The sequence below is a fragment of the Halorubrum sp. CBA1125 genome (assembly GCF_009742825.1).
GTDB lineage: Archaea > Halobacteriota > Halobacteria > Halobacteriales > Haloferacaceae > Halorubrum.
Genome location: NZ_WPCE01000001.1, coordinates 1 through 57,671 on the forward strand (window position 1 = coordinate 1; position 57,671 = coordinate 57,671).

Genomic DNA, 57,671 nt, shown 5'->3' on the forward strand with positions numbered 1-57,671 from the left:
AGTGCGGGTTCACCCACGAGAACAACCGCCCGACTTCGGACGGACAGGACGTATTCGAGTGCCTGAAGTGCGATTACGGAAAATTCGAGGCGAAAGCCTCGCGCGTTCAGCGCGGGGAGGATGTCAATCGCTGGCGTTTTGTGTGCGTTGCTCGCTGAGTTTTTCCCAAATTTCTGTACAGCCGGCGCCGTCTTCGATGTCGTGAAGATGGTCTTGCTCTCGACCCGACTCGTTACTCATTGTATGAGTAACCAATTGACACCCTCCTATATTAACTTATTGCCGTCACAACGAGTCGGGCACACACAGTCCCACAGAGACGGAGGTTTAATTTCACGTACGGTGATGATCCGGTAATGACCGAGGATCCGAGTAATCTACTCGCCGAACTCGACTTGACGGAGTACGAGGAACGAGCACTGGAGGAGCTACTCCTTATCGGACGAACCTCCGCGCCAGATCTCTCGGAAGCGACGGGAATCCCCAAAGCACGAATCTACGGTGTCCTCGAGTCCCTGGCCGACAACGGCTTTGTCAAGGTGATCCCAGGCCGCCCAAAGATGTATCAATCCAAGCCGCCCGCCGAGATTCTCGATCGCGCAATCGAGGCCCGACGCCAAGAATTTGAGACGTATCAGCACACCCTCCAAGCCCTCCGCGAGGATTTCATCGAGACGTTCCAGCCGCTCTACGACTCCGCCAGCGAAGAGGTTACCCCCACTGAAGAGCTGTTCTACGTCGTTGACGTCGGCGATCCAAGCGAAGAAGAAACCCGTCGGCTGTACCGCGAGGCTGACGAGCACATCGACATCGTCACCAAGAGCTTCGAATACCTCGACGCCGTCGAACCAACACTCGAATCCGTCCTCACCGACGACCGCACCCTCCGGATTCTGTTCTTACACCCGACGCACCTCACGGCAGAGAATCGGTCGATCCAGCGGGAGATCGTCGAACACGTCCACGAATCGTATCCCGGTATCGAGACGCGATTCAGCGAGAACCCCCTCCCGTGGCGGGGCACGATCATCGACCCGAGCATGGACTACGACCGGGGTGCCGCGATCGTGCTCGTCGAAGAAAAAGACATTCCCCTGCATAAGCGACAAGCCGCCGTCACCGAAAACGGCTCGTTCGTGGCCGGCCTTGAACGGTACTTCGAGTTAACCTGGACGTACGAGAGTACCCAGGAATACGCTCCCCCGGACGAGATCTAGCGACCGAACTGGGTGCGTAGCTGCACTGCGCTCGCCTCCAGTTCGGCTTTCGTTTCACTCCCCGTCGGTAGCCGTGTCGCCGAGGAGTCGACGAATTGAGCTCTCAACGGAGTGGGTGGGCTCCCAACCCAGCTCGGTGCGGGCCTTCGTGGTGTCGACGGTGAAGTCCTCCACGAGCGTTTCGTCCTCGCCGCGGGGGTTCTCGACGAGTTCGACGGCGACGTGCTCGCCGCGTTCCTCGGCGGCGATCGCCTGGACGCGTTCGGCGACAGCCTGGACACTCGGGTCCTCGTCGGAGGCGATCTCGAACTTCTCGACGCCCGTCTCGCCGGCGTCGAGCCGGTCGAGGAGGTGTTCGGTGCTGTGGACGTACGCGCGGGCGACGTCGTCGACGTGAACGTAGTTGCGTGATTGCGTGCCCGGCTCGTAGACCGTGAGCGGCTCGCCGCTCAGCGCGCGATTCACGAAGAAGTTGATGACCGTCCCCTTCGAGACGCGCTGGCCGTCGATTGCGTGTTCGCCGTAGAGGTTCGATTTGAGGAAGAGGTGGGCGGGGAACGCGTCCGCGGCGAACGCCTCGATCGACCGTTCACCGATGAGTTTCGTTCGGCCGTACCAGTTGAACGGGTCGCGGGGGTCGTCGACGGCGATCGGGAACGACTCGGGGTCACCGAGCACCGCCATGCTGAACGGGAACACGAGGCCGGCGCCGGTCTTCCGACAGAACCACGCCACGTTGTTCGTCCCCGTGACGTTGACGTCGTACGCGAGGTCCTGGTTCTGTTGGCAGTCGTCGACGCCACTGATGGCGGCGAGATGCAGGACGACGTCGGCGCCGTCGAGGGCGGCCTCGAGTTCGCTGCGATTCCGGACGTCGACGTGGTCGACGGTGACGTCACCGATCTGGCGAACGTCGCCCAGGTAGAAGTTGTCGAGCGCGACGTACCGCCAGTCGGGATGCCGATCGGTGAGGCGTTTGACGACGCGACTCCCGATGTAGCCGGCCGCACCGGTAATAGCGATCTGTGGCGACGCGTCAGTGGGTGTGGGTGACTCGGATTCGGACATGGCGTTAGGTCGTGGGGTGGCTGGTGAGCTGGTCGCTGCGCGTGAAGCTCTCGGCGAGGGTACGGACGCCCTCGCGGAGCGTGCGTTCCGGGGCGTATCCGGTCTCGTCGAGGCGGTCGAAGTTCACGTGGTAGGACGGGCCGGGGTGTTCGTCCCGCAGGTACGTGATCTCGAGGCCGTGGTTGAGCTCGTCTTTGACGATCTCGGCGATGGTTTCGATCCGGTAGTTCTGGTCGGTCGCGCCCACGTTGTAGACGTCCCGTGGCCAGGCGCCGGGGTCGAGGGCGGCGTGTTTGTACGCGCGGGCGGCGTCCGTGACGTGGATGAACGGCCGCCAGTTGCTGCCGTCGCCGTAGACGGTGAGCGGGCGGTCGGTGAGCGCGCGGAACACGAAGTAGTTCACCACGAGGTTGAACCGGACGCCCGGCGCGTAGCCGTAGTTCGTGCTCATCCGGAGCGCGGTCGCGTCGAATCCGTGCTCGGCCTGGGCCTCGCGGACGCGGGTCTCGGCCTCGAGTTTGGCTTCCGCGTACGGATTCAGCGGGTCGGGCTCGACGGTCTCGTCGATGTCGGTGCTCGAGGCCCGTCCGTAGAGGTTACACGAGGACGCGAACACGACGTTGTCGACGCCGAGCTTGCCGGCCGCCCGGACGACGTTCTCGGTGCCGTCGTAGTTGACGTCGAAGGTCTCCTCGCGGCGCTCGTGCGTGCTGTCCGCGCCGGTGATCGCGGCGAGGTGGACCACGGTGTCGACGTTCCGCATCGCGTTCTCGACGTCGCCGTACTCGCGGACGTCCCCGCGGTGGAAGTCGAGCCGGTCGGTCGTGCCGAGGCCGATTCCCATGAGGTTGCGCGGGGTGCCGGCGGCGAGGCTGTCGAGGACGGTGACGCGTTCGACGCGGTCGTCGTCCAGCAGCCGCGGGAGGAGCGCGCTCCCGATGTAGCCGCAGCCGCCCGTCACGAGGATGCGCATATTGGGGTCAAGGGGTGACTCGGGAGGTAAAGCATTCGATACCACTTTCGGATGGTCGATCCGGTTGCGCGCCGAGGCGTGGGCGTCGCTCGAACAGGTTTATGCGTGATTGGGGCGTACGTCACGGCAATGGCGACGAAGGCCAACCGGGACGACGGTCGGCGCCGGGACATTCGCTTGATCCAGAACCCCGACGACCAGTGGACCGCCCGCGACCTGGATCACGAGCTGTCGGCACAGGGTGCCACCCGCGAAGCCGCCCTCGACGCCCTCGACGACGTCGTCGCCGCGGCCCACGGGGACGGCGGCCACCCGCCGACCGACGAGGAGCTTCGCGACCTCGGCGTCGAACCCGACGCGGCCCGCCAGCAGCGCGACGACCTCCCCGACGTGCTCGAATGACGAGGCGGGATTTCTCCGGCGAAGAGATCTATCGCGTGCTCGTCAACGTGGGGGGGGTTCAACACGTCCGCACGACCGGCGACCACCTGATACTCCGGTGGGAGCCGCCGGCCGACCACGATTCGGCGCCGCGCGTCGTTTCGGTCCCGCTCCACGACTCGGTGAGTATCGGGACACTCCGCGCCATCGCGGACAGCGCCGGCGCGGCGGACTTCGACGCGTTTTGCGAGTGGATCGCCGAGAATTCGTAACCGGCGCGGTCAGTCCTCGAGGCGGTCTTCGAGGACGCCGGGCAGGAAGCGGTCCTCGTGGGCCGCGATGACGTCGGCGCGGTCGGTGAGCGTCGCGAAGACGTCCTGGATGCCTGCCTCGAAGTCTTGCGCCTGGTCGCCGATGAGGTCCATGTAGCGGTCGTTCTCGATCTCCATCTTGTGGGTCTCGTCCTCGTCGCGCGGGTTCTCGAAGTGTTCGACGGCGACGTCGAGGCCGTGGTCGGTGCCGACGTCGGCGATGGTGTTCGCGATCTCGACGATGCTGATCGCGCGCGTGACCTGGTTGTAGACCGCGTGGTCGGCGGGCCGGTCGTCGGGGTCGGCGAGCGCGAGCCGGGCGAGCCCCTCGACGGCGTCTTCGAGGCTGACGAAGGGTTTGCGCTGTTCGCCCTTGCCGTAGACGGTGACGGGGTAGCCCGCGACGGCCTGCGCGGCGAAGCGGTGCGCGACGGTGCCGAAGTAGTAGTCGAAGTCGAACCGCGTGTTCAGCCGGTCGTCGGCGCGCGTCTCTTCGGTCTGGGTGCCGTAGACGATGGCCGTCCGGACGTCGCTGACCGGGATGTCGAACTGCTGGTGGGCGAGTCGCATGTTGGCCGCGTCGTGGCTCTTGGTGAGGTGGTACCACGAGCCCGCCATCGCGGGGAAGGGCACCTCGTCGCGTTCGCCCCGGTTCTCCATGGTGGCGCCGCCCTCGGGGATGGGGAACTCGGGGGCGCCGTAGACGCCCGTCGTGGTGGTCTCGACGAAGTGGGTGTCGGCCAGGTCGTGCTCCTCGAGCCCCCACAGGAGGTTGCGGGTCGCCTGGAGGTTGTTGTGCTGGGTGTAGTTGGCGCGCTCGCCGTTGATCTGGGAATAGGGCGCGGAGGGCTGGGCCGCGGTGTGGACGACCGTGTCGGGCTCGTGGACCGCGAGGAGCTCGTCGACGAAGTCCTTGTCCGTGAGGTCGCCCTCGACGAACGAGAGGTTGGTGAGGCCGTGGACGTCCTCGGCGGCGGCGAGGCGGGTCTGGATGGGGGCGACCGGGGTGGCCGAGACGGAGCCGATCTCGTCGACCCACTCGCGGCGCGCGAAGTTGTCGACGAGGAGGACGCGGTCGTCGGTTCTGGAGGCGATTCGTAAAGCTGTGGGCCAGCCGACGTAGCCGTCGGCGCCCGTGAGGAGGATCGTCATGGTTACTCAAGATGTGGGTAAGTGCATCACATCAAAAAGCCATCGAAGAATCCTATCTAGGAGGTGTGCGAGGAGATAACCGTGGGAACCGAGACGGCGAAATTAGTGGTCGAACGCAGAAGCGAGGGTGGTAGAGAATTGGCGAGCGTGGATCTGGAGTCTGATCCAGTCAAGGAATTTCACTGTGGTGAAAAGAACTTTGATGGTGTACCGTATCCGCTAATGACATGAAGGCTGTCGTACTCGCGGCCGGCGAAGGAACGCGACTCCGTCCCCTCACCGAGGACAAGCCCAAGGGGATGGTGGAGGTCGCGGACGAACCTCTGCTCACGCACTGTTTCGACCAGCTGATCGGGTTGGGCGCCGACGAGCTCGTCGTCGTCGTCGGCTACCTGAAGGAGGTGATCATCGACCACTACGGCGACGCGTACGAGGGCGTGCCGATCACCTACGCGCATCAGCGCGAACAGTAATGGACTAGCCCACGCGCTGTTGACCGTCGAGGAGCACATCGACGACGACTTCATGCTGATCCTCGGGGACAACGTCTTCGAGGCGAACATCCAGGACGTGGTGCGGCGCCAGCGCGAGGACCGCGCGGACGCCGCGTTCCTCGTCGAGGAAGTGCCGTGGGACGAGGCGTCGCGGTACGGCGTGTGTGACACGAATCAGTACGGCGAGATCACCGACGTGGTCGAGAAGCCCGACGACCCGCCGAGCAACCTGGTGATGACCGGATTCTACACGTTCACGCCAGCGATCTTCCACGCGTGTCACCTCGTCCAGCCGTCTGGGCGTGGGGAGTACGAGATCAGTGACGCGATCGACCTCTTGATTCAATCGGGGCGGACGATCGACGCGATTCCACTCGACGGGTGGCGCGTCGACGTCGGGTATCCGGAGGATCGCGAGGAGGCCGAGGCGCGGTTGGAGGGGGAGTTCGAAGCGGGTGAGACGGCTGAAGCGGGGGACTGAGTACGTACGAGCCGGCCACGTGGCCCATCGGAGGAGCGTGACAGATATACATAATCTCGTATAATATTCAGTTCCGACACAGATTAGAGAAGTAGATGATAACCAACAGTTTCATACTGCCCATAGAGTGAGTTTAGCGTATATGAAAAGAGAGCAGCCAAATATTCTCCTCGTTGTTCTAGATAGTGTCAGAGCGAAGAATACCAGCCTCCACAACTATCCTATCGAAACAACTCCAAATTTGAATTCCTTCTCAGAAAACGCGACGAAATACACACAAGCGCGGGCACCGGGGATTCATAGCATCGCAAGCCATGCGAGCATCTTTTCTGGCTATCATGTGGAAGAACACAAACTGTTTGAGCATGAATCTAATTTAGATGAAAATAGCAGTATTTGGCCGCAATTAGTACAGGATTATGGATATTCTACTGGACTCTTTTCGCCGAATGTCGTCATTACTGAGGCGTCAAACTTGGCGGAGCACTTCCAGTATACCGTCGGTCCGAAACGCTTCACTCACCCAGAGTCGGGACTCACGCACCTGGATTTCGAGGATAAGATTTCAACATCAAGATTCATTAAGAGGGCTCTCAAACATCAGAAACCAATCCAGTCTCTAATCAACGGGTTCAAATATAAATTCGAAGAGCTAACTTCGCAAGATCCAGAGGCTGAACAAGCCGAAATATATATATCCGAATTTCTTGACTGGCAAGAAGATCAGGAAGGGCCGTGGGCGGCGTGTATCAATCTGATGGACGCCCATTATCCGTACGTCGCACAACCAGAGTTTAGACTCTATGATGACGAACAACTTCGATCGCTTACAGAATATTTTGAACCTCCGATGTCTCGGCAGATTTTATGTGAGGGGAGATGGTGGGCGCTCTCTGCGTTGGAGTGTCTATACGACGAATGTATTAGACAGGCCGACGCAGCGATTAGAACATTATTAGATAGCCTGAAGAGAAACGATCAATACGACGACACCCTTATTATTGTCACAAGCGATCACGGCGAAGCCTTCGGGGAGTTCAGCCAAGTTTCACCACGGGTTCGACTGTGTGATCACAGTTGGGGGATTCACGAAGTACAAACACACGTACCATTAGTGGTGAAACATCCGGGACAAACAGATAGCGAGCGGATCGATTCGCCCGCCTCCTTAACCGAGTTCCCCGCAGTAGTACGTAAATCGATAGCCGGCAATGACTCTTTATCTTTCGTTCCCGAATCTGGACGAGTACTCTCCTCAACATATCGCGTTCCAGAACCGGGTATCACACTTCCAAAAACGGTGAACAAGGATGATTACCTCGGTCCTTGGAGAGCTGTGTATGAGACCGACGGCACGGTAGTTATTAAGTATTCAACACATAGAGAAGACGGTGCGACGGTGACGATTGACTCCGCCCAAGAGTACCACACCGTCGCGCGAGAATACCCTTCGAGAGTAGATGAGATTTTTTCTAGATTGAATGATTCGGGGGTCAAATCTGGTCTCAACGATCCAGACGAGGAGATAGAGGATCGTTTAGAAGCTTTAGGATACATGCGATGATGGCGGGTCATAAATGAGCGAAGAACGCTCCACACTCGGCGTTGTATCCGGTGGAGCAGTACTATTTTTTGTCGGAAAGGTGGCCTCGAACGTATCGAACTTTCTGTTACAGATCCTTCTGACCCGTACTCTGGGTGCCGCATCGTACGGTGTGTACTCGTATGCTCAGACGATCCTGTCGGTCGTCGGAGTGTTCGCTCGACTTGGGGTGACGGAGTCGATCATGCGGTTCGTCCCGGAGTTCGAAGACAAAAAGACTACACAGGGAGGATATATCACGATTGCGTTCAGCACGTCGATCATCGGGGCGATCGTCGTTTCCGTACTGCTGTTCAGCTTTGCTGGCCAGATAAACGAACTAACACTCGAGAATCCACTCTTTACCGATGTCCTCCGAATCCTTGCGCTATTTCTCCCCCTCCAGGTGAGTATACAGGCAATATCCAACACGTTCCGGGCTTTCGAAGACGCAAGAAACCAGATCTTCATCAGAGATGTCCTCGTTCCGGTATTGAACGTCGTGTCGGTCGCGATAGCGCTCATGCTCGGAGCGACGATCGTCGGGGCAAGCGCTGCGGTCGCGTTCGCTGGTCTCCTCGCGGTGGCGATCTCTCTCAGTTTGCTCATCAAACGGATCGACATCCACGTGAACTTCGACATCGGTCGAGAAGAATTATACGAGTACTACAATTTCTCCATCCCATTGACGCTCACTGCCGCGGGATCGCTTCTATACACCAACGTTGATCGATTGATGATCGGCTACTTTCTCGGTGAAGTGGAAGTCGGAATCTACGGGGTGGCGATAGGACTTGCGACTGTAACTGGGCTAGCCCTGTCGGGGTTGAATCAATTGTTTCCTCCGATCGCGTCGAAACTACACTCTCGAGACGAGCGCGAAGAACTCCAGAAGGTGTTTAAGACCGTCACGAGGTGGAGTTTTACGCTGTGTTTGTTGCCCGCAGTACTGCTGTACACGTTTCGACTCGAGGTGTTAGCGCTTTTCGGGTCCGAGTTCACTCGTGGTTCCGTCGTACTGTCATTATTTGTCGCGGGTCAGATAATCCGCAGCGCGGTCGGACCGAGCGGATACATGCTCATGATGAGTAAACACCAGTACGTTGTGCTGTTCAATCGCTGGTTCCTCGGGGTTTCAAACGTGATCGCGAATTACATCTTGATCACCAGATACGGGTTCGTGGGGGCAGCTGTGGCGTCCGCTCTCACGCTCTCCTTGGTCAATTTATTTCGAATTCTTGAACTTTGGATTTTGGAGCGATACAACCCGTACACACGGCGATATTTGAAACCAGTCCTTGCTGGCGTAATCGTGGTCGTATTGATGCGTCCGATACGGACGGCGTTACTCGGATACGGCATTCCAGAAATACTGCTGATTATGTTTGGAGGCATCAGCGGAACGCTCGGTTTCGTCGCTATTATCTATTTTCTTGGGATCGATCAGGTCGATTACGAGATGTATCGTGAATTAAGAGGAATCGAGGAGGAGTGATCCGTCATGTTCAGATAAGCTGATTCCATGCAAAAGCGAACGGTCTGAGCCACTTGTCAGCAGTTTCTGATTCAGCGTTGCTAAACAAGTTTAAAACTGACAAATCTGTGTTCTACCTCACGAAAGACACGTTCGACGGCATTCCGATTCTCATGTGTGACGTGTTGGAATCGAAGCCCCTGACGATGACAGGCTGCGTGTAACCATACGCATTGTCGACGAGAAAGACCGCGTCGTCAGTCTGATATTTATCACGGAGTTCTGAGAGAAACATCGAGCTGATCGTGTTCGTTCTCGTCGGGTAGAGCGAACGTGGAGCAAGCCCATCAACAATTTGCTACACAAGAGCGTCCGACAATGTGGTACTCTACGTCGTAGCCTTGATCGACGAGTTCGGCAACTCCGTCGATCGGTATTCAACACAACACTCTTATTAGCTCTGTATTTGATCCCACTTGCTCCAAGCCATCTACTCTATAGACAGCGTCAGTAATAAGTCAAACCACCCGGTAACTATAATGTGGTGTCGTACTCCTCACCAGAACGGATCCTCATACTAATTGAGTCCCTGATTTTAATAGCCGTCGCTATTACTATCTTGTTAACGCCAGCCGCGAACGGTTATGAGATTACTATCTATGATGGCTTCCCACTATACTTTTTTATACTCTTATTCGTTTCGTTCCTGATTGGATTTGCGCTTATTATCAATCAAGATTTGCTGACTCGCGGTGGATTATGGAAGTTGGGTCTCGGGATTACGTTACTGTCATCAATGATTTTCCTCTCACTACCAGTGATTCGTGGCTATCACCTTTTTTTTATCCTCGGATGCGATGTTCCACGCCGGTCAAATCAAACATATTCTCAACACAAACCACGTATATGAGGGTCTCATTTATCCTACACTACACATATTTGTGTCGATTACAAGTATAGTTACCGACCGTACAGGAGTCCAGATGCTATACCTAATAGCAGTTCCTTTTGTTGTGATGTCCGCTGGGTTTGCGTATCTAATTGCACAGGGTCTGGACTACAACTTCAAGACACAGCAATTCGTTTTTCTGTTATTCTTAATGAGTGCTCTTCCGGGATCGCTGAACACCTCTCCGTTTTCCTTATCAGTCTCATACATCATACTCGTCCTGTACCTCGCGTTTCGGATTGGGCAGACGGAACGATATACATACAAATCAATTTTGGCCATTGTACTGATATCTTTAGTTTTCTTTCATATTCTAACGCTTATCTATTCGATTGTACTGGTCGGACTCATTTATATAGTTTCTCGCAGTACATCGATAGATATTCAAGATTATATTAGACGGGGGCCCCGAAGAATCAGATATCTCTTGGCGGGCAGCGGTATCGCCGCGTACACTTGGCTTTCTCAGGAGATAGGGTATAAGCTAGCAAGTACAATAATCGTCATCTCACCATACGCGTCCCGCCCGGATCAAGGTCGACTGTCAGAGGGTGAGACAAGCGGTGTAACCGGATTCGCATCGCAGCTCCCGGATTTTCTTGAGGGGACTCTTATTGGACAGTATCTGTCAGTTATCATTCAGAGCAGTCCAGCGTTGTCCGATCTCGTTCGCGTTTTTATTTTTTCATACGGTAGATTTGCCCTAGGCGCACTTGGGGTAGCCATTGTTGTTATCTATTACTACTTGTATGATAGATATAGGCGACCACATTTCCCGGTCTTTTTTTATTGTATATGTTTTATCAGCAGTGGCTCGAGTAGCAGGGATGGCATTGAACACTTGGTCAACCACCCTTAGACGCTTCTCAGTAGTTAGTGGGGTGTTTTCGACAATTATAATCGCATTAGGCACCATTAATATTAAAAACAGCAGAATTACAGGTAAAAAAATAATATCTATATTTCTTATTCTGCTTATTCTTTCCTCATTTTCAATCTCATTTGTCTCTGTGTATAATTCGCCAATGAACGGTGACACAAATTTTCAAAGGACAGAGATGCAAGTAGTTGGAGGAGAATGGCTCATTGATCACTCAGAAGACGAGGCTAATTTCCGAGAGTGGGGATTTGATATTCGTCGTTATTCGCAATTCAGAGCTGACCAGTCAACAATACGTGGGTCTGCGCCCGTAGACCACTTTGGATATGACAAACGGGAGCATTACGCAACCGATAAAAACAAGTCAGGTTACTTAACAATTACAAGCAAGGGAAAGATGATTTACCCGAGACTACATCCCGATTATCCCGATAGGTGGCGATATCGTCCGAATGACTTTTCTCGCCTACAATCCGATCATACGATTAACAGCGCCTACACGAACGGGGAATTTATTATATACCGCTATGACTGAAGAGAATCACCCTGAATAATCAAACCAAATGTTGCTGTTGTGATACCGACGTGCAATAGGAATTCTAAATCACAAAGAGTCGTTGATTCAGTACTTAGACAAACTTACGAAAACCGGAGGTTATATGTCATCAATCGCACCAAAAGATAAGGTCACGTTTAGTTTGATGTGAATTGTGGTAGACGGCGACGGCTTCAAGCCAATTTTGAGCTGTCTCTTGCTCAACATTGCTGAAACTATTCGCAAACGATGATGTTCATCGTCCTATTTCCCAAAATACACCTTCGATGGCATTCCGGTTTCTATGTTGAATGACGTGAAATCGATGGCCGTCTTCAGCGAGAACCGATTCGAGATAGTCTGCGTCATCAACGAGGATTTCCACATCATCGAGCTGATAGCGCCGGTGTAGTTCGGTGAAAAACTATCGTGTCGTCTGTTTATTTGTGGTCGGATAGAGGCTTACGTAGATGATTTCGTTCGTCTGTGGATCAACCGCCCCGTATAGCCAGAACTTCTGACCGTGGAGGCGGATCATCTTTTCGTCAACACCGAGTTGATCGTCGGAGAATGTCGAGATCGGCTTTATGAATTCAGTTGTGGGTAGCGACATGACCCCGACCGATCCCAAACGTTTTGAGATACTTACTTACCTCACGCAGTGATATACCGACCAAGAGACAACGGATCCCTATTCCAATCGCCCATCGCGGCGTTCGATCTCGCTCCACAAACGACAAGTCACTCCGAGCGATACGTTCGCTGAGGCGCTCGGCTTCGGCCAAAGACACTCTGAAATCGAGCGGCTCATCCTCTAACTTAACGCGACACTTACGACAACAGAGATTTTAATATATATGAACAGAGTGTATTTACGGAATAGATAGATGATACCGAAAGTTTCCGTAGTAATTCCCACCTATGGCCGCTTAGACTCATTACGTCGCGCAATAGAGAGCGTTGATACACAAACATACGATAATATTGAGATAATAGTGGTAGACGACGATCCTGATCGAACTCTTCCCGACTTTGAGACTGACTCTCCGATTAGGATTATTGAACATACTGAGAATAGAGGTGCTCCTGTAGCACGTAACACAGGTATTACAAACTCAACTGGAACATATGTTGCTTTGCTTGACGACGACGATGAGTGGCTACCACAAAAGCTGGATCGACAAGTGGACAAACTCCGCTCGCTACCAGACTCGTACGCAATGGTGTATTCAGGAGCAGAGTTTATACGAACACATTCGACTACAACCCGAAAACCCTCTTTTGAAGGCGATATTCTTGACGGTCTACTCTACTCAAACTTTATTCCCAGTGCAACCCCTCTTATACGACGACGATGTTTAGATAGAGTCGGACTTTTTGACCCACAACTGAGGAGTAAACAAGATCACGATTTGTGGGTTCGAATCGCAGAAAAGTATCGAATTGGTGTTCTTCCTACTGTTCTTGCCACTATCCATCAAGACCACGAAGATCGAATCAGTACAGACTCTCTAAGATTATACCAAGGTATGAAAAAATTTCTCAAGAAGCATAATAAAAAAATGAATTCAAGGACCCTAGCGGTAAATATACATAAGCTCGGTGTGTATTCTCTGCCGACTCAGATTTCTGATGACCCACAGAAATATTTCATTAAATCCCTTCGCCATTATCCACTAAACATACCTGCTGTTCTGTATCTAATTGCTCTCCAATTCCCTCCTATAATTAAAAAACATATTTTACAAATCAGGAATTCTTGTCTGTGAGAAAATACCTTCATTGATAATACCTACTTAACTCGCTCTTCCGTAAACTGGCGGAACCAGGAGCATTAGTGCCTCTGGCCAGGCAGAAACAGATATACACAAAGACCGCCCTGCCTTCGAAGGGTGTCAATCTTAGCGTGAAGAGTGCGGTAGAGCATGATTGAATTGGTGATTCGAAGATGCCCAGCCGCGTGGTTGCGAAAGCACACGGGTCGCGTTAAGTTAGTATCAACATGGCTTCCGTCATGCGATTTTGCTGAAGTGTTCTAGAATGTTGTAGCGGATCGTGTTCTGCGGATCAACGGGAACTGAGAAGGTAGATTCTGTTTCTCCCGGAGATACTACCCATCTTGAGTGTGTAAATTAGCTTTCCTGAACCTGGCGAGTATTCTCGCCGTCTTGCGTTTCTGCGTAACTTAACGCGACCTATTATAGACTCATAGGATTTACAGGCGAACCTCCCTTGAGATATACTAGCCCATGAATAAGAGGAAGAACCCGAAGCCTAGAATCGGCATTGTAGTTATCTCAGAACAATTAACTGAGAAGGATGCGGCGTTCACTGCTATACAAAACTTCATCAATATTTTTGGTGAAACGACAGAATCAATAACCATCTTCGGTCCCGAACGTACGGCGATTAAAGATGATCAAGTATATCTCCAGAGTATGAAACGATACGGCCGACCCACACTCATTCATGAATTTGTCTATCATTTCTATCTTCAGTTACGGCTTACATTCGCACTTATCAGAAGTAGAAATGATATGGATGCTGTATTCTTTCACTTAGGAGGGACCGTTCTTTTGTTACCAATTCTGTTCTCCCGAGTTTTGGGTCTTAATCCAATCGTAATAGTCACCGGGTCGGTTAAAACAAGCTACATAGAACAGCACGAACAGACAATTGGAACGAAAGTTATGACAGAAACTATTGGTGCTCTTGAAAAAGTGTCTTGTGGACTGGCAAGTAAAGTGGTTTTTCTTTCTGAAAGTATGAAATCTGAGTTCAGGGAAATAAATGACGATCGTATCACCGTAGCTAATCTTAATTACATTGACACCAGTGACTTCGATAGTAAAATTTCTGAATCAAAACGAGAATATGACTTGATTTATCTCGGTCGTTTCGAGCGAGTCAAAGGGGTCAAAAAATTCGCTCAGGCTGTCTCTATTCTTGTAGAAAATCATTCTGATATTCAGGTCGCATTTGTCGGTGATGGTACGCTCGGCTCAGAAGTGGAAAATATTATCACCGAAAATAACCTAAATGACAACGTTGAGCGCTTGGGGTGGGTTAATAGAAAGAAAGTCAAAGAACTTCTTGGTAACTCTCGGTATCTTGTGTTACCTTCTGAATCAGAAGGTGTTCCAAAAACACTGCTTGAAGCGATGTCGTGCGGTACAGTACCGATCGCGACTCAGGTTGGTGGTATTCCTGACATTATCAAGCACGAGGAGACTGGGTTTTTGCTTTCAAGTAATGAACCAAACCAGATGGCAAGAGAGATTGACCAATACATTAAGAAGGAAATGTGGGATAATCTCAGTTTTCATGCCCGCGAATATATAATTTCTAGATATTCATTTGAGAATTCTAAAGAAAGGTTTAGATCAATACTTCAAGAGGCGCTGTCTGATTAGTCATGTTAAGAGATTTATCAGTCTTGATGGTCATTGCCAGATCGAGGCTATGTAAGCGTGTTCGCTCTTGTGTATGTAGTGTTCAGATAAGCTGATTCCCTGCGAAAGCGAACGATCTCAGCTACTCGTCAGCAGTTTCTGCTTTGGCGTTACTGAAACAATTTGAGAAATAGGTAGTTCGACGTTTATCCCACGAAATACGCGTTCAACGCTGTTCCGATTTCCATGTCGTTCGTATCTAAAATCGAGGTCATGTTTGCGACAGGCTCTCTGAAGTGAAGCTGATCCATCTACGAGAACAGTCGCGTCATCCATGTCGTGTTTGTCACGAAGATCAGCGAAAAACCGATCTGCGAGAGCCTTATTTGTCGTTGGTTCAAGCTGTGTATGGAGCAGATCGTTCGACTCGGGATCGACAGCAGCGTACAGCCAATATTCAGTAGCTCACAAAGCATCCTCGGCTAGCTGTTTCTGAAGCCTGAGTTCTGTGACGGAGCGGTTGTACTGGTGGTCTCGACGAGAGAATCTTCGACGAACAGACGGAGAGCTGTCGCTGTCGACGGCGGATGCCGCCGACGCGACAGCGTCGCCACTCCTGGGAAGGCTAGCTTGGTCGGAGATTATCGGGTAAACCGGTCGTCTGGTGGTCAGTTTGCGGGGACGGCCCGACGCGTCGCGAGGGCCGTCCACGCTGCCCATCGAATCATGTTGATGAACTCCTTGAACGACCACTGCCAGAGGTGACGCCCCCCCCACGGCGGGGCGTCACCATGTATTCCCAGTATAAATACCGCCAGATATTCTGTAACAGCAAGATTACCACGACGTACAGCAGCCGTACGACCGGATTTTGTGTCGAGGTCGTCGCGATACTTTGTTCGGAGAGTCGATAGCTCGCTTCGATACCGAAGCGTTTCGCATAGTGGTATCGAGCGTCTCGTGGTGAGTCGATGAACGGCGCGTCAGCGGCGTAGCCGTGACGCGCCACGGCGTTCTCGTCATACTTCCCGTTTAGGTACGTACAGTCGATATAGACCGGAAACTCGACGGTCCAGCTGTGACCGTCGAGTTTCCCTGTCAAATCGTGTTGGATGACGCGACTCCACCCTTCCGAGAGTTCCTGCTGAATCGCCTCACCCCACCGGATGATCGGGACAACGTACGCGTAGTTGTGAGCTTGAAGCAACATGAGACACTTGCTGTCGTAGAATCCGCGATCGAGGTAGACGGTCTTGACCTCGGTGTCAAGGCCGTCGAGAACGCCAAGGAACTCAGCGAGGACGTTGCTGGCGGTGTCGCCGTCTTCGAGACGGCACACCGCCAGCGTGTAGCGTTTGTTCTTCACACGCGCGTAGAGTGTAGCGTAGGCGTGGAATGCGGTGGTTCCCCGCTTCGCTTCCGAGTGAGAGGGCGTCTGTGTCGTCTTCGTCACCGTAGTAGGGCCGCAGGTGGAGGTCTACACAGATCTCCACCTGCTCGGGAAGCAATTCAACGATATCTCTTCGAAGAAGTGTGTTAGCGACTCGTTCGAGCCGTTTCGGCTCGAACTTCGTCCGGAGGTGGTAGAGGATCGTGTTCGCAGACGGAGAATTTTCACTGGAGCCACACGTGTAGAGACCGAGGTCCTGTCGGCGCAAGCACCGACGAGGACCTCGTAGATGTCCTCTGTATCGATTTCAGCGTTGTTAGCGAGGTTCAGAGAAACTTCCTCGTCAAGTTGGTTGACGAGGAAGTTAAGGAGCTGGTCTTCGTGGATTTCACTGTCTGCTTGCTTCTGGTGTTTGGACACATCTTCAGCAAGCAGACGTTCTAACTAACCGGCTTTGTGAGGTACTGAGACTCGCTACTAAACTATATTTTATCATTCATTCGAGATAGCAGATCGATAGACTGATTCATATCGATCTGCAGCAGCATTAGCAGTAAACGTGTTCAGAGCTAGTTCTCGTGATGCTTTCCCTATTTTTTCCCACTCATTTTGGTTTTCCAAAGCGGTCTGCATTCCGGCGGCAAGCTGTGCAGTGTCGCCAGCATCAACTATCCAAGCGTGTTCGCCATCTTCTAGTTGTTCAGGTACAACACCGACATTTGTAGTTACTATGGGTTTTTTCATCATCATTGCCTCCATCAGGGTCATTGGACCCGTTTCAGAGTGGGAAGGCAGTACAAATATATCAATGGCCGACAGAAAACCTGCTATGTTTTCTTTCCAGCCTAGAAAGTAAATTTGATTCTCTAATTTTCTTCTTGAAATCTGTTTTTGGAGATTCTGTAAATAATTCAGTCGAGTTGAAAGCTTTTTACCTACTATCAAAGATACCGTGTTGGGATACTCATCAGCAATGTGGTCAAATGCTTCTATAAATGTATCATACCCTTTCACGGGACTTATATTCCCAACAAGTCCAATTTTTATGCTGTCCCCTTCTAGAGGAATGGACGATTCAAAACTAAGTGGTTTTATTCGTCCAGGATCAAATTTATTCTTATTGACTGTTGGATATATTTTAGTTGGTTCGATATTCCTGAAGTAGTGATCCTTTACGTTTTCAGCGCTAACGACGATCTCATCGGCGTAACGTTTCGCTGCGCGGGAAACGATGTTTACAAATGGTCTTGGAAGTGTAGCATCATTGAAGTGCCAGACCAGTGGTACTTCACCGGAGACTGCCGCGCCAACACTCTGTAGACTCAGTGTACTTCGGGCGTTTACCACGTCAATAGATTCATTATGAATTAGACTTTTGATTTTTTTAACATTCTTAGGGAACGACGCGACATATCTCATATTATTTGATATATTTCGAAGAGGGGATATCATACCGATGTCTAACTGATGGACAGCGAAACCTTTTTTTTCTAATGTATTTGGATATCTATCGTGTCCTTGTGGAACAAGGAATTCTGTTTTTATCCCTTTATCAGAGAGAACTTCAGCGACGTCCATAGCTGATTTTTGCGGCCCACCTAACCGGGGGTCTGGAAGGCAAACTAATACTTTCATGTCAGGTACTCATTTGGTTGGATATTAAATCTGGGGATGAAATACAATTTATTGAAAAGTAAAATAGTTGAAATGATTTCAGTTTTCTACACTAACAAGGAGGGTGTCATAGAACTCTTCTCACACCTCGTTGACTGACTTGTGGATCGCTCAGTACAGAAGTCTCACGCACTACGGAAAATGAATCACTTGCCGCCCCGCTCGGGCGTGTATATAGCGGCTCCGCAGTCGACTCGTCGGGAACATACTACGCGCTCCACGTCGATCCCGATCCCATCGAGATTTACAAAACTGACACACCGGCGGACCCCAACTCGTGATCGGTTGCCAGCACGCTTCCGAAAGGCGGCAGCGACAGGCTCTACGACATTCACGTCACACAGAACGGCTCGCTTCTCGTTGGTACTGGCGGCTCTATCTACCGATCTGCTGATGGTGCGGTTTCGTGGGTGGAGGTTCAGAACCTCACGCAACAGCACGTCTGGAGCTGGGACGAAAATAATGCTGGCGAGATCCTCGCAGTCGAGCGAAAGGCGCAAGAAATCTTAACCAGTAATGACGATGGTCAATCGTGGTCGTCCTTTGCGACAATCTCCACAGACTTCCCCGAGTTTTCGGATCACATTCACAAAGCGGCGTACCACCCAGTGAACGACAACATCATTGTGACGGGCGGTGACGGCCCCGATTATTTTTACCGCTCGACAGATGGTGGCTCGACGTGGGATGAGTTTGCCGCTCACCTCGGCCAATATGTCGCAATCGCTCCGGACCCTACCGACGGCAGTATCTACTACCTCGGCCACGACAAAAGCAGCACTTCCGGGGATGAGGACTTCGGCGTTGTCCGTGTTGAGGATGGTGGCGGGTCGTCAGTCACGCAGACGATGGTCCAAAGCCTAAATCCAGAACTGCGGACTGGGATCGCAGCGGGGTCTTTTTCGATACACACGGTGTATGACGAAGGTTCTGGCCGGGGGTACTATCTCGCATCGACGCTCGAACAGGAGTCGAACCTACTTCTCGCGTCAACGAGTCTTCAGGGCTCGTCGTGGCGGGCCATTGGCGCAACCTCCCACTGGACCGGCCAGACGACGACCCCGAGCGCGTATCAGACCGTGAATCTCAGCGAGACGAAGACCGCTGTCGGAGGGGATATTAGCGTCAACATCGTCGATGCGGCAAATCCTCTTTACGGAACACCCGCAGACCTCCCCATCGAAAAGCGCGGTGTCCGAGACACCCTCACCTTCCGCGATAATGAGTCCCGAATCAGGCATTCGGGCGACGCTTCATTTGTTGACTTTTTATACGCCTCGCCAAACGAAAGCGACGATCACGTATTGCGGTATGGCTTCGGTGGCTGGATACTACGCAACCAGACGGCGGGGAGAATCAACTTCAAGCTCAACGACGACGGATTGCTTGAGCTTCGCGAGGGAGAGGTCGTTACCCAACAGCCAGGCGATGGGCTTCGAGTGACGACGCCCGACGGGTCCGCTGAATACCGAATTCGTGTTGATGATTCAGGAAATGTCGTCACAGACCAATTGTAACCGCTTTCGTCTTATCAGATATCTGTCTTTGATAAACTTTATTTCGGACTGTTCACATCAGCTTGTTATGACAACGAGTCAGGAATTCGAGTCTGCTTATGACTCGATGCTTCGGCAATTGGAGAGACAAGACCAGCGCGACAAGAGCTCGATGGGCGAAGATCAGGACTACGAGCAGTTCTATATGGAAGACCATCGCGAACGGTTTGGTTACATCTTCGAGCGCATTCCCAGTTCGCGTAGCGACCTCAGAATCCTCGATGTCGGACCGACGCCGTTTACGTTCCTGCTAAATGACTTGCTGGATGGAAGTAGTGTCTCGACGATAGACTTCACGGATCTGATGAAAGAACGATCCGAAGATCAGGGTGTCGATCATGTCGTCCACGACCTCAACGAGGGGACCGTTCCGTTCGAGGACGAACAATTCGACCTAGTCATCTTCCACGGCGTCCTTGAACACTTGTTAGTGCCCGCTCAGAAGCTCATTGACGAGTTCGCGCGTGTTCTCGATGCTGGCGGGCGGTTCATCCTCGGAACACCAAACTTCGCCACGCTGAAGAACAGAATAGAGCTACTCTTAGGACAGAACCCGCAGGAGATGATCGAAGAGGAGCACGTCCACGGAGTGGGTCACGTCCGTGAATTCACAGTGGGAGAATGTCGCCAGCTGGTGCGAAACGCAGGATTGGTTGAGAAGGAGGCCACCAACCTCTATTACAAATCGATTGTGACGCATATCAAGAATACGCCGTCCAAATACGGCTACTTTGGGGATATGCCAAAACCACTTGTGTTAGCCATCGCAACTGCCTACTACCTCGTGACGCTCGTCACCCCCAACTCCCGATACCACGCGTTTGTCGTTGGGGACAAACCTCGGCCTTGATCGGTCAGTCCTGGTCAGAAGACCGATTACGGGGGTATCAGGAAGAACAATTACAAGAGATCATTGAACACGCTTATCAAAACGTTCCGTACTACCGGGATTTGTTCGACAAGCGAGGGCTTTCACCATCTGAGATTCAGACGGTAGATGATCTCTCAAAATTACCAAGATTGACGAAGGACGATATTCGACAGAATTACGAGCGGCTTCAGGCGCAAAATATTGATGACGCGATAGTTAACCACACAAGCGGCTCCGCCGGTGAACCATTCACGTTCAAAGAATCAACCGACGTAGAGCAGGTAGAGCGAGCGTTTATCAATCGGGCGTTTAACGCGCACGAGACAGATCATCGGTTGGCGCACCTCTTCGATCCAGATCCCGACTACCATTCGACTGTCGCTATCGACGAGACCAAGCTGAAGATCGAAGAGACCGAGATCTACGTCTGGGCTGCAGTCGATGTGGAGACGTTCGAAGTCATCCACATCGAGGTCTCTCCCGGCCGATCTGACCTCGACGCTTTGCTGTTCGTCAAACAAGTTCTCAAGCGGTGTCGTGGTGAACCAGTTGTTCTCGTAGATTGTGGACCGTGGTACAACTGGGCACTCGATGACCTCGATCTCTGTGACTCACGTCGTGAAACGTGGGAGGAACGGTCTCTGGTCGAAGCCTGGTTCGGCCTTCTCAAGTACCGAACCAGGCTCTTCTATAGCCGGTTCCCCCACAATAGCTCCTGGAAATCAGTAGACCGCTGGGTCAAAGCCTTCGCAGTTCTCCACAATGCCATCATCTAACCTTGACACCCTCACCAGTGTAGTGAGTCATACAAATACCATGAGAACTTGGAGTACGGGGTCGTCGAAATTGTAGACCGTGACGACGGGACCGGACAAATCGTTGGCACGATCCTCTGGAACTATGCGATGTCGCTTATCAGGTACGAGATGGGCGACAAGGCAACCATCAACAAAGGATCGACCACTTGTGATTGTGGCCGCGGGCTACCGCTGACCGTCGAACAGTTTGAGGGACGAACAGACGACATCCTTCGGACTCCCGATGGGCGACTATTGCCCGCCGTCAACTTCTACACCCTGATGTACGACATCGAAGGTGTTGAGATGTTCAAACTCGTCCAGACTACAGTTGACCACGTGGAGGTACGGCTGGTCGTGTCGGATTCGTATAATAAGTCGAACGAAGCGGAGCTTCGATCCGGGCTACCAGCGCGTGGGCGACAACGTCGACATCCAAATTCAGTATACGGATATTATCGAACGCGATTCCGACAGCGGAAAGATCCGATGTGTCGAATCGAGGATTAATTAATATGATCGCGGACCTCCACGTCCACACCGAACATTCACATGACAGCTGGGCAACCGTCGAAAATGTGCTTGATACTGCTGAGCAACGTGGTCTCGAAGCGATCGCAATAACGGACACGATACGGTCACGGGCGCAAAGGATGCCCGTCAACTGGCTGATGATCGCGATATCACGGTCATTCCGGGTGTCGAACGAACCGTACCTGTAGGGAAACACGGCGTTCATCTCATCGGTCTCCACATTGATCGGCTCCCCCCGAACGACGATATCTTGTCAGTTGTCGAAGTGATCCACGAGCAAGGTGGAATCGTAGTCATCCCACATATCCGTTTCGCGTCGGAACCGGTCTCCTCAACCATGCGAAAAATGGGACAATCCAACAGTCAGCGGCTGAATCTGTCCTCGAACGTGCGGACCTGATAGAGGTCCTCAACTGGAAGGATAGCCGCTCCGCTATTTCGAAACCTCTTGAGTTCGCGCAGGAGAGTAACCACAACATCGTCGCCGGTACCGATTCACACACCAGCACCGACATCGGAAAGCTGGCGAATCATATTGACTCACCTGTTGGAAGTAGTGGGGGGAAGCAGAATCACTGTTCCAGTAGACGTTCCAATCACTGTAAGTATCAATAACCGTTCAGAGCAGTTACTTGCCCTCCAGAAGTTTAAACTGTATTTAAATACTATTTTGAATAAATAGTTGAAATCAAAGCCGTTTTAGAAGCCAATATTAGTAATAAATTAAACATCTCGGAGAACCTGATACCTCTGTACGGGAGAGAAATCTATTTTCGAACGGAGGTTTAATCAAGATTACAATCCAACGGTAGTTATGGAACCTACACTTGATAATACAGACGTAGTGGTACATCAATTAGATCAGGTGACATATCCCGACTCTTCTCCATTCCATCCTGATACAGGATATCCGGAATACCCATTTTCAGATGCTATCAACAATAAACCGAATCCGGTATATAAAGCCGTACGTGCCTGTTTCAAGCGAGCCGGACTTGATGTCGAGAACTACGGAACTGCCAACTGGAACCCACTAGGCGAGCTCATCGAATCAGACGACAGAGTTGTCCTCAAACCGAACTTCGTCAAAGAAGATCACCCTCGAGATCCCGACGGCTGGAAGTACGTTCTCACTCACGGTAGTGTCATCAGAGCAGTAGCAGATTACGTATTCCTCGCTCTCGGAGAGGATGGACAATTAATTGTTGCAGACGCTCCCCAGACTGACTCGTCCTTCACGAAAATCTGTGAACGGGTGGGGCTCTATGACATCCAAGACTTCTATCTCACTGAAAAACACGCCCTCCATACGGTTGATATGCGGCAGGAAGAGTGGGAGAGTGAAGATGGACTCGTAACTGATCGAAGAAAGCTCCGCGGCGATCCATTTGGCTACACAGAATTCGATCTCGCCGACGCAAGTGAGTTCGAGGACCATCCTGGTGAGGGGGATTATTATGGCGCTGACTATGACACAGATCACGTCAACAACCACCACACCGGCGGTCGACACGAGTACCTCATCGCAGCCACAGCGATCGAAGCCGACGTGGTCTTCAGCCTCCCGAAAGCGAAGACCCACAAGAAGGCCGGCGTGACGCTCAGCCTCAAGAACCTCGTCGGAATCAACGGAGACAAGAACTATTTGCCACACCACACAGAAGGCGAGGAGGTCAACGACGAACATCCCGACCCAGACCCCACTCACAGAGTGGAGCAGGCAATTATGCCAATAGTCCGGAAAGGAATGCTAGCGTTTCCAGACGCAGTTCCAAAACTCGTGGCTACTGCACAACCCGTTTGGGAACGGATATTTGGGAGTACCAGCGACACAGTTCGGAGTGGTAACTGGTGGGGGAACGATACTGTTTGGCGGATGTGTCTCGACTTGAATAAGTTGCTGTTTTACGGAAATACAGACGGAACCCTTCGAGACGACAGTTCGGACAGCCGTAAACGCCACTATTCACTGTGCGATGGAATCGTAGGTGGCGAGGCTCGGGGGCCGATGGATCCCGATCCTAAAGAGTCAGGGTTCCTCTCGTTCGGAACGCACCCAGCCAGCGTCGATGCCGTCACGACCTATTTGATGGGATTCGATCCGGAACTGATCCCAATCGTTCGGAACGCCTTCCAATGTAAGGCCTATCCCCTCGCAGAGTGGGGCCTCGACGATATCTCAGTGAAAAGTAACCAGTCGGTATGGCAAGGTGAATTAGGCTCAATCCCTATCGAATCAACGCTCGAATTCGAACCACACTTTGGGTGGACGCATCACATCGAACATGGATCCGAACATTCGGAGTCAGATAATCGTGCACAGGCGACCGAGGTAACGCGACACTAGTCCCTATCAGGTAGTCGGCTCCTCGATTTGCATCGCATCAATATCTGAGACGACGAATTTCATTTTTCCACTATCAGTTCGCTCTATTTCCGCGACATAGCTAATATCGACAGAGATCTCGTTTCCTAGACGAGTCCGGGCTTTCTCGCGCAACTCTGTCTCAACGTTATCATCAAACGTATCGCCAGGAACCACGCGAAGAACGACCTGATCCCGATCTGGTTGATATATTTGGGCTTCGTGGATAGACTCAAAATCCTTGAAGATGTGGTCCAGACGGCCAACTCTCGCACCATTTGGTAACACAACGTAGTCATCCTGTCGACCGAGTATGGACTCTACGACCCGGCCGTTTCGTCCACACGAACAGCCATCATCTGACAACATCACAATGTCTCCGGTATCGTATCTGATCAGCGGGAAAGCGGGGTTTGTCCAGTTCGTCCCAACGATCCGATAGCCGTCACCCTCTTCCAGCGGTACAAACTCTACGTGCGCGAAGTCCTCATCCACGTGGAGGTTACCCTCCGGGCACTCTGAGATGTTTGCGACAGCCTCCTCTAGTCCATAATGCTGCCGAACAGGGACATCGAACGCTCGTTCGATAGCTTCCCGCTGGTGGTCAAACAACGTCTCGGCACCGATGGTGACAATTTTGAGGGAGGATGGTGCTGACACCTTCTGGTCAAGAATCGAGTTGGCCAAGAGACTAAGAGCCGAGGGGTAGCCGTGAAGCCACGGCAGTTTCCGATCACCAATTTCGTCGACGTAGATGTGGGTACTTTCTGGCTTGATATGGTAGGAACTGAACATCACCTGCCGGCCGGGATAGTTGACTCGCCAGAACGGTGGGGTCGATTCCTCAATTGGAACGATCGGGATTCCGCCGAAGTACCCGTGCCAAGTATCACGCTCGATACCGTGCCAGTTGCGGTACCGCCACCAAACAGCCCACTGTTCCCTGAGTGATTGCTTCGTCTGCACAAATGTGAGACCACTCCCAGTCGTACCGCTCGTGTGACAAGAGAGGAGATCTTCAGACGAAACCGACTCCGGACGAAGAGTGAGGTCAGCTTCTTTAATGTCCTGTTTCGCCAGTATCGGAAGCTTCGACAGTTCAGCAAACGGCTCCTCAGCAGTCATATCAACGTCATGCTGGTCGAACTGATCTCGCCAGAAAGGACTATCCCACGCTGTCTGTAGGAACTGCTTCAGTCGTTTCTGACGATATGTATCAAGTCTCGCTTGGGAATACCTACTCCGTTCCTTTACTTCCTTGAGTAAGTCCTCAAACACACCCCCTCTTCGTCTACGCTTCAGCTGCCAGCCTTTGGCTGAAACTCCGAGATGTTGTAGAGGCAGTGGTGAACGGTGATACAGTGCCATCAGGCGGTCGTCAACCATTATTGATAATCTATCGCGAAGCTAAGATAGTGTTTGCGGACTAGTCGAAATCATAGATAGTCCTCAACTTCGATATCGACAGGACTGGTAGTCCGGAGCGATTTATTGATACCAAACGTTGCTTCCGTCACCTCCACTGTCTGCTCCAGCGGCAATGGCGATGGATCGCCAGCGAGGATGGCATCGACGAACGCGTCGAACTCCGCCTCATGGCCCTTGTCCTGTCCAAAGCTGAGCCACCCGCCTGTGAAGTTGTCCACTGTTGCTGTCTGCCCGTTACCAAACGCCTCAGCGTATTCCTTGGCGAGCGAACTGTCACCAAATGTGGTGTAGGTGATGCCTGCGGTACTGCCGTCCTCGAATGTGAGCGTGATCTGTACGTTCTGCGGGAGACCTGCCCCCTCGTCGGCGGTACTCGCCGACACCTGCTCGATGGACGCATCCGCGACAAACCGCGCGAAGTCGACGAAGTGACACACCTCCCCAACAACCCGACCGCCGCCCTCCTCTGGGTCGTTGATCCAGTGGTCGGCCGGGATCTTGTCAGCGTTGACACGGTAGGTCAGCATCACTGGGCTGGGGCCGTCAGACACCGCCTTCATCTCACGGGCTGCCGGGGCGAACCGCCGATTGAACCCGACCATCAACCGGCCGTCCGACTCGCGGGCCGCCGCAGCGACTGTGCCCAGTCCGTCCTCGTTGATCGCCAACGGCTTCTCGACGTGGACATCTTTGCCGGCCTCCAGCGCCGCCGTCGCCACTTCTGCGTGGAGATCGTGGCGCGTTGCGACGACAACCATGTCTACGTCCGCATCGTCCATTATCTCAGTATAATCTGACGTGGAGTACGCACACTCGTGCTCGTCGGCAACTGACGACGCGGAGACGCCGGTCCCCGAACAGACCGCATGCAACTCGAGGTCGTCGTGATCAGTGAGGATCGGCAACAGTTTCCCTCGGGCGAAGCTGCCGGCTCCGACCAGCCCGACCGACAGCGGTGAGGTCCGACCCGGTGACACCCGAGACGACCGGTCGGCGTGGGGACGTTTCGTCGGATGCTTTCGTTCGACGTCGTATTCCAGCAGGATGCCTGTGAACGCTTCGTTGTCGGGATTCTCCAAGATCAGCTCGTAGGCATCGGTGGCGTTGTCAATGGAGAATTGGTGGGTCCGAAGCGGTTCGAAGTTCACCCGATCATCGGCGAGCAGGCGGAGGCACTCCCGCATATTTCGGTTTTCCGTCCACCGAACGTAGCCGATCGGGTAGTCAAGCCCGTTTTCTTCATAATTGCGGTCATACCGGCCTGGCCCATACGATCGAGAGATCCGAAAGTCGAGTTCCTTGTCATAGTACACCTCGCGAGGCACGTCCATCCCGACCTGCCCGACCACAGAAACTCGGCCTTGCTCGCGGGTGATTTTTCCGGCCATCTCAACAGGCTCGTCGCTGCTTGTCGAGGCTGCGATAAGCGTCGCATCGACGCCGTGGCCATCAGAGAACGCCTCAACTGCTGCTCCGACATCGTCATCGCCGATTACGGCGCCCTCGGTAGCGCCGGCGTTGAGGCCGCGTTCAACTTGCGCTGGATCGATGTCGATCCCAAGCACTGGAAATCCGTATGCGTCGAGGATCTGCGTCGCAGTCTGTCCCACCAACCCGAGGCCGAGAACAGCAACACGCTCCCCGGGCGTCAGATCAGCCCGGCGGATACCCTGCATCGCGATTGCCCCAATAGTAACGAACGCCGCATCCGCTAGATCTACGCCCTCCGGTACGGCCGTACACAGATTCTTGGGAACCGAAACCACTTCACCGTGGTTGGCATACCCAGCGCCAGCACACGCAACAAAATCACCTACAGAAAACTCCTCAACATCGCTGCCGACAGCAATAACTTCGCCACTACACGAGTACCCAAGCGGTTGCGCTTCTTCAAGCCGGGCCATCACCGCCTTATATGTCGAGATCAGTCCGTCATTTCGTGCCTTATCGAGAACCTTCTTAGCAAGATCTGGTCGCTCCCTTGCCTTGCCGAGGTAGTTTTTCTTCCCCAGTTCGATCATCGACTTTTCGGTACCGGCGCTCACACAGGAATAGTGAGTCTGCACCAGAACGTTTCCAGCATCTACCTGTGGACGAGGGACATCTGCAATCCGTACATCACCGGTCTTGAAATCCTGAATAACTTGCTTCATGGTAAATGTGTGATGGTAAGGTGTACGTGACTAACGAAGCGATAGCCGGTAGGATGAGTGTTACGGACGAGGTCTCAGCGTACGTTTGACAGTGGGAGCCTGCTGTATCTAATCCAGAGTCGTCTAAACTGCCCACTCGTTGAGGCAAGAAAGTGATACAGAATTGGCGGCATCATATGGGACTACACCCAGAACACGTTGATCAAGTGCTTGACCGGCTATCTGTCATCGATGCTGTTCGATCAAACTCATGGCGTTGGTCTCGGACAGTGACATTGAAGCTGTCAGGTCTGGATTCTATTTGAATATCAGAATCAATCCCCGTAGTTACGAGAAAGCCGGTACACTCCGATGTCCGGTCGTAGTGACATCGGAGTACAGGTCGTTCGATTCGCTCGCCGAACCGCGGAAAGTAGGAGGAAGTTGTCCTTGTGACTGTCTCTGTACCCAGTGGACGAATTACTCCGTTTGCCGCCGCGTCAACTCGTTGGAACTTGTATTCGCTGCCGTCTGAGTGCAGTTCCACCTCGGGATGGAAATGAAGGTTTGAAATAATGGCATCGGTGGGAGCCCCGTCAACCGTGTCCATGATGACCCACCAGCCGCATCCACTCAGGATATCACGCTGATGTCGGTACAGCGACTGCAGATGCTGCCGGCGTTCGTACCAGCCGGTAAAGTGGTCTCCGCTGTCATCGCGATAAACACGCGACTGTGGAGTACAACGCCGACCCATCAGATACTGCCCCCCGATTGGGATCGGTTCGTATTCGCTCACTTGAACGGTATTATGTGCTTGTACACTTCGGACGTATGTCCGAGTTGTATCGGGAACATAATCGTAGGCACCGGTGTCAGTCAAGATCCGCATCCCGTTTATCCACAGCATGATGCTGAGCATATCGTTGTGTGAGTGGCCTGGGAGATGTGACGGCCCAACTGGACCGCCATCAACCAGCAATCGATTCTCGCTGTCTCCCAGCCAGTGGTACCCACTAGCGTTTAGGGACTGTCGACGTCGGCCAGTGGACTCTGTAACGACACCAACCTGCTCGGCGTACCTGAGACAGTCTGTAAGCGGGAGAAATTCGTCGAATGCGGCGTCGTTCAGCAGCGGAATCCGCTCATCAGGTGGCATGAGCGACTGTAAGTATTGAGTCGCGTCAGCCGCAGTTTGCTTGATCGCTTGGGGAGACGTATCTTCCTCACCAGACAGTAAGTCAACCGCAGTCAGATACCGCTGTAGAACAAGGATGTGGTACATCGGGCTCCGCTCGAAGTGGCCACCATCATCCAAAAACTGATCTACAGCACACTTCTCAAGAATGGAGATTCCATTTTTACGCCAACTGTGACCGTATTCCCCGAAGAGCGACCCAGCCATCAGGAGCGCGGCACCGTTTTCAATTAAATGGTTGCCACCGACATCGTGCTCAACATGGTCTTCAAGGAAGAGGGCATTCTTATACGCAATTCTTTGGACTTGATTAGCGAACGTGGGCATGGAATCTTGCAGCCACACATACAGTCGACAGAGTCGGAGAACTCGAAGGGAGACGGCATGAGGAGTCCATTCCCGACGGAGATACTGCGTCTCACCGATAGCGACGTTATTATCCCAACTCTGTAAGAGCTGGCGGATGGCAGCAACCACTTCCTCCGGAGAGTCCTCAACTTCGTACCCACATACAAGCCAGTTCACGGGTTCAAGCGCATGGAGGTGAAGTCGCCACGACGGTGGGAATGACGCGATTGTTTCGTGGTTCCAATCGAACGATGCGACCTCGCCAATCTCGAATGACTGGCCAAGCAAACACACCGTCCCATCACTAAGTTCGGACAGCTTCTGTTGGTATGTTCTCCGAAGATCACTACTCAGGCTCGCTCGCAATACGTCCAAATTCCGCTTTACGGCGACTGAATCGGCTTGGATATTCTGCGGAATTTGCTCCTCGTACCAGTCATCGACATCGACAGGCAGGTTCGGTACGATGGCATGTCGGAGCTTTCGATCCACCATTCCGGTTATTTGCAGGGGTTGGAGGTTGATCCCAGTATGATAGAAGAGCGAGAGTTTCTCGGGATATGACCACCGGTCCAGCATCGTTATGCCGGTGGCTGGTCTGTCCGAGTTGATTCCTGGTCAATGAGGGTGGAGAGTCGGTCGCTAAATTCTAAGGCAATTACTTGTCTGTCGTAGTGGTCGACCACATGGGTTCGTCCATTCGTACCAAGTTCCTGTCGCCACTCTTGGTCGCTCAATAACGTATCGATGTGTGCCGCGATAGCTTCAGGGTCATCCTCTGCAACGACACCTGCGTCTGACGCGTCAACGAACTGTTCGATTGCGCCCTCACCGACTGCGATTACCGGCAACGCACAGGCCATGTACTCATAGAGTTTAGTCGGGACAGCGTACCGGAGTGAGTCGTCTGTTTTAATCGGGGCAATCCCAATCGTCGCTTGAGACAGCATCCCTGGGACCTGCTCTCGTGAAACGAAGCCGGTGAATTCCACGCGATCTTCAATTCCGAGATCCGTTGCCTTCTGCTCCAATATCTCTCGCAAATCACCATCGCCGACGATTTGAAACGTCAAATCAGGATTAGTAAGGTTATCTATTGCCTCAACGCAGACTTCGAGGGCCTGGGCATGACCGATAGTACCAGTGTATATTAACACCGGCCCATCAGGATCGCTCTTGTCTCGGGGCTTGAACGAGTCCACGTCCACACCGTTGGGGATAACTGCGACAGGAGCCGTGATATCATACTCGTCATCAAGAATATCCACCGTCCCTGCTGTCGTGACGGTAACTAATGATGCAACACCGAACTCCCATTTTCGATAAGCCTTACTGAGTCGCTCAGCGAGTCCTCCCTCTGAGATGAAGCCAAAACTAACAGATACATCAATCCACACGTCTCGGATGTCGAGTACCCATGGGATATCGAGTACCTTTGCGAATGGGGAAGCAACGAAACCTGTGAACAACGGTGGTGAAGAGGTCATCATCACGTCCGTATCACGGATATTGAACGCCGACCACAGGAACGCGTGGATCGCGAATGTCACATAGTATGCAATCCGACTCACGAATGAGGGATCCGGATCGGTTGGTTGCCACGCCCACAGGCGGTGTACCTCGACGCCGTCAATGTTCTCGCGCTGATGGCGCTGCCACGTGAAGTCATACTCTCCGTGTGGATAGCACTTCGCGGGCGCAACGACTGTCACGTCCCACTCGTCAGTCATAAACCGGGTCAAGTCGTGTATCCGGGAGGCGTTGCCACCCTTTTCGGGTGGAAACGCCTGCGAGATGACTAGAAGAGAGTTCTTGTGACTCATAGAGTAGTTTCCGCTTTTGAGAGTCGCCGCTGTTGTAAGTCACAGTTATTCATATTTGAATCACATCGAGCCCAGCCTGTTTCCACGCGTGCTGGTCGACGATCGCCTTCGTATCCACGACGAGGTTGCCTGTCATCCGCGCTGCGAGACGGCTAGGGTCAATCTCCGTGTACGCGTCGTGATCAGTAGTTATCACAACCCCATCGACGCCTTGGGTCACATCATCGAGGGGCTGGAGATCAAGCGTCTGGTCCTCAACATGAGGATCATTTAGCCTCACTGTAACGGGTGGGTCGGCACCGTCCGGCGACACCGACGCTGGAACTTCGGCTGCTGTGTCCTGTAACTGTCGGGCAATCGCCAACCCAGGACTGTTACGGACGTCGTCCACATTCCCCTTATATGCGACACCCAAGACGGCGACTTGTTTGCCGGCGAGCCCACCAAGGTTTGATTCGATGAGCTCAACCACGTAGTCAGTCATACTGTCGTTCACACTGCGAGCTGTTGCGATGAGGTTGAGTTCGTCGGAGTTGTGGCCAAGAAACCATGGATCAATAGGCAAACAGTGGCCACCGACACCAGGCCCGGGCTGATGAAGTTCTACTCTGGGATGCTCATTGGCTAATTGAATCGCCTCACGTGGGTCAATATCATAACTATGTGCGATGCGGGCGAGCTCGTTTGCTAGCGCGATATTTGTATCTCGATATGTGTTTTGGATGAGTTTGACAAACTCGGCTGTCGTTGCATCAGTCGTCGTGTGGATATCACCCTCGACGAAGGAGTCGTATAGCTTGACCGCCGCTTCCGTCGAGACACCATTAACGCCGCCAATGATCCTGTCGTTCTCGCGGAGTTCTGAGATGATGTTTCCGGGAAGGACTGTTTCTGGACAGTGAATCAGTGCGAAGTCCTCTCCAGCGATGAGGCCGGATTGTTCAAGAACAGGCTGTAGTGTCTGTACTGTAGTGCCCGGTGGGACTGTCGACTCCAAAATGACTGAGTCACCAGGACGTAAGTGCTGTTGGATAGTTTTACCTGCCGTCTCAATATAGCTCAGATCAGCTGTTTTCGTTTCGTGATCGAACGGTGTCGGGACAGTAATGATGTGGTATTTTGCCGGCCGTACTTCGTCAGTCACCTGAAGGTTTCCTGAATTTAATGCTTCAGTGACAAACGCACGCAATCCAGGTTCGTCTACCGTGATGCGTCCTTCCTGTAGCTCTTCGACGAGGTCTTCATCAACGTCATAGCCCACCACGGAGTGTCCGTAGTTTGCCAACATTGCGGCAGTTGGCAGACCAACGTAGCCTAAGCCATGGACATATACTGAACTCATAGGTGTGCTTCTGTTTCCTTACCGAGTATTTCAAGGATTTGTTCTGCTGTACTACCGTTTCCGAACGGATTTGTCCATTCCTGCTGTGTCATCAGCATCTGTTTGGAACTGGCTGCGATCCTCTCAGGCTCGGTGCCCGCAAGTTGATTCGCGCCCACCTCCAGCGTTTCCGGCCGTTCGGTGTTGTCTCGAAGCGTGACGCAGGGTACTCTAAGAATACACGCCTCTTCTTGTACACCACCGGAATCAGTCAGTACCAGCTCAGCATTTGCTTCTAACTGGAGAAAGTCGAGATAGTCCTGTGGATCGACGACTCGAATTTTATCAGGGACTGCGATATTGAATTCATCGAGACGGTCTTGAGCCCGCGGATGGATCGGATAGATAAGCTCCAAATCGTGGGTTACAGCGACACGACGGACGCCCTCAAGCAGGTTCTCGAACCGCTCAGGATCATCAACATTCTCAGCACGATGTGCGGTCAGCAAGCCAAACTCAGTGGTCTGTAGCGCCAAGTCTTGGAGGATAGTGCTTTTTTCGGCAGCGAGTTCGCGATGCTGGTGGACCGCGTCAACTATCGTATTCCCAGTCACGTAGATCCGATCGTCGTCGATTCCTTCATCCCGGAGATACTCCTGGGAGTGCTCGGTTGGTGCAAACAGGTAATCGCCGACGTGGTCCGCCACTACCCGATTGGTCTCTTCGGGCATGTCCCGGTCAAAGCTTCGCAGCCCGGCTTCAATATGCCCCACTGGAATGTCGAGTTTACTTAACGCGAGCGCGCCGGCCAGGACGCTATTAGTATCCCCCTGAACGAGTACGACAGCGGGCTTATCCTCTAAAATGATCTCTTCAATCCCAGCTAACATTGCTGCAGTTTGCTTGCCGTGGCGGCCCGATCCCACCTCAAGATTATAATCTGGCGCTGGCAGCTCAAGTTGGTCGAAAAACACGGTATCGAGCGCATCTGAATAGTGTTGTCCGGTATGTAGTATTGAATACGGGATGTCCCGGCGGTCACAACACCGTATCACCGGTGCGAGCTTGATGATTTCTGGACGCGTACCGAGGACAAAAGTGATTTTGAGGTCTATCATTATATTACTCAGGAAGATGTGTGTTGAGTGAATGTAGGATGATCGCCGTAAAGCATGTGAAAATACCTACTAATATCAAGAATCCAGAAGTAGTTGCGAGTCCAAGCGGAAACGTGCCACTACTGATGTAGTTAGACAGAGTCCAGTAAACGAATCCCAGCCCGACAAACGAACTTAGGAAGCCGGGAACACCGAGGATCAGTATCGGTCGTTTTCGTTCGATCGTTGTCAGAATATTACCAACCAATGTGAGTCCGTGTGAAACGGGATTGTGACTACTCGGGTCCTCAACATCGTAATCAATTGTCGTCCCGATCTCTTCGAAGTCGTACCCGTGTTCGTGGGCGTGGTAGAGAATATCCGTGCTAGCGCTCATCTCCTCACCGATAGAATCGTCCTCACTGAGGCTCTCGATCGCGTGCCGATTATACGTTCGAAATCCGCTTTGCGTGTCATTGACCCACGATTTACGCCGAATAACACCCATCGAGACGTTCGTGAGGACATTCACTACTGTGAGCCCGACGCGCCGGTACAGTGGGAGGTCCGTCTCTGATCCGTCGACGAATCGGCTTCCAATGACGATGTCGACATCGTCCGCTTTCTGTGTGCGCACGGCTGCAGGTACGTCACTCGGGTCGTGTTGACCGTCACCGTCGAGAATACTGAGATGGTCGGCGTCCCGGATGTCCGCTTCCTCGAAGACGGTTTTTAACGCGCCACCGTAGCCCTTGTTACTGCCGTGTTCGACGACGGTCGCGCCAGCGTCGCGAGCGAGTTCGGCCGTCTCATCCTGGCTGGCGTCGTCCACGACTAACACCTCGTCAGCGTAGTTCTGCGCCTCGGTAACGACATCCGCGATAGCGTTTGCTTCGTTGTACGCGGGGATGCCGATCAACACCTCAACGTCCTTTGTCTCGGGCTCTGTGACGGCCGTCGTCGTGAACGACTCAGAAGCCGCCGCCTCCACGCTCGCCTCGATGTCGAGTTTGACGGCACTGTCTTCGGGGATGATCAGGCCCGGATCGCTTCTCGCATCCGCGTGGACATTGAGGTACTCCGAGATCTCGTCCGGTGACATCTCCTGAGCCGACAGATCGACCGTTTCAGCGCCGAGCTCGCGGGCGACGCGAACGATAGCGTCCGGGGCATCTTCAGGAACTGCGAGATATACGGGGAGATCCGCCTGCTGGGCTGCGGCGACGTTTTCGAGTACGACGGGATCGTCTTTCGCGAGCAGACCGAGGGCCGGGTTGCCGGCCGTACTCACTTCCCGTTGCTGGGACCCCTCCTTTGCTGGCCGTAGTTCTCTTTCAGGCTGTGACATTCAACTAATTTCGAGGCATGGCTCGTTCCCCTGCGTTCTCCCGTAGTGGCTCCGGTCTTTGGATAAATTCGGCATCAGACACGTCACCAGTAATCCATCACTACGTTGCGCTAAGCAGTTCTACAATATGAAAGTTTGGTAACTGGTTAAGAAGGTGTTAACTTACCACTGCGCCCGATAAGAACTTCCTTAACGTGAAGGAAACAGCCGAGCAGTTCAAATGCTTCCGTGGTCGCCGGCTGAAATGAATCGCTGCGGTCTGTGGTACGGCTAGCCGCTAGCATTTCTAGACTGTGAATACGAGCAGGGTCTGTGTGGGAATTAGCGCTCATCGAAGCGTGTTCTGAACCGTCAATCGCGATCCACAGGCTTCGTCGATCTCCACAACGCTACCCGCTCACCGTGACACGCTTCACTACCAGATCGATGATGTGACCGGGATTCATCCGCACTACTACTCAACGTTCATACTGACGTACAGCACACCCACGCCGAACAACAATAACAAGCCGGATATGCCAGCTGCGAAGAGCCCGAGGTGTGGAACGGACCCCAACAGGAGGCCGATTCCAATAGCGATCGCTGAGACGATAAGGAAGATCGCGAAGAGGGTGGTCATCATGCTGCCGAGTTCGAAGAGGAAGTGTGAGGTCCTCGAATAATCGAGTTCCCGTGGGAATCTGCTCATACCCACCCTCTCGAAGCTCGGATTATATATGCTCCTGTCGAGATATTATATGTGAGAATTATGGAGATGAATTCGATAGCACGAGCTGAGAGTGGGAGCCACGCCCGTCGGGATCGACGCCAGAGACGGTTGGGGGATGGGGACGATTGGTGAAACCGATCCCGTATCGATCGGCACGAGGATGTAAGGACTTGTCTTTCACCGTGATCCGCTGTATCTCCGGGCTACCAAACTGCTAAGGCTGTCCCCATAGTCACCAGACGTATGAAAGCCGTCGTGCTCGCCGCGGGCAAAGGTGAACGGCTCTGGCCGCTCACCGAAAACCGCCCGAAACCGATGATTCCCGTCGCGAACCGGCCGATTCTCGAACACATCGTCGACGCGCTCGAGACCGCCGGCATCGACGAAGCCGTCTTCGTCGTCGGCTCGAACCGCGAGCGCATCCAGAGTTACTTCGAGGACGGCCGCGACTGGGGGGTCGACATCTCGTATGTCGTCCAGGACCAACAGCTCGGGACCGGCCACGCCCTCCTCCAGGCCGAGTCCTACGTCGGCGAGTCGTTCGTCGCGCTGAACGGCGACCGCATCGTCAGCGCCGAGATCGTCGAGCGCGTCTGGGCCCGCCACCGCGAGACCGACGACCCCGTCGTGGGCGTCACCAAGACGGCGAACCCCAGCCGCTACGGCGTCGTCGAGTTCGACGGCCGCGACGTCGCCGGCATCGAGGAACAACCCATTCCCGAGCTGGCGAAGTCGGACTTCATCAACGCGGGCGTCTACGCGTTCACACCCGACATCTTCGGCGCCATCCGGCAGATCGACAGCCACGGCGAGCAGGCGCTTACCGACGCCCTCAAGCCGTTCATCGAGGACAGGCGCCTGCGAGCGGTCCGATACCGTGGCCTGTGGCTGGACGTGTCGGAGCCCTGGGACCTGCTCACCGTCAACGACGCCCTCATCTCCGCTCGGGGCCCGCCGGAGTCGACGGCCGAATCGGCCACCATCGACGACACGGCGGTCGTGGCGGACGCGGCCGTCCTCGGCGACGGGACGACCGTCCATCCGCAGGCAGCGGTGCTCCAGAGCACGACGGCCGGTGACAACGTGAGCGTCGGCCCGGGCGCGATCATCGAGAACGCGATCCTGTTACCCGACGCGACGGTACAGGCGGGTGCGGTCGTGCGCGATTGCATCGTAGGTGCCAACACGACGATCGGGCCGAACACCACCATCGAAGGGGGGACGACCGACGTCGTCCTCGACGACACCGTCTATCAGGACGTTTCCTTCGGCGCGCTCGTCGGCGACAACGTCGCTATCGGCGGGAACGTCACCGTCGCCCCCGGGGCGATCGTCGGGAACAACGCGACCGTCGAGGGCGCCACGCGTGTCTCGGGGCGCATTGCCGATAGCTCCCACGTGCAACGGGGATAGCCCGTCGAGAAAGAGACAAGCACCTGAGTTACCGCAGTCAGTGTCCGCTACTGGTGTGTTGACGAGAGAACGTTGTCCGGAGCGTCTGGTAGTACAATCCGAACAGCGCGCCGTACACGACGAGCGCCACCAGCGATCCAACGTGGCCGAACGGAACGCCAACGGCGGAAACGAGTGGCATCGCGATGCCGATGAGTCCGCCCCACACGAGGAGGCCGACGCCAGCGCCGACACCGATCACAGTCCAACGGCGGTCCCACTGCGCTGTCGTGAGGAGCCACTCGAGGCTCCCAGCGACGAGCGGCCCCAGGACGAGCCCGAGACACCCTACCAACAGCCCGCCCGCGAGGACGCCCTCGCTGTTCACCAGGCTCGCGACCGTTGGGAACCCCTCCTGAACGCTGACGGCGATGCCAAGGCCGATCGTGCTAATGAGAGTGGCCGTCGCGACCGACAGCAACACCTGCACGGGTCGTTCGCCGTACGGTGCCAGGTCGACAGCGGCATCGCTCAGTCGCCCAGCCGCCCAGAATCCCGCGATCGACACGGTAAACAGCGCAATTGACCAGAAGACGCTGGCATGATAGCCGGCCCTCACTGCCGGGCGATCGAGGGTATGACATCCTCCGCGCCGTGAACGGCGCGGTTTCCTCCGTGGGAGTCTCAGCCGTCTAAGAATCCCCGGAAGCAATATTCCCGTCACGGTTGACGGTACTCGGGTCTGTGCGCTGTTCTTTGGGACGGTGAGAGCGTGGTGACTCCGACCAGGTGTGGTCGTCCCACTCAAACCGCACGGGCCGTGCCATCGGCCTGACTGCCTGTTCTGTGCGCCGTCTCAGGAACGTTTCTGACGCTGTTATGTCGGCGTGCCCCTCAAACCCACATGGACAGGTCAGCGTATCCTGATGCCGCATGGTCCGGTCTGTCAAACCACACTGTGGACATTCTTGGCTAGTCCATGCCTCGGAGCGAATCTCTACAGAGATGCCGAACTCTGCTGCGGTACAGACCAGTCGCTCGGTGAATTTCTTGAACGACCAGAAATTGTGGGTCTTGGCATTTGTTTCGACCGACCAGTGCGTATCCAAAACATCGGTCAACCCGCCGACATACACGGTATCTACGCCGTCCTCGTACAGTCGTTCCAGCAGGTCACGACACAGTGCTTCTTGTGCGTGATCGCGACGGCGTGTTCGCTTCCGGTACAAACGCCGGATACGTTCGCTACTGTATTGGCCGCCTTCGAGTTTTGACTGTAATCGGGCGATTTCTCGTGTTGTGTTGCGGAAGCGGTCAAACAGGTCACGGCCTTCGTACAGGTATTGCTCACCGGTTGTGGTGGTACAGGCGACGAGATTGTTCGCACCAATGTCCAGAGCGGCTGTTTCAGAAGCCAGTGGAGTATCCCGTGTGTCGCCAGAAACAGTCACGGGTTGCGAAGCTCGGAATGTGCTAGCAGTCTCGTCGTACCACAGGTCCAGCCGACCCTGTTTCTCGTAGTCGGGCCAGTTCGGGTCGCCAGCGACTTCAAGCCGGAGACGCCCGGTGTGGTCGTATCGGTCTTTCAACTCGCTCCCGACCAGTATCTCAAGCCGGGAGCAGTCTCCCCATTCGACGGTGTACGACGTGTTGCGAATGACGCCTTTGAGCTGTCGTCCATCGTCCTCGTTCCCACGGAAGCCCGGTGGTTCCGGGTGAATCGTGACCGATGTATTCGACTCGTCGTGATACTGGTCTTTCAGGGCGAAGAATCCACGCCACGCTTCGGTGTTCTTCCGTATCACCTGTTGGGCGGTGGACGCGCCGAGGACGCCTTTGTACTTACCTTCGAGTTGGCCTGTATCGGCCTCGAACACGTCCTCGCCCTCGAAGCCATCCTCATCGTTGTATCGCATGAGGCGCTGGTAATTCGTCTCGTTCCAGAGAGCGGCAGAAGCGTCCAGCAAGTCCCGTAGCAGTTGTTCTCCATTGTTAGAGAGCGGTCGCACGGCAAACGTGTTGGTGCGCTTCATCAGCCGTATCAGTATACGTTTGCATAGGGCTTGAACCTCAGCCATTCACGGTGGAAGTGAAACCCGGGCGGCCGCGTTGGAGACTCAAGACCAACAGTGACACGGCAGTTTCCCACTAGAGTTTACGCGATTCACGCCCGCCCTGTTCGGCGCTCGGTTCCGACAACAAAGTGTCGGAACACTCCCGCCTCACGGGAAGGGCGGGACTCTCTCGCTGTCACAGGTAGTGTCTCGTCTCGGAGTGCCGAGTTCGAAGAGAGGACGACGACGACGGCCGCTACTCGACGGTGACGCTTTTCGCGAGGTTCCGCGGCTTGTCGATCGGCCGCCCCTTCTCGTTGGCGACGTGATACGCGAACAGCTGGAGCGCCACGTTGGCGGCGACGGGCTCCATGAGTCCGCACTCGGGGATCTCGAACGACATGTCGAGGTCGCCCCCCACGTCGGGGGACCCGGTCAGCCCGATCGTGGGCGCGCCGCGCGAGGCGACCTCCTTGATGTTGTTCTGGGTCTTCTCGGCGTTCGTCCCCGCGGTCAGCAGCGCGATGACGGGCGTGTCCGGCGTGACGAGCGCGAGCGGGCCGTGCTTGAGCTCGCCCGCGGGGAACCCTTCCGCGTGGTCGTACGCGATCTCTTTGAGCTTGAGCGCGCTCTCGATCGCCACCGGATAGCCGGCCCGGCGTCCGATGTAGAAGAACGCGTCGCTGTCGGCGTATTGCTGGGCCGCGCGTTTGATCGTGGGCTCCTGGTCGAGAATTTGCTGTACGGCGCCGGGCAGATCCCGCACGCTCTCGAGCAACGCGTCCGCGGTCTGTCTGGCGATACTGTTCCGGATGGTGCCGAGATGCACTGCCAGGAGCGTCGCCGTGGCCACCTGCGAGACGAACGTCTTCGTCGCGGCGACACCGATCTCGGGTCCGGCCCGAATGAAGATGGTGTCGTCGACCTCGCGGGTGACCGTCGACCCGAGCGTGTTGGTGAGCGCGAGGCTGCGGGCGCCAGCGCGCTTCGCCTCGCGCAACGCCGAGAGCGTGTCGGCCGTCTCGCCGCTCTGGGTGATCGCCACCACGAGCGTGCGCCACGGGTCCCGATCCCCCGTGAACTCGTACTCGCTCGCGACGTGGACCGTGACGCGGATGTCAGCGTGTCTCTCGAGCAGCTCTTTGGCGTACAGGCCGGCGTGATACGACGTCCCGCACGCGATGATCTGGATCTCCTCGAGCGAGTGGAGATACTCTTCCGGCAGCGCCACGTCGAGATCGACACCCGTCCCGAGGTCATCGATGCGTCCGGAGATGGCCTGGCGGAGCGCGCGCGGCTGCTCGTGGATCTCTTTGAGCATGTAGTGGTCGTAGCCGCTTTTGCCGGCCGCCTCGGCGTCCCAGTCGAGCGTCTCGGTCTCGCGGGTGACGCGCTCGCCGTCGTTGTAGATCGTCACCGAATCCGCGGTCAGGTGCGCAATGTCGCCCGACTCGAGATACGTGACGCGGTCGGTGTGCTCGATGAAGGCCGTCGCGTCGCTCCCGACGAACGTGGTGTCGTCGCTGTGGCCGATCAGCAGCGGGCTGTCCTCGCGCGCGACGACGATGCCGTCGTGGCCGGCCGCCGTGACCGCGATCGCGTAGCTGCCCTCGAGCTGTGCCGTGGCGCGTTGCACGGCGGCCACGAGCGACGTGTCGTCTTCGAGGTGCTGTTCGATGAGATGGGGGATGACCTCGGTGTCGGTCTCACTCTCGAAGACGTGCCGGGGCTGGAGTTCGGATTTGAGCGCGTCGTAGTTTTCGATGATCCCGTTGTGGACGACGGCCACGTCGCCGGTACAGTCTGTGTGGGGATGGGCGTTCGTTTCCGTGGGCTCGCCGTGGGTGCTCCACCGGGTATGGCCGATGCCGACCGTGGCATCCGACGCGTGAGGGGCCGTCAGATCGTCCACCTCCCCCTCCGTCTTCTCGATGGTGAGGTCGTCCCCGGCGAGCGCGATGCCGGCCGAATCATATCCCCGATACTCGAGGTTTTTGAGTCCTTGATGGACGATTCGGCCGATGTCGTCCGATCCGATGTACCCCGTGATCCCACACATAGTTAGCTGAAAGACATATCGTCACTCATGAACTTGAATCATTGGGTTGGGCTCAGGATCCGTTTCCGGCTGCTCGTGAGGAGTCGGTATTCCGAACCTGATGGGTTAGTCGTCGTCCGTCGGTCGGTCGCTTGCATCGGTCGTCGAATCCGCAAGTTGACCGGTGGTGTGGCCGCGCCAGTCGAACCGGTCCTGGAAGTACAGCGCGACGTTGACGAGCGCGAGCAGCACTGGCACCTCGATGAGCGGGCCGACGACGGTCGCGAAGGCGACGCCGGAGCCGACACCGAACACCGCGACGGCGACGGCGATAGCGAGCTCGAAGTTGTTGCTCGCGGCGGTGAAGCCGATGGCGGTCGTCGTCGAGTAGTCCGCGCCGATCTCCCGACCCATCCCGAAGCTCACGAAGAACATCACCACGAAGTAGATCGTCAGCGGGACGGCGATCAGGAGGACGTCGCTGGGCTGGCCGACGATCCGTTCGCCCTGCATCGCGAACATCACGATCACCGTGAACAGCAACGCGATCAGCGTCAGCGGGCTGATCCGTGGCACGAACTCCGCTTCGTACCACTCGACGCCCTTCGTGCGCGTGCCGACGTACCGCGAGAGGATGCCGGCGGCAAAGGGGATCCCCAGGTAGATCGCGATCGCCTCGAAGACCTGCATCGGCGTGATACCGAATTGATCGATCTGAGATGCGACCGTCTCAAGCCCGACCAGATCCGGGACGATCAGCGCGAAGAACCAGACGTACACGCCGTACGTGACGATCTGGAAGACGCTGTTGAACGCGACCAGCCCCGCAGCGTACTCGTTGGAGCCCTCCGCGAGCTCGTTCCACACGAGGACCATCGCGATACAGCGGGCCATCCCGATGAACACCAGCCCCAGGAAGAACTCCGGGCGGGCCGGCAGCCCCGGCGTGATGCCGCTGAAGAAGACGACCGCGAGCCCGAACATCAGCGTCGGACCGATCAGCCAGTTCTGCACGAGACTCAGTCCCAGGACGTTCACATTCTTGAATACAGTCGGGAGCTGGCCGTAGTTGACCTTCGCGAGCGGCGGGTACATCATCAGGATGAGCCCGATCTCCACGAGGTGGAAGTCTTGGATGGGTCGGGTCACCGACGGGGCGACGTAGCCGAGGCCGACGCCGATCGCCATCGCGCCGAAGATCCAGACGGTGAGGTACTTGTCGAGGAAGTCCATCGATCGGGGGTCACCACAGTCCGGACAGTCGCAGTCCGGGCCGTGGTCGTGGTCGACGTTACTCATCGGCGACTTCCGGCTTTCGAGCGGTAATGGTTGCGGAGACGAGGAACTCGCTCACGTCGTACTCGTCGTCCCAGTCGCGGATGAACTCGTCACTGTCGTCTTTCGGTGAGATCGTCACCGATTCGAAGCCCGCGTCGGTGAGTATCGTCTCGAGTCGGTCGATGGTCGACGCGCCGGCGACACAGGACGCCACGGAGTCCGGGTCGGCGCGGACGTCGTGTGGCACCTCCGCGGTCAGTACGACGTCCGAAATCGCGAGTCGCCCGCCCGGACGGAGAACGCGAAACGCCTCGTCGAACACCCGGGGCTTGTCGGGCGAGAGGTTCACGACGCAGTTCGAGATGATCACGTCGATACGCTCGTCTGCAACCGGGAGGTGTTCGATCTCACCGAGGCGGAACTCGACATTTCCGGCGTCATTCTGAGTGGCGTTTGCACGCGCTTTCTCGACCATCTCGGGTGTCATATCCACGCCGATCACACGGCCCGTGTCGCCGACTTCCTGGGCCGCGAGGAAGCAGTCGAAGCCCGCACCAGATCCGAGATCAAGTACCGATTCACCTGCATCGAGTGACGCAATTGCCTGCGGATTCCCACACCCGAGCCCCAGGTTTGCGTCGCCGTCGACGCGCTCCAGTTCGGCCTCAGAGTAACCGAGTTGGCGGGCCGTCTCGTCAGTGGGAGCCGTCGTCGCTGCGGGACTGCAACAGGAACCGTCGCCCGAACAGCAGCTTCCGTCGTCCTCGCTCTCCTCCGCGGCGATGCTGGCGTACCGTTCTCGGACGACCGTCCGTTGTGTCTCTGCGTCGAGACCAGACTCCGTCGAGGTGTCGCTCGTTTCAGGCATGCGTGGTCACCTCCCGCTCGATTTCGTCGAAAAGCGCACGCACACGGTCACGGATCTCATCACGGATTTCTCGGACTCGGTCGAGGTCTGTCCCATCGGGATCGTCCAGTGCCCAGTCACGGATGTCGACAGCAGAGTCGTCAGCACCGAGTTCGAGCGTCGAACAGCCCATCGTGACCACATAGTCACACGACTCGAGCTCGTCCGTCGAAATCTCCCGTGGCGTGCGATTCGATAAATCGAACCCCTCCTCGCGCATCACCTCGACGACGACGTCGTGAACGTGCTCGGCGGGACGGGTTCCGCCGGTGAGAATCTCGACGACGTCGTCGAGATCCCGACTCTCCCGCTCGTGTTCAGCGAACGCAGTCGACATCTGTGACCGGCCGGCGTTCTGGACGCACATGAACGCCACGCGAACTGGTGTGTCGCTCATCGATCGGCCTCTCCCGTCTTGTCGAGGGCTGTCAGCAGCGCCTCGGCCCGATCGGTCGTCTCGTAGTACCGCCACGTCCCGTCCTTTCGCCGCGTGACGAGCCCGGCGTCGTAAAGGTCCGAAAGGGCGTGACTGATCGCGCTGTCGCTGACGTTGACGATCGGATTGATTTCGCAGACACACAGCTCCCGATCCGCGGCCGTCAACAACCGGACGATGTGATAGCGCGTATCGTTCCCCAGCGTCTTGAGCGCGGTTAGATCGGCGTCAGGATTGGTCGGCGTCTCCGATTGATACGAACGGAGTGAATCGAGCCGTTCCTCGATATCGGCCTCACAGCACCCACCACGTTCCTCGGTGATGAGGCGTTCGAGTCGTTCCGTTTGCGAGCTCATAGATGATTGATTGAACACTTTCTCATATAACTGTGTCGACCGTTCTCTGCATCAAGGCCAGTAGAGACACACCGGTATGTCCACGAAGACGCGCTCGGCGACCTCGCAGTCGACGCGGTGACCGCGACCCTCGACACTGCGCTCGACGGCGACCGCCTCTCAGCGCGCCGTCGACGGCGACTGGTGAGTTGTCGTCCGGAGTTGCCACCGCTTGCGTGTGCGGAAGAACGAAGAGTCGTCGCTGAGTTCTCCCGCTACACACTCGCGGATGCGCTATCGGCATCGCCGCGATCGACGAGCGGGTAGTCGATGTGAACCTCGATCCGATCGAACGGGACGACGGGTTGGATCGCGCCGCTGGGGCCGCCCGGTTCGAGGGTGAGGATACCCAGCACTTCGAGCTGCTTCAGGTCCGAGTGGACATCGGACACGTCGCGGTCGACGAGGCGAGCCGCCTCGCGCATGCTCTCGGGGGTCTCCTCCGCGATCGCCCGGATGAGCTCGAGGCGGAGTGGGGTGAGACTATCGACGAAGTCGTCGTAGGTTCCGAACTGGAGCGTCGCTGTTCCATCCCAGCTGTCGAGATCGTCAGCGTCGACGTCCTGGACGAACTGGAGCGCATCCTGGCGGAGCTGTTCTCGGTCGCCGACGGTGATGTAGAGTGTGGTCATGGTCGGGGTATCGGTGGGTCGGGTGGTGGTCGATCAGTGTGGTCGAGGCGGGTTGCCGCCGACGGCCTCCCAGTACTCGTCCGCGCTCGCCCAGAACTCGACGAGTCGGTCTTCCATTCCAGGGAACTCGACGTCGTCTCTGTCGCCGGCTGCGGTGTGGTGCTCGTGACCCTTCGTGTCCTCGTGCGAGTTGTCGTAGCGGACGAGCGTGAGGTCATCGAGGGTACCCAGGTGGAGCGTGTACTTCCAGCCTGAGGGGAATGTCTCGGTGTCATCAGTCGGCCGCAGCACGACGTTCTCGACGAGGCCGGCCTCGACGTGTGTACTGGAAGAACGGCTCCTGTGGCATCCCCTACGTGTTGGGATAGAGGCCAACACCATAAGTGTTGGGCGAGACTCCAACACGACGACTACGATGCTCGGACAGGCGCGCGGCCGACGCGAGCTGTACGTCGAGCCGACGGTCGACGCGCTCACAACGATGCTCGACGCCGCGCTCGGCGGGGGCCGTTCCCCAACGAACCCCGTCGACCGCGCGTGGATGTTCGACTAGAATGCGATCGCCGAGCAGGCGGCGACCGCCTCTCAGCGCGCCGTCGACGGCGACTGGTGAGTTGTCGTCCGGAGGTGCCACCGCCTGACCGATGTAATTCGAGAGATGCGGGAGAGCCCCAGATAGACAATTTCAAATTAGCCTATTCTGAAATAGGCTATTCGGAAGTATCATTCCCCGTCACGACGGAGTGGGTATATGGACCACTTCGTGGATCGGGACGATGAACTCTCACGACTACGCGGATGCTACGAATCCGACGACGCAGAGCTGGTCGTGGTTTTCGGGCGGTGACGCCTTGGGAAGACACAACTCGTCCAGCACTCGCTTTCCGACCGTGACGACGCAGTCGTCTATCAGGCGACGGAGACCACCTCCCAGATACAACTCGACGAGTTCGTCGATGTCGCCGCCGAGAACTTCCCCGGGATCACACAGATCAAACAGAACTGGGAAGCGTTGCTCGGGTATCTGGGGGATCAGGACGGAATCGTGGTTCTGGACGAGTTTCCCTACCTCATCGACGCCGACGAGAGTCTCCCGTCGGTCATTCAGCGACTGTGGGACCAACGGCCCCAGAACGCCTCGGAACGCTCGTTCTGGTCGGGTCGTCGATCAGTATGATGGAAGAAGCAACGCTTCTCGGGAACAGCCCCCTGTATGGCCGATTCACGGAGCGGCTTGATCTCCGGCCCCTCAACTTCGCTGCTGCACAGGAGTTCGTTCCGGACGAGTGTTCGCCCGAAGAGCGGATTTTCACGTGGGGAATCTTCGGTGGCGTTCCGTACTACCTCGATGGCGTCGATCTCGGACAGGACCTCGGGAGGGTTCTCACCCAAGAAGTCCTTTCCCAGAAAGGATATCTCCTTGACATCCTCCACGGCCTTCAGGCCGTGGAATCCCGAACGTTGGGATATTACGGTTTGGAGTCTACCACCTCTGCCTGCGGTTGGAATCCGCAGGTGAGGTCGTACAGGTAGACGCCGGGCTGTGCCAACCAGCCGGTACTCCTATCCCCAGACGGAGACTCGGAGTTACTTGTGCTGTCGGTGATATCTAGACGAATATTCTCTGCCCCGTTCACGTCGGCGTTACACGCCGCGTCACAGGACTCGCAGACGTACAAGCCGCGTTCAACACGCTGTCTCTCGTCTTTTTTTCCGCACACAGAACACGTCTTCGACGTGTCTTTCTCGTCCACTTCTTCCACGTCAATCCCTTCGACCTTCGCCTTATATTCGAGAATGCTGGTGAAGCGGTCGAAGCCCCACCCGTGCAGGTCAAGGTTGCCGTGCCGACCCCAGTTTTTCGACTCACCGTCATCGGCCTCTCGAACACCGTCGAGGTCACCGACGTTAATCTGGCCAACACCCTTCTCGACGCACCGCTGGACGATGTGTTTGGCAAGGGCGTGAAAGAAGTGGGTGCGGCGCTCCGACCACTTGTGGTGCAGGCGGGTCGCCCGCTCACCACCACTGTCGTCGCATTTGGAAATCTCCTTCGGGAAGTAGTACCCGTCTTGTTTCAGGCGATTGGCGGGGTAGAGATCGGCCTCTTCCGTGCTGTAGGCAACGGCGGCGAAGTTGCTGATGCCGAGGTCGATGCCCGCCGTCTCATCGCCGGGCGGGGCTGGCGTCTCCACGTCTTTCGTGCAGACGAGGTGGAGTTCCCACCGCTCTTTCGCGTTGTTGTAGACGGCGCGGACTTGCTGGATGTTCTCCACCTCAACGTCTGGGCGCGTCTCGTATTCGACGAGGATGTACTCCCGAGCGCGGGGGTGGTCCTTGTGGTTCGCGCCTTTGGAGAGGCGGACGCGATTGTGTTTGGAGTCGTGACGGAAGCCGTTCTGCTTCCACGTGACCGTTGAACGGGGGTGTTCTTCGTGGACGCGGCGGCCGTGATCGTCGTAGTAATTTTCTTTGCGGTAGCCGGGCGGATTATCCCGGTCGTCGTCCGAGGAGTACCATGAGTTGAAGGCTTCAGCGAGTTCCTCCAGAACCCGCTGACTGGACTGGCTGTGCAGTCCTCGGTACTTGTCGTGATCCTTCAACTCGCGTTTGAGTTCTTCGTGGTCGGGAATCTCGCCTATCTTCTCCCATTGTTGGCGGGCGTAGTAGTTGGCGACGTTCCACAGCTTGCTGGCTGACCACCCGTGGCGATCAAGCGACTCCGCGACCTGTGTGTGGTTGCGGATTTTCGTTCGGTGGGTGCGGTGGACTTCCAGCATCTGTCGAACGTCTTGTATAACAGGTTATACTCGTCTCGCTTGTGAAATTTGATGTCTGGCGATGGAATATCCGAGCCTGCAATTGGAATGGTGGGTTGCTGCCCACCATGTCGGCTTCATCACCCGCCTGAAGGCGGGTGTATTCGCCTTGCAGTCTCTATAAAACAGCGTAAGAACGTTTAGAACGCCCGGTTGCGTTCTGGAATCGTTTCATACTCAAACACCTGGCGCAGCGCCAAGATCTAGTAGTCACAGTGGTTCCACACGATTCCCTCCTCCATCCAAGGTAGCGTCTGAACGGTACCGAAATATCTCCACCCAGTTGTAATGACAAGTAAGTACACGTCATAACATATATGCCATTCCGTGCCGAACTACAGAGTATGAGTGGGTCAAGCTACGATAAGACGATACAGTTCCGTGCTGGAGCCGAAAAGGAGGCAGCGGAGCTACTCGATGAGATCCACATCGGGGGCGTCAACGTGAGTGAACTCGCTCGCGTCGGGTTGGTCGAAATGCTGCGTCAGTCGTTAGACGAACAGGACGAGATCGCGGTCTACGAACGCTATAGTCGCGGAGAGATCGGTGAAGACGTAGCTCGTGTCCTTCTCGGTGAGAAAATTGAGAGAATGGAAGAGGAAAAAGCGTCGTTCGAGACGGCGATGGAACGGGACACGTCTGAATTTCTCGCCGGTATAGATGGCGAGTGACACTCGCCACCCGATACTGGTCGATACGAGTTCGTTGATTGCTGTTGGAAACACCGATCAGTGGAATGTACTGAAAGACGCGATCCGTCTCACAACGACAAACGTCTGTCAGCACGAGCTCCGAAACCACGTCAACTCGAATACGTACCCACCGGAAGGAAGCCGGGAGCACTACTTGAAACGAGGAAGCCAGCGTGTTCTCGAACAGCTAAATGAGGAGTCGTCCCCGTGGTCGTGCGTGACTGTCGTTCCTCGCCCGCATGGACCAGACGCAGGCGAACAGTCGCTTAAGCAGGAACTTTCCGAACATGGTTCTTCGTGTCAGATCGTGTCGATTCTTGACTCAGCTGCGAGACGCTCAATTCGCCGTCTCATTGACCATAACGGGTACGAGATAGACGTCGTCGGGCCACCATATCTTCTCTATATCCTGCTTGACAACGATCTTATCTCAAAGGCCGAGTTCTGCGAGGCTACCGTAGAGATGATTCGCACAGAAGGCTGGACTGGGTACGAGGTGGTGAAGAACGCGTGGACCAGTATTCCCGTCGATTGTGCCGATATCCTTGACAACGAGTATGACGACGTCCTCCCGCCGGGCTGATCGAGTCGTCCGTATTCCGCTGCGAATGTCGGTCGATCCATCATTCTCGGGTGAGCCGGCTGTGGCCACCGCTGGGAGGTCGTCAAATAATGAAGCGGTGAATCGGTCCAAAAAGACCGTGTTAGGGAACGAGCGCCGTTCTACAAATGGGCTTACTCATTCCCAAACATCTGGCGCATCATCGAGATTATGGGGACACAATAGGCACCCACCAAGCTTCGAATAGGGGGTTGTCGCAATAGTACTGATACTACTGTCGCATCTCACTGAACTGACGGAGGCATTAATCCTTATCCTGCAACCCGGCGCGACGTGGAGATGGGCCCCACAGCTGTCAAGGATATCGACGTCTGGGAGTGACTGCTATGACACTTTTTCAGCCAATTCAAGTACGGGGATTGTCCTCGGGTTCTCACCTCCATATCGGATCACATTTTCCTGGAAATCGAAGCGGATTGGCTTCCCCATATACGGTGAGCGTTCGACCTGGGATAGGGAATCAAGGTCGCCCAGTTTCCAACAGACGAATCGGTCGATGTGATTCAGCGGAGTTTCGTCCTCAAAGAAGTCGCTGAGTTTGACCTGTAACGAAGCGTTCTCTAACTCGCCTTCCGTATCGAGAATAGCATTCACTTCATCGTCCATCTGAAAGTCGGCTATCTTGATAGTCTCCGGTGCTCCATTAGCGCTGTACCGCTCTAACATAGCAATAACCTCTGCAGAGTTCGACGGAGAGAGACCGCCCTGTTCTTCTGTGCGCTGTCGGCGTTCTTCGAGAGTGCTCTCTTGAGATCGGATACTCCGTTTCTTATCCTCCAACTTGCGCCGCTCAATGTACTTCTGGTACCAAGAGTCCTGGCACACCTTGGTCATAAACCGATCCAGCTCATCCGTAATCGCTTGATAAACGTCGCCGGATTTGTTGCGGATCTTCTCACGGTTAGCAGAGAGTTCGAGTTCCTGGCAGTTGGCAACGAAGAAGAAATGGAAGAACTCGTTGTCGGCACCGATTGCATCGTTGTACCGTTCGACCTTGATGTGGTCTTTCGCTAGCCAGATGCCGAATTGAGCGGAGTGCTTGCCGTACGTCGGTAGCTCGTTCCTGGCTTCCTTTCCGCCTACCATCCCCACAACTTCAATCGTCAACTCACGCCCGTCATCAAGAGCTACGGTCAATTCTCTGGGGGGGTAGTGTTTGCACATCATCTCAGCGACGAGTTCACCATCCGGATCCCGGTTTTCAGGAGAAAACTCCAGACGATTATCGGTCTGGATTTGATCCCGTGTATCGTCGATTGTAGAAGAGAGCTCGACGGTGATATCCATGCGGTGGAAATCGTCGGTGAAGTGCCAGGCGGTCGATCCACCGATGGTTTTCCATTTGATATAGTGCTCAATTTTGTTGTAGGTGAGCTTCTGGGGATCGAACCCTTGCCCTGCCCGGAATCCATGTACTTCAATCCGAGTTCGTGATGGTTCGTCAGTATCTGTCTTCTCGATTGAATAGGTGGGTAGTTCCCGGTTGTTAAGCTTCGCCCACGGCTGATTCATTACTGATTCGATCCGTGTACCGTCCTTGACCGTCTCCACACGGATCTCATCACTCTTGTAGTAGATTTTAGTACCGTGTCCCTTGTATCCGATTGCGTCGTCCTTGTTGGAGTTACCAAGGTCGAAGAACGACGATAGATCGTCTTCGTCCATCCCGTGACCGTCGTCCTCGATAACGAGGGTGTTTCGACCCTCCTCATCCTGTTCGATGTTGATATCGACTTGCGTAGCGTCGGCGTCGTACGAGTTCGATAGCGCTTCTCTGATGACCTCCAAGGGGTCTTCAAAGTCGCTAGCTATCTCGATGAACTCGTTGACCTCGTTGACTTGTGGTGTCTTATGCATAGGTTGTGTCTGTTTCCTCGAAGTATGGGTTAATTCGTTCGTTGATTAGCTGGTAGGCGAACTTCCGGAAGCCTTTCTGATCCTTCACGGCCTCCTCCAGATACTCAGCCACCCGTTCTTTGTCTCCCTCAGCGATCAATTGGCGGAACTTGCGAAGCTCCCGTTGCTGAACCGCGAGATTATGCGCTGCCACCGAGCCGAGGATATCCTTCTGATACAGGTCCTCCATCTCGTTCCGCATGCGTGCTCGGTGGAAGTCATCGTTACAGACGCGGCACTCACAGGAATCGAAGTTAGCTTCATCAATCGGAACAGTCTCGAACAGGTTGACGCAATACTTCCCGTTGATCGCTTGGTGTAGGTAGGAGGCAGAATCGAAGGTATCGGCCCCGACAGCAACGAGTAGCGGCATTGCGTTACCCGAGATCCCTAATACGTGTAGAGGGAGCTCGTCATACCCTCGCTGTTGCATCTCCCGCTTACAGTCGGATACTGCTTCGACGAGAACCTCAACGTTGTCTTTTCGCGGAACGAGGCTACCCAACGCAATCCCGTCGAACGCTTCGGGGATTGGTTCTGCGAGTTCGTCTTCAATGAGGTCGAAGGAGCGTTCGAGCATCGCTTCATAATAGCCATGCACCGTGAGGTAGCAGGCCCCGTCAACCTCGTCACGACGCTCTGCGAAGCGGGCAGCGTTGGCGGCTGTCTGCTCCATCTTTTCGATCCGCTCCTCGAACTCGTCATCCGGATGGATCGGGTGATCCAGGTTGACCACGATGTCTGGTCCTAGAGCCAGCTGTATATCCAGCGCCTTGTCCTGATCGATGTCCTTCTCGAAGTCCTTACCTTCTAGACCACCCTGCTTCAGGATTTTGTAGCCGCCGGAGTCTGCGAAGATCATCCCGTCATAGTCGCTGAAACAGTCCCACTCGCGGATTTCATTGTTGAGATACCATTCCAGCTTCTTCTCCCGAATGCCGTAGTCGGCCAGGGAGGAAATCGAAGTCATCACCCCGTGGAAAAGGTCACTGTAGTCTTCACCACCGGTGACTTCGTTATCGTGAGCGAGGAACTCCTTTACCGTACGGTGGACACCGCCACCAAATAGCGCGCCCTCGTTGCCACCGCCGTAGAAGTTGATCACCGGGAACAGGTGCGGGGTTTCCAGGGTACGGTCGTTAATCTGGAGCTGGCCACGTCGTGCCTCGCCTGCCTCCGCAACAACATCGAATGAGACCATACTGTCAGTCACCGTGCACTGGAATGGAACGGCCGCTGGAAACCAAGTGCTTCAGCCGCTTTCCTTTCATCCCGATACCGGTACCTTCGATGTAGTCAACGGGTACATCAACGGCAGATTCAACCCCATCGATAGCGGGAAGATAGTCCTTTCCAAGATTGATCCATACCTTGTCATACCCGTTAGTAGTGACTTTGCTGGCAATAGCGCTGACGACTTGGTCGTTCAGTTCGTCAGCGCGTTCTGTGTCCATCCGACGGTCATAGTATCCGATTTCCTGATCAGGTTCTACAACCCCGTGCTCCGCAGATATAATCATAATGTCAATTTCAGACTGAAATCGACCCGTCCGCAATGCCTTTTTTATGATCCTGAAGAAGTATCCATCGTACAAATCGAGAGCAGGAACCGGTGTATCCACCTGTTCCTTCGTTGCAGAACACGATTGGACTAATAACGACGTCATATACTCTGCTGATCGCATGAGGAGACCTTAGTTCTTGGGGAAAACCACTAGACATCTGCAGGATAGTCGATTACGTATTACCGTGAACTGGTAAATCGGCCAACGAGCTCGTCGATATTTTCACTGCGGAAGTGCTCGGTCAACTGGAGCGCTCGCGGGTCGGACGGATATATCTCGCCGCGACCGTACTGGGTAAACGCTTTGTCAATCGCCTGGCGGTAGGCTTTGTTGGTCGTATAGGCCAAGATATGGTCGAATTTCTCACCGTATTGGTTCAGGTACTGTACGAGCCGATTCGCAACGAGTTCAACCTGGTCGTTATCGGCAGTCGTCAATACGTACTCGTAGCTCATCACCGGGTCAGCCTCCTCGAAGTCCTCAGGTACTGGCCCATATAACCCTGAGATGGACACCTTATGATATCGCTCACGGTAGTCCTCAAGACGGGAGAGGACAGCCTGGTGTGTCCGTGACTCCGAATACGGCTTCTCCTGGCTACAGGGTAGAATCAGTAGTACATTTGCCTCGCTCGGCGGCTGATAATCGTCGTGCTGGAGGATGTCGAAGTCGTTTGGCCCATGCTTCAACGAAATGGTCCGTTTCTTCCGTGTCGTGTCCTCAACTCCTTCGAGGAAGCTAGATAGCTTGGTCTGGAACGTCTCGTCATCCGGCCCTGCAACTAACCCCTCGTAACCGATGTCTGCAAGTTGCTCGCGGAGTTCTGGGTTGTGTAGCTGAGCCCGCTTCAGCGCTTTCTCTACGATATTCTTCCCCTGAGCGAAGTTAGCAACACGTTCGAGTAAACGCCCCTCGTCAATAGCGTCACGAACTTGTTGCATCTGGCGGCTGTACAGCTCGAAGTTATGATGAGCTATCTGTGCGTAGTATTCGCTCTTGAAATGCGTCCCGTGCTCACCCTCAATGGGCTTGTTACTGACCTCAGATTCTAGCAGGGCGTGTCGCATATCGTCTAAGTGGATGTTCTGACAGGCCTGACAGTCACAGGGCCAGTCATCCCAGTCATCAATCTGATCAAGACTAATCCGTTGCCAGGTGTCGGGGTGGATGAACTTCTTGTTCCGAGCTGCGTACTGATAGCTCCTCGAATCGAACGTATCTACCCCGAGGAGAGATAGGAGAGGACAGAGCCTCCCGCTTATTCCGAACACGTGGAATGCGATTTCGTCGTAACGGTCCTCAGGTATCGCGTCTCTTGCCCCTTGAACGATATCGACCAAGGTATCTGGAGAGCTGCTGAGAGGGACAAGTGAACCGAGAGCGAACCCTTCGAAGGCCTCATCAAGTTCATCGGCACGGTCCAAGAATTGGCTGACATACCAGTTGACATCCTCGTAGTTGTGGCCATGTATGGCCACATACATAGAGGGCGTCTCCTCCAGCTCGCGTTCGTCAAGCAACTGGAGAGTCTCAACCGCGTTATCGATACTCTTCTCCATCCGTTCAGTGGTTTCTTCCTTATTCAGGTTCTGTGGAATCGGAAAGTCCAACGTGGCAATGATATCCGCGCCGTAGTCCAGCTGCAAGTCCAAGATGCTCTCTGGATTCGTGTAGATATCCCAGTCGTTCTCACTACCGCCTTCGCCAGGCGTCTGTCCGAACTTCGTCGAGTTCATCAGCTTAAATCCGCCCGAGTCGATGAATAGCGGTTGATCAAACCCGGGTTCAACGTCACTCTCCTCGAAATGCTGTTTGAGCGGTTTCTCACGCCACTCCTCCAAATTGTCAGGGGTGAGATTGTAGTCGAGAAACGACATCGCTTGAAACATAATCCCCTGGACATTGTCGCTCTCGAAGAGGTGCCGACGGGTATACCGCCAGATACCACCGGATTCTGTTGTTGTCCCTCCGATTAGATTTACCACAGGCAGAAGCTCGGGCGTCTGAATACGGCCGGCAGGCGTGTCTATTTCGCCTCGACGGCCGTATGCAGCCTTTCCAAGAGTCCTGAATGCCGACATCAAATAACCTGTGTAGTAACTCTATCGTTGCCCTCAATTAACTTCTCGTTCTCAAAACCGTCAGATACCCAATCTATTTTCGGGACTCTCCATAACTTTCGACGAGTGGTTCAAAGTTAAGTATGCCACAGATAATACCTCAGTATGGCTCAAGACCTATCTAGAGAGTACCCCCTCACATCAGAGGATCTCTCCGAGGGTGAACGAACCTTACACGTCGGACGTGACCAGCCGATTCGCCTGAGTACAGGACACCGGATTCTACACCATGACGGCAAGTGCAGCCGTCCTCATGGGCATAACTACAAAATCAGCGTCTCGATAACTGGCACCCTGACCAGCGAAGGATGGGTCATCGACAAGGGAGACGTCACTTCTGTATTATCTGAGTGGGATCACCGATTTCTCGTGGAGAAAGGCGATCCACTGATCGAGGCTTTTGAGGCCAGCGGCGACGACGATGCCCTAATCGTGCTCGACCAGCCCCCGACAGCCGAAGTGATGGGGATCGTTCTTGAACGACGGCTGGAGGAAACATTGCCGGAGACGGTCAGTAATGTCGCAGTTGAGGTTCGAGAGACCGGTGAGCTCGCTGCCGGAGAGGCCCTATAGAGCAATGCCGGTGAATTCGGATGTTCCAACGGTTGAGGAGGGTTCTACTGGCACAGAAACGAAGGACGGGCTGCCAGTGAATGAATTGTTCTACTCGTTACAAGGCGAAGGGAAGATCGCCGGGATGCCGAGCGTGTTCGTTCGGACGAGTGGTTGCAATCTCCGGTGCTGGTTCTGTGACTCGTTCCATACCAGCTGGGAGCCGACCCACGCCTGGCTCGATATCGATGCCGTCATCGACCGTGTCACCGATTATGAGAAAGCAAACCATGTCGTCGTGACCGGCGGTGAACCATTACTCCACGATGAGACCACCGAGCTGTTAGACCGCCTCAGCGACACCGGCTACCATACTACTGTCGAAACCAACGGTACGATCTATCACGATACTTCCATCGACCTTGTGAGCATCAGTCCAAAACTGGCGAGCAGCACTCCGACCGCGGCAAAGGACCCGCAGGGCGATGGAGAATGGGCTGACCGGCACGATGATCGAAGGATCGATATAGACGCCCTCTGCAAGCTGGTGGAGACCTATACTTTCCAGCTGAAATTTGTAGTCACAGATAGAGATGATATGCCCGAGATCAACCGGTTAGTTGATCAGCTCCGGGACGCCGCAGATACGGTGATTCAAGATTCAGACATTTTGTTGATGCCGGAGGGTTCGACCCGTGAACGATTGTCAGAAACCCGCGAACTGACCGCTGAGATAGCGATGGAGCACGGATATCAATATACGCCCCGGCTTCACGTTGATCTCTGGAATGACGCTCCGGAAACGTAAAATCAAATCATACAACCATGACGACTAATCAAGCAGGTAGCACGGAAAGTGCGGTTATCCTTGTATCGGGCGGAATGGATAGTGCGACTGCAGCTTTTGAGGCGAAGCACAGGGGGTATGACTTGTACTTCCTCCACACGACCTACGGCCAACAAACAGCGGACAAAGAGTCAGAGTGCGCCCGAGCATTGGCCGACTATATGGATGTCGCGGACTTCCTTCACATCGAAACAGACCACTTAGCCCGGATCGGTGCTTCCAGCCTCACTGACGAGAACATCGATGTCGAAGAAGTCGATCTTGATAGCGATGAGATACCGTCAAGCTACGTTCCGTTCCGGAATTCGAACCTGCTATCGATGGCTACGTCGTACGCTGAAGCAAACGACTGTGGGGCCGTCTTTATTGGTGCACACAGCGAGGACTACTCCGGTTACCCGGATTGTCGCCCGGAATTCTTTGATGAGTTCCAACAGGTCATAGATATCGGGACGAAACCAGAGACGTCAATCGAATTGGTGGCACCGTTCGTGGATTGGACGAAAACAGAGATCGCGGAGCGTGGGCTAGACCTCGATGTTCCGTACGAGCTTACGTGGAGCTGTTACCGCGATGAAGAACCAGCCTGTGGTACTTGCGATGCATGTGCCTACCGACTCAAAGCATTCCAAGACGTAGGAATGAAGGATCCGATTAGATATCGAGAGCGCCCTAGCTACAGTGATTGATAAGACATAGGGACAATAGAGGACAAACGATTCTTGTTGGTGTGTCCTAATGCTCACACTATGGGCAAGTTTGCGGACGAAGTTGTTCATCGGTTGAAAGACCACTTAGAACAGTTCTGCTCATCTTATGCGTGGGAAACAGAGTACCCTATTGCACAAACACCGATTGACATAGCAGGAAACGATGGTGATCGATACGTTTTAATCGAACTCGAATGGCGTCGAGCTGACCCGGCCGACAATGCTGCGAAGATTTTTCGCCACCTCAGTACGAGAGAGATCCCAGCTGACCAAGTTAGAATTTTACAGTTATTCACCAATCATTACAATCTCAGCTCTGGCGGTGTCTCGTCCAAGCGAAAGAACGCGGAGTTCGTAGGAGAAACCGCAGCGGAGTTACTGGAGCATCTCACCTACCACCCAATTGATTTTGAAATAGATCCGCCTAAATCAGGAGAAGACCGACCCCCACAATGGAAAGACACCACAGATTCGACAGCTGAGAAACTCGCGTCAATAATTGACAAACCTTGATACGCGGATGTTCTCTTCGCCGTTGCCGCTGTTTTCCGAGGTATCAAAGTCCTAGCTCTGTATCTAAGTAGGTGCTAACGCTTCCGTACTCATTCTCCATAATTTCACAGAGCTCACGGTTGACCGTCAGACCACTGTGAGTGATATTTGCAGATCCTACGTACACCAGTTCGGGGCCCACGACGGCTTTCGCATGTAGATCATCTACGGTAGTCATCGAGGTATTTCCCATACGGGAGACGAGGGAGCGCATGTAGTCGTTGTGTTGTTCGCCAGTACGAACGTAGAAATCGACATCCGTGCTCAGCTCTCTAATCGCCGCGGACAGGGAAAGTCGTCGGCTTGACAATTTATCGGTGAGTGGAAAGCGCAGTTCCACATCGCTAAGCCAGGGCGAACAGATCGCCACACGTTGGGCGTGAACGAGAGAGTACCCAATAAAGTACGAGAGTCCACTAGAGGGTAAAGAAAACGCTCGTACCATCGATCTCACCTCCTGGAAGCATCTCTCGCTCGATCATTTGCGACGCGGAATCTTCGGAGGGAACTCTTTCGATCAGCATCTCTCGGAGACGTTCAAGCAAGACGTAGCTCAAGCTTTCCGACTGGTCGTGTGCCGATATGCACTCCGCTAAGTGTAGGTTCTCGACACAACCGTCGATATCCGGAGAGAAAAACAGGGATTTCACCCGATCAAGGTCTCCAATGTCGTGTGGCATTTTT

At 54.8% G+C, this 57,671-nt stretch carries 50 protein-coding genes and 6 pseudogenes (1 of these 56 running past the window's edge); 25 read left to right on the forward strand and 31 right to left on the reverse strand.

Features of this window, described 5'->3' with window-relative positions:
• Nucleotides 1–356 precede the first annotated feature (356 nt).
• A complete protein-coding gene (locus GJ633_RS00010) occupies nucleotides 357–1,217 on the forward strand; it encodes a TrmB family transcriptional regulator (RefSeq protein ID WP_156586106.1) in 861 nt (286 codons plus the stop codon).
• 54 nt (nucleotides 1,218–1,271) lie between these two features.
• On the opposite strand, the gene GJ633_RS00015 is transcribed toward GJ633_RS00010, so the two are convergent.
• Nucleotides 1,272–2,285: an NAD(P)-dependent oxidoreductase gene (locus GJ633_RS00015; protein ID WP_156586109.1), complete on the reverse strand. Its 1,014-nt coding sequence runs from the start codon at nucleotides 2,283–2,285 to the stop codon at nucleotides 1,272–1,274.
• 4 nt (nucleotides 2,286–2,289) lie between these two features.
• Nucleotides 2,290–3,258: an NAD(P)-dependent oxidoreductase gene (locus GJ633_RS00020; protein ID WP_156586111.1), complete on the reverse strand. Its 969-nt coding sequence runs from the start codon at nucleotides 3,256–3,258 to the stop codon at nucleotides 2,290–2,292.
• A gap of 129 nt (nucleotides 3,259–3,387) precedes the next feature.
• On the opposite strand from GJ633_RS00020, the gene GJ633_RS00025 reads away from it, so the two are divergent.
• Both GJ633_RS00025 and GJ633_RS00030 read left to right on the forward strand, forming a co-directional pair.
• Nucleotides 3,388–3,660: a type II toxin-antitoxin system HicB family antitoxin gene (locus tag GJ633_RS00025; protein WP_156586114.1), complete on the forward strand. Its 273-nt coding sequence runs from the start codon at nucleotides 3,388–3,390 to the stop codon at nucleotides 3,658–3,660.
• Nucleotides 3,657–3,911 (forward strand): type II toxin-antitoxin system HicA family toxin, encoded by a 255-nt coding sequence (locus GJ633_RS00030; protein WP_156586116.1) that lies wholly within the window; start codon nucleotides 3,657–3,659, stop codon nucleotides 3,909–3,911. The genes GJ633_RS00025 and GJ633_RS00030 overlap by 4 nt, the downstream gene beginning before the upstream one ends.
• Nucleotides 3,912–3,920: 9 nt before the next feature.
• Here the strand turns inward: GJ633_RS00030 and GJ633_RS00035 are convergent, their stop codons facing one another.
• A complete protein-coding gene (locus tag GJ633_RS00035) occupies nucleotides 3,921–5,102 on the reverse strand; it encodes an NAD-dependent epimerase/dehydratase family protein (RefSeq protein ID WP_156586119.1) in 1,182 nt (393 codons plus the stop codon).
• Nucleotides 5,103–5,183: 81 nt separating this feature from the next.
• Between GJ633_RS00035 and GJ633_RS00040 the strand changes: the two genes are divergently transcribed.
• The 4 genes and pseudogenes from GJ633_RS00040 (at nucleotide 5,184) to GJ633_RS00055 (ending at nucleotide 9,154) form a co-directional block, all read left to right on the forward strand.
• On the forward strand, nucleotides 5,184–5,333 hold the full coding sequence (locus GJ633_RS00040) for a hypothetical protein (RefSeq protein ID WP_156586122.1): 150 nt from the start codon (nucleotides 5,184–5,186) through the stop codon (nucleotides 5,331–5,333).
• A pseudogene (aglF, locus tag GJ633_RS00045) lies at nucleotides 5,330–6,077 on the forward strand (UTP--glucose-1-phosphate uridylyltransferase AglF). Before GJ633_RS00040 ends, aglF begins: the two are co-directional and overlap by 4 nt.
• A gap of 142 nt (nucleotides 6,078–6,219) precedes the next feature.
• Nucleotides 6,220–7,641: a sulfatase-like hydrolase/transferase gene (locus GJ633_RS00050; protein ID WP_156586124.1), complete on the forward strand. Its 1,422-nt coding sequence runs from the start codon at nucleotides 6,220–6,222 to the stop codon at nucleotides 7,639–7,641.
• A 13-nt stretch (nucleotides 7,642–7,654) separates the two neighbouring features.
• Nucleotides 7,655–9,154 carry a flippase gene (locus GJ633_RS00055; protein WP_156586128.1) on the forward strand — a complete coding sequence of 500 codons (1,500 nt, stop codon included), beginning with the start codon at nucleotides 7,655–7,657 and terminating at the stop codon, nucleotides 9,152–9,154.
• 10 nt (nucleotides 9,155–9,164) lie between these two features.
• Here the strand turns inward: GJ633_RS00055 and GJ633_RS00060 are convergent.
• Both GJ633_RS00060 and GJ633_RS00065 read right to left on the reverse strand, forming a co-directional pair.
• Nucleotides 9,165–9,461 (reverse strand): annotated as a pseudogene (locus tag GJ633_RS00060) (IS6 family transposase); the annotation flags it as partial.
• Between the two features lie 1,324 nt (nucleotides 9,462–10,785).
• Entirely contained in the window at nucleotides 10,786–11,121 is a 336-nt protein-coding gene (locus tag GJ633_RS00065) for a hypothetical protein (RefSeq protein WP_156586132.1), read from the reverse strand.
• 415 nt (nucleotides 11,122–11,536) lie between these two features.
• Here GJ633_RS00065 and GJ633_RS18380 point away from each other — a divergent pair, with 415 nt between their 5' ends.
• The 3 genes from GJ633_RS18380 to GJ633_RS00085 all read left to right on the forward strand — a co-directional run bounded on the left by GJ633_RS18380 (nucleotide 11,537) and on the right by GJ633_RS00085 (nucleotide 14,910).
• Nucleotides 11,537–11,647, forward strand: a complete 111-nt coding sequence (locus GJ633_RS18380; RefSeq protein ID WP_394351107.1) for a glycosyltransferase family A protein — start codon at nucleotides 11,537–11,539, stop codon at nucleotides 11,645–11,647.
• A 737-nt stretch (nucleotides 11,648–12,384) separates the two neighbouring features.
• Complete coding sequence (locus tag GJ633_RS00080; RefSeq protein WP_156586136.1) at nucleotides 12,385–13,266, forward strand: glycosyltransferase; 882 nt, start codon at nucleotides 12,385–12,387, stop codon at nucleotides 13,264–13,266.
• Between the two features lie 480 nt (nucleotides 13,267–13,746).
• Nucleotides 13,747–14,910: a glycosyltransferase family 4 protein gene (locus tag GJ633_RS00085; protein WP_156586138.1), complete on the forward strand. Its 1,164-nt coding sequence runs from the start codon at nucleotides 13,747–13,749 to the stop codon at nucleotides 14,908–14,910.
• A gap of 121 nt (nucleotides 14,911–15,031) precedes the next feature.
• Here the strand turns inward: GJ633_RS00085 and GJ633_RS00090 are convergent.
• The 3 genes and pseudogenes from GJ633_RS00090 to GJ633_RS00100 all read right to left on the reverse strand — a co-directional run.
• A pseudogene (locus tag GJ633_RS00090) lies at nucleotides 15,032–15,348 on the reverse strand (IS6 family transposase); the annotation flags it as partial.
• Nucleotides 15,349–15,557: 209 nt separating this feature from the next.
• A pseudogene (locus tag GJ633_RS00095) lies at nucleotides 15,558–16,699 on the reverse strand (ISH3 family transposase).
• A 72-nt stretch (nucleotides 16,700–16,771) separates the two neighbouring features.
• Nucleotides 16,772–17,914: a glycosyltransferase family 4 protein gene (locus GJ633_RS00100; protein WP_156586140.1), complete on the reverse strand. Its 1,143-nt coding sequence runs from the start codon at nucleotides 17,912–17,914 to the stop codon at nucleotides 16,772–16,774.
• A 416-nt stretch (nucleotides 17,915–18,330) separates the two neighbouring features.
• Here GJ633_RS00100 and GJ633_RS00105 point away from each other — a divergent pair, with 416 nt between their 5' ends.
• The 6 genes from GJ633_RS00105 to GJ633_RS00130 all read left to right on the forward strand — a co-directional run bounded on the left by GJ633_RS00105 (nucleotide 18,331) and on the right by GJ633_RS00130 (nucleotide 24,058).
• Nucleotides 18,331–19,470: a hypothetical protein gene (locus tag GJ633_RS00105; protein ID WP_321168839.1), complete on the forward strand. Its 1,140-nt coding sequence runs from the start codon at nucleotides 18,331–18,333 to the stop codon at nucleotides 19,468–19,470.
• 67 nt (nucleotides 19,471–19,537) lie between these two features.
• The gene (locus GJ633_RS00110; protein WP_197431153.1) at nucleotides 19,538–20,359 is read left to right on the forward strand and encodes a bifunctional 2-polyprenyl-6-hydroxyphenol methylase/3-demethylubiquinol 3-O-methyltransferase UbiG; all 822 of its coding nucleotides are present in this window, start codon (nucleotides 19,538–19,540) and stop codon (nucleotides 20,357–20,359) included.
• A gap of 101 nt (nucleotides 20,360–20,460) precedes the next feature.
• Nucleotides 20,461–21,156, forward strand: coding sequence for a DDE-type integrase/transposase/recombinase (locus tag GJ633_RS00115; RefSeq protein WP_197431154.1), 696 nt, complete (start codon nucleotides 20,461–20,463; stop codon nucleotides 21,154–21,156).
• A 48-nt stretch (nucleotides 21,157–21,204) separates the two neighbouring features.
• Nucleotides 21,205–21,687 carry a hypothetical protein gene (locus GJ633_RS00120; RefSeq protein WP_156586149.1) on the forward strand — a complete coding sequence of 161 codons (483 nt, stop codon included), beginning with the start codon at nucleotides 21,205–21,207 and terminating at the stop codon, nucleotides 21,685–21,687.
• A gap of 5 nt (nucleotides 21,688–21,692) precedes the next feature.
• Entirely contained in the window at nucleotides 21,693–21,899 is a 207-nt protein-coding gene (locus tag GJ633_RS18385; RefSeq protein WP_197431155.1) for a PHP domain-containing protein, read from the forward strand.
• Nucleotides 21,900–22,525: 626 nt separating this feature from the next.
• Nucleotides 22,526–24,058: a DUF362 domain-containing protein gene (locus GJ633_RS00130; RefSeq protein ID WP_156586151.1), complete on the forward strand. Its 1,533-nt coding sequence runs from the start codon at nucleotides 22,526–22,528 to the stop codon at nucleotides 24,056–24,058.
• A gap of 6 nt (nucleotides 24,059–24,064) precedes the next feature.
• On the opposite strand, the gene GJ633_RS00135 is transcribed toward GJ633_RS00130, so the two are convergent.
• The 8 genes from GJ633_RS00135 to GJ633_RS00170 all read right to left on the reverse strand — a co-directional run bounded on the left by GJ633_RS00135 (nucleotide 24,065) and on the right by GJ633_RS00170 (nucleotide 35,459).
• Nucleotides 24,065–25,462, reverse strand: a complete 1,398-nt coding sequence (locus GJ633_RS00135; protein WP_156586153.1) for a phenylacetate--CoA ligase family protein — start codon at nucleotides 25,460–25,462, stop codon at nucleotides 24,065–24,067.
• Between the two features lie 50 nt (nucleotides 25,463–25,512).
• Nucleotides 25,513–27,657, reverse strand: a complete 2,145-nt coding sequence (locus GJ633_RS00140) for a bi-domain-containing oxidoreductase (protein ID WP_156586155.1) — start codon at nucleotides 27,655–27,657, stop codon at nucleotides 25,513–25,515.
• A 202-nt stretch (nucleotides 27,658–27,859) separates the two neighbouring features.
• Nucleotides 27,860–29,761: an alginate lyase family protein gene (locus GJ633_RS00145; RefSeq protein WP_156586157.1), complete on the reverse strand. Its 1,902-nt coding sequence runs from the start codon at nucleotides 29,759–29,761 to the stop codon at nucleotides 27,860–27,862.
• A gap of 2 nt (nucleotides 29,762–29,763) precedes the next feature.
• Nucleotides 29,764–31,005, reverse strand: coding sequence for a glycosyltransferase family 4 protein (locus GJ633_RS00150; protein ID WP_156586159.1), 1,242 nt, complete (start codon nucleotides 31,003–31,005; stop codon nucleotides 29,764–29,766).
• Nucleotides 31,006–31,054: 49 nt separating this feature from the next.
• Complete coding sequence (locus GJ633_RS00155; protein WP_156586162.1) at nucleotides 31,055–32,347, reverse strand: nucleotide sugar dehydrogenase; 1,293 nt, start codon at nucleotides 32,345–32,347, stop codon at nucleotides 31,055–31,057.
• Nucleotides 32,344–33,444 carry a non-hydrolyzing UDP-N-acetylglucosamine 2-epimerase gene (gene wecB / locus GJ633_RS00160; RefSeq protein ID WP_156586164.1) on the reverse strand — a complete coding sequence of 367 codons (1,101 nt, stop codon included), beginning with the start codon at nucleotides 33,442–33,444 and terminating at the stop codon, nucleotides 32,344–32,346. The genes GJ633_RS00155 and wecB overlap by 4 nt, the downstream gene beginning before the upstream one ends.
• A 4-nt stretch (nucleotides 33,445–33,448) precedes the next feature.
• On the reverse strand, nucleotides 33,449–34,714 hold the full coding sequence (locus tag GJ633_RS00165; RefSeq protein ID WP_321168837.1) for a glycosyltransferase: 1,266 nt from the start codon (nucleotides 34,712–34,714) through the stop codon (nucleotides 33,449–33,451).
• A 511-nt stretch (nucleotides 34,715–35,225) separates the two neighbouring features.
• Complete coding sequence (locus tag GJ633_RS00170; RefSeq protein WP_156586166.1) at nucleotides 35,226–35,459, reverse strand: hypothetical protein; 234 nt, start codon at nucleotides 35,457–35,459, stop codon at nucleotides 35,226–35,228.
• A 264-nt stretch (nucleotides 35,460–35,723) separates the two neighbouring features.
• On the opposite strand from GJ633_RS00170, the gene GJ633_RS00175 reads away from it, so the two are divergent.
• Nucleotides 35,724–36,893, forward strand: a complete 1,170-nt coding sequence (locus tag GJ633_RS00175; protein WP_156586168.1) for a sugar phosphate nucleotidyltransferase — start codon at nucleotides 35,724–35,726, stop codon at nucleotides 36,891–36,893.
• Between the two features lie 37 nt (nucleotides 36,894–36,930).
• On the opposite strand, the gene GJ633_RS00180 is transcribed toward GJ633_RS00175, so the two are convergent.
• The 9 genes and pseudogenes from GJ633_RS00180 to GJ633_RS00220 form a co-directional block, all read right to left on the reverse strand.
• Entirely contained in the window at nucleotides 36,931–37,440 is a 510-nt protein-coding gene (locus GJ633_RS00180) for a hypothetical protein (RefSeq protein WP_156586170.1), read from the reverse strand.
• A 124-nt stretch (nucleotides 37,441–37,564) separates the two neighbouring features.
• On the reverse strand, nucleotides 37,565–38,905 hold the full coding sequence (locus tag GJ633_RS00185; RefSeq protein ID WP_156586172.1) for an RNA-guided endonuclease TnpB family protein: 1,341 nt from the start codon (nucleotides 38,903–38,905) through the stop codon (nucleotides 37,565–37,567).
• A gap of 277 nt (nucleotides 38,906–39,182) precedes the next feature.
• The gene (glmS, locus tag GJ633_RS00190; protein WP_156586174.1) at nucleotides 39,183–40,985 is read right to left on the reverse strand and encodes a glutamine--fructose-6-phosphate transaminase (isomerizing); all 1,803 of its coding nucleotides are present in this window, start codon (nucleotides 40,983–40,985) and stop codon (nucleotides 39,183–39,185) included.
• Between the two features lie 105 nt (nucleotides 40,986–41,090).
• Nucleotides 41,091–42,263 (reverse strand): ACR3 family arsenite efflux transporter, encoded by a 1,173-nt coding sequence (gene arsB, locus GJ633_RS00195; protein ID WP_156586176.1) that lies wholly within the window; start codon nucleotides 42,261–42,263, stop codon nucleotides 41,091–41,093.
• Nucleotides 42,256–43,110: an arsenite methyltransferase gene (locus GJ633_RS00200; RefSeq protein ID WP_156586178.1), complete on the reverse strand. Its 855-nt coding sequence runs from the start codon at nucleotides 43,108–43,110 to the stop codon at nucleotides 42,256–42,258. Before GJ633_RS00200 ends, arsB begins: the two co-directional genes overlap by 8 nt.
• Entirely contained in the window at nucleotides 43,103–43,546 is a 444-nt protein-coding gene (locus tag GJ633_RS00205; protein ID WP_156586179.1) for a low molecular weight phosphatase family protein, read from the reverse strand. Before GJ633_RS00205 ends, GJ633_RS00200 begins: the two co-directional genes overlap by 8 nt.
• Nucleotides 43,543–43,941, reverse strand: a complete 399-nt coding sequence (locus GJ633_RS00210; RefSeq protein ID WP_156586181.1) for a metalloregulator ArsR/SmtB family transcription factor — start codon at nucleotides 43,939–43,941, stop codon at nucleotides 43,543–43,545. The genes GJ633_RS00205 and GJ633_RS00210 overlap by 4 nt, the downstream gene beginning before the upstream one ends.
• 254 nt (nucleotides 43,942–44,195) lie before the next feature.
• The gene (locus tag GJ633_RS00215) at nucleotides 44,196–44,612 is read right to left on the reverse strand and encodes a transcriptional regulator (protein WP_156586183.1); all 417 of its coding nucleotides are present in this window, start codon (nucleotides 44,610–44,612) and stop codon (nucleotides 44,196–44,198) included.
• 33 nt (nucleotides 44,613–44,645) lie between these two features.
• Nucleotides 44,646–44,961, reverse strand: a pseudogene (locus tag GJ633_RS00220) (DUF6516 family protein).
• Nucleotides 44,962–45,027: 66 nt separating this feature from the next.
• On the opposite strand from GJ633_RS00220, the gene GJ633_RS00225 reads away from it, so the two are divergent.
• Together GJ633_RS00225 and GJ633_RS17460 are read left to right on the forward strand one after the other, a co-directional pair.
• On the forward strand, nucleotides 45,028–45,165 hold the full coding sequence (locus GJ633_RS00225; RefSeq protein WP_156586187.1) for a hypothetical protein: 138 nt from the start codon (nucleotides 45,028–45,030) through the stop codon (nucleotides 45,163–45,165).
• Nucleotides 45,166–45,363: 198 nt separating this feature from the next.
• Nucleotides 45,364–46,031, forward strand: a pseudogene (locus GJ633_RS17460) (ATP-binding protein); the annotation flags it as partial.
• 50 nt (nucleotides 46,032–46,081) lie between these two features.
• Here the strand turns inward: GJ633_RS17460 and GJ633_RS00235 are convergent.
• On the reverse strand, nucleotides 46,082–47,392 hold the full coding sequence (locus GJ633_RS00235) for an RNA-guided endonuclease TnpB family protein (protein WP_156586189.1): 1,311 nt from the start codon (nucleotides 47,390–47,392) through the stop codon (nucleotides 46,082–46,084).
• A 383-nt stretch (nucleotides 47,393–47,775) separates the two neighbouring features.
• Here GJ633_RS00235 and GJ633_RS00240 point away from each other — a divergent pair, with 383 nt between their 5' ends.
• Nucleotides 47,776–48,102, forward strand: coding sequence for a hypothetical protein (locus GJ633_RS00240; RefSeq protein WP_156586191.1), 327 nt, complete (start codon nucleotides 47,776–47,778; stop codon nucleotides 48,100–48,102).
• Between the two features lie 328 nt (nucleotides 48,103–48,430).
• Complete coding sequence (locus tag GJ633_RS17465; RefSeq protein ID WP_231741161.1) at nucleotides 48,431–48,706, forward strand: hypothetical protein; 276 nt, start codon at nucleotides 48,431–48,433, stop codon at nucleotides 48,704–48,706.
• A 363-nt stretch (nucleotides 48,707–49,069) separates the two neighbouring features.
• Here GJ633_RS17465 and GJ633_RS00250 read toward each other — a convergent pair whose 3' ends face one another.
• From GJ633_RS00250 to GJ633_RS00265, 4 genes are read right to left on the reverse strand one after another with little or no spacing between them, the layout of a single operon-like run.
• Entirely contained in the window at nucleotides 49,070–50,602 is a 1,533-nt protein-coding gene (locus GJ633_RS00250) for an ATP-binding protein (RefSeq protein ID WP_156586195.1), read from the reverse strand.
• Nucleotides 50,595–51,842 carry a tRNA-guanine transglycosylase gene (locus GJ633_RS00255; protein WP_156586196.1) on the reverse strand — a complete coding sequence of 416 codons (1,248 nt, stop codon included), beginning with the start codon at nucleotides 51,840–51,842 and terminating at the stop codon, nucleotides 50,595–50,597. The genes GJ633_RS00250 and GJ633_RS00255 overlap by 8 nt, the downstream gene beginning before the upstream one ends.
• A gap of 4 nt (nucleotides 51,843–51,846) precedes the next feature.
• A complete protein-coding gene (locus GJ633_RS00260; protein WP_197431158.1) occupies nucleotides 51,847–52,326 on the reverse strand; it encodes a DUF6884 domain-containing protein in 480 nt (159 codons plus the stop codon).
• 59 nt (nucleotides 52,327–52,385) lie between these two features.
• Entirely contained in the window at nucleotides 52,386–54,287 is a 1,902-nt protein-coding gene (locus GJ633_RS00265) for a tRNA-guanine transglycosylase (protein ID WP_197431159.1), read from the reverse strand.
• 144 nt (nucleotides 54,288–54,431) lie between these two features.
• On the opposite strand from GJ633_RS00265, the gene GJ633_RS00270 reads away from it, so the two are divergent.
• From GJ633_RS00270 to GJ633_RS00285, 4 genes are read left to right on the forward strand one after another with little or no spacing between them, the layout of a single operon-like run.
• The gene (locus GJ633_RS00270; protein WP_156586200.1) at nucleotides 54,432–54,899 is read left to right on the forward strand and encodes a 6-pyruvoyl tetrahydropterin synthase family protein; all 468 of its coding nucleotides are present in this window, start codon (nucleotides 54,432–54,434) and stop codon (nucleotides 54,897–54,899) included.
• A 4-nt stretch (nucleotides 54,900–54,903) separates the two neighbouring features.
• Nucleotides 54,904–55,686 (forward strand): 7-carboxy-7-deazaguanine synthase QueE, encoded by a 783-nt coding sequence (locus GJ633_RS00275; protein WP_156586291.1) that lies wholly within the window; start codon nucleotides 54,904–54,906, stop codon nucleotides 55,684–55,686.
• 17 nt (nucleotides 55,687–55,703) lie between these two features.
• Complete coding sequence (gene queC, locus GJ633_RS00280; protein WP_156586202.1) at nucleotides 55,704–56,414, forward strand: 7-cyano-7-deazaguanine synthase QueC; 711 nt, start codon at nucleotides 55,704–55,706, stop codon at nucleotides 56,412–56,414.
• 60 nt (nucleotides 56,415–56,474) lie between these two features.
• Nucleotides 56,475–56,948: a hypothetical protein gene (locus GJ633_RS00285; RefSeq protein WP_156586204.1), complete on the forward strand. Its 474-nt coding sequence runs from the start codon at nucleotides 56,475–56,477 to the stop codon at nucleotides 56,946–56,948.
• A 455-nt stretch (nucleotides 56,949–57,403) separates the two neighbouring features.
• On the opposite strand, the gene GJ633_RS00290 is transcribed toward GJ633_RS00285, so the two are convergent.
• On the reverse strand, nucleotides 57,404–57,671 hold the end of the coding sequence (locus GJ633_RS00290) for a DEAD/DEAH box helicase (protein ID WP_156586206.1). Its footprint extends 3,809 nt past the window's final position; 268 of the gene's 4,077 nt are visible here — the last part of the coding sequence; the start codon falls outside the window, past its right edge; the stop codon is at nucleotides 57,404–57,406.

Coding starts and splice junctions, on each gene's coding strand:
- GJ633_RS00100 (WP_156586140.1), bottom strand. CDS start 17,914: ATGAAAGTATTAGTTTGCCTTCCAGACCCCCGGTTAGGTGGGCCGCAA.
- GJ633_RS00205 (WP_156586179.1), bottom strand. CDS start 43,546: ATGAGCGACACACCAGTTCGCGTGGCGTTCATGTGCGTCCAGAACGCC.
- GJ633_RS00020 (WP_156586111.1), bottom strand. CDS start 3,258: ATGCGCATCCTCGTGACGGGCGGCTGCGGCTACATCGGGAGCGCGCTC.
- GJ633_RS00050 (WP_156586124.1), top strand. CDS start 6,220: ATGAAAAGAGAGCAGCCAAATATTCTCCTCGTTGTTCTAGATAGTGTC.
- GJ633_RS00175 (WP_156586168.1), top strand. CDS start 35,724: ATGAAAGCCGTCGTGCTCGCCGCGGGCAAAGGTGAACGGCTCTGGCCG.
- GJ633_RS00270 (WP_156586200.1), top strand. CDS start 54,432: ATGGCTCAAGACCTATCTAGAGAGTACCCCCTCACATCAGAGGATCTC.
- GJ633_RS00055 (WP_156586128.1), top strand. CDS start 7,655: ATGAGCGAAGAACGCTCCACACTCGGCGTTGTATCCGGTGGAGCAGTA.
- GJ633_RS00155 (WP_156586162.1), bottom strand. CDS start 32,347: ATGAGTTCAGTATATGTCCATGGCTTAGGCTACGTTGGTCTGCCAACT.
- GJ633_RS00275 (WP_156586291.1), top strand. CDS start 54,904: ATGCCGGTGAATTCGGATGTTCCAACGGTTGAGGAGGGTTCTACTGGC.
- GJ633_RS00240 (WP_156586191.1), top strand. CDS start 47,776: ATGAGTGGGTCAAGCTACGATAAGACGATACAGTTCCGTGCTGGAGCC.
- GJ633_RS00225 (WP_156586187.1), top strand. CDS start 45,028: ATGCTCGGACAGGCGCGCGGCCGACGCGAGCTGTACGTCGAGCCGACG.
- GJ633_RS00285 (WP_156586204.1), top strand. CDS start 56,475: ATGGGCAAGTTTGCGGACGAAGTTGTTCATCGGTTGAAAGACCACTTA.
- GJ633_RS00130 (WP_156586151.1), top strand. CDS start 22,526: ATGGAACCTACACTTGATAATACAGACGTAGTGGTACATCAATTAGAT.
- GJ633_RS00080 (WP_156586136.1), top strand. CDS start 12,385: ATGATACCGAAAGTTTCCGTAGTAATTCCCACCTATGGCCGCTTAGAC.
- GJ633_RS00250 (WP_156586195.1), bottom strand. CDS start 50,602: ATGCATAAGACACCACAAGTCAACGAGGTCAACGAGTTCATCGAGATA.
- GJ633_RS00255 (WP_156586196.1), bottom strand. CDS start 51,842: ATGGTCTCATTCGATGTTGTTGCGGAGGCAGGCGAGGCACGACGTGGC.
- queC (WP_156586202.1), top strand. CDS start 55,704: ATGACGACTAATCAAGCAGGTAGCACGGAAAGTGCGGTTATCCTTGTA.
- GJ633_RS00025 (WP_156586114.1), top strand. CDS start 3,388: ATGGCGACGAAGGCCAACCGGGACGACGGTCGGCGCCGGGACATTCGC.
- GJ633_RS00010 (WP_156586106.1), top strand. CDS start 357: ATGACCGAGGATCCGAGTAATCTACTCGCCGAACTCGACTTGACGGAG.
- arsB (WP_156586176.1), bottom strand. CDS start 42,263: ATGAGTAACGTCGACCACGACCACGGCCCGGACTGCGACTGTCCGGAC.
- GJ633_RS00035 (WP_156586119.1), bottom strand. CDS start 5,102: ATGACGATCCTCCTCACGGGCGCCGACGGCTACGTCGGCTGGCCCACA.
- GJ633_RS00215 (WP_156586183.1), bottom strand. CDS start 44,612: ATGACCACACTCTACATCACCGTCGGCGACCGAGAACAGCTCCGCCAG.
- GJ633_RS00235 (WP_156586189.1), bottom strand. CDS start 47,392: ATGCTGGAAGTCCACCGCACCCACCGAACGAAAATCCGCAACCACACA.
- GJ633_RS00170 (WP_156586166.1), bottom strand. CDS start 35,459: ATGAGCAGATTCCCACGGGAACTCGATTATTCGAGGACCTCACACTTC.
- wecB (WP_156586164.1), bottom strand. CDS start 33,444: ATGATAGACCTCAAAATCACTTTTGTCCTCGGTACGCGTCCAGAAATC.
- glmS (WP_156586174.1), bottom strand. CDS start 40,985: ATGTGTGGGATCACGGGGTACATCGGATCGGACGACATCGGCCGAATC.
- GJ633_RS00030 (WP_156586116.1), top strand. CDS start 3,657: ATGACGAGGCGGGATTTCTCCGGCGAAGAGATCTATCGCGTGCTCGTC.
- GJ633_RS00265 (WP_197431159.1), bottom strand. CDS start 54,287: ATGTCGGCATTCAGGACTCTTGGAAAGGCTGCATACGGCCGTCGAGGC.
- GJ633_RS00260 (WP_197431158.1), bottom strand. CDS start 52,326: ATGCGATCAGCAGAGTATATGACGTCGTTATTAGTCCAATCGTGTTCT.
- GJ633_RS00200 (WP_156586178.1), bottom strand. CDS start 43,110: ATGCCTGAAACGAGCGACACCTCGACGGAGTCTGGTCTCGACGCAGAG.
- GJ633_RS00110 (WP_197431153.1), top strand. CDS start 19,538: ATGACAACGAGTCAGGAATTCGAGTCTGCTTATGACTCGATGCTTCGG.
- GJ633_RS00085 (WP_156586138.1), top strand. CDS start 13,747: ATGAATAAGAGGAAGAACCCGAAGCCTAGAATCGGCATTGTAGTTATC.
- GJ633_RS18385 (WP_197431155.1), top strand. CDS start 21,693: ATGATCGCGGACCTCCACGTCCACACCGAACATTCACATGACAGCTGG.
- GJ633_RS00135 (WP_156586153.1), bottom strand. CDS start 25,462: ATGGTTGACGACCGCCTGATGGCACTGTATCACCGTTCACCACTGCCT.
- GJ633_RS00140 (WP_156586155.1), bottom strand. CDS start 27,657: ATGAAGCAAGTTATTCAGGATTTCAAGACCGGTGATGTACGGATTGCA.
- GJ633_RS00015 (WP_156586109.1), bottom strand. CDS start 2,285: ATGTCCGAATCCGAGTCACCCACACCCACTGACGCGTCGCCACAGATC.
- GJ633_RS00150 (WP_156586159.1), bottom strand. CDS start 31,005: ATGAGTCACAAGAACTCTCTTCTAGTCATCTCGCAGGCGTTTCCACCC.
- GJ633_RS00145 (WP_156586157.1), bottom strand. CDS start 29,761: ATGCTGGACCGGTGGTCATATCCCGAGAAACTCTCGCTCTTCTATCAT.
- GJ633_RS00185 (WP_156586172.1), bottom strand. CDS start 38,905: ATGAAGCGCACCAACACGTTTGCCGTGCGACCGCTCTCTAACAATGGA.
- GJ633_RS00210 (WP_156586181.1), bottom strand. CDS start 43,941: ATGAGCTCGCAAACGGAACGACTCGAACGCCTCATCACCGAGGAACGT.